55 protein-coding genes and 1 pseudogene (2 of these 56 cut by a window edge) are annotated in these 55,893 nt (G+C 72.5%); 26 read left to right on the forward strand and 30 right to left on the reverse strand.

The window, feature by feature from the left end:
- From AY578_RS18455 to AY578_RS18490, 8 genes are all read left to right on the forward strand, one after another.
- Positions 1–197: the end of an HAD family hydrolase gene (locus AY578_RS18455; protein WP_136239741.1), read on the forward strand. It extends 469 nt beyond the left edge of the window; 197 of the gene's 666 nt are visible here — the last part of the coding sequence; its start codon lies beyond the left edge, outside the window; the stop codon is at positions 195–197.
- Between the two features lie 59 nt (positions 198–256).
- Complete coding sequence (locus AY578_RS18460; RefSeq protein ID WP_019526222.1) at positions 257–1,480, forward strand: MFS transporter; 1,224 nt, start codon at positions 257–259, stop codon at positions 1,478–1,480.
- Positions 1,431–2,603 (forward strand): acetoin utilization protein AcuC, encoded by a 1,173-nt coding sequence (locus tag AY578_RS18465; RefSeq protein ID WP_078611422.1) that lies wholly within the window; start codon positions 1,431–1,433, stop codon positions 2,601–2,603. The genes AY578_RS18460 and AY578_RS18465 overlap by 50 nt, the downstream gene beginning before the upstream one ends.
- Positions 2,604–2,833: 230 nt before the next feature.
- Positions 2,834–3,649 (forward strand): phosphatase, encoded by an 816-nt coding sequence (locus AY578_RS18470; RefSeq protein WP_258907401.1) that lies wholly within the window; start codon positions 2,834–2,836, stop codon positions 3,647–3,649.
- A gap of 129 nt (positions 3,650–3,778) precedes the next feature.
- A complete protein-coding gene (locus AY578_RS18475) occupies positions 3,779–3,991 on the forward strand; it encodes a helix-turn-helix domain-containing protein (RefSeq protein ID WP_004984898.1) in 213 nt (70 codons plus the stop codon).
- Between the two features lie 154 nt (positions 3,992–4,145).
- The gene (locus AY578_RS18480) at positions 4,146–4,244 is read left to right on the forward strand and encodes a 30S ribosomal protein bS22 (protein WP_003948845.1); all 99 of its coding nucleotides are present in this window, start codon (positions 4,146–4,148) and stop codon (positions 4,242–4,244) included.
- Positions 4,245–4,444: 200 nt separating this feature from the next.
- Positions 4,445–5,506 carry an NAD-dependent epimerase/dehydratase family protein gene (locus AY578_RS18485; protein ID WP_019526225.1) on the forward strand — a complete coding sequence of 354 codons (1,062 nt, stop codon included), beginning with the start codon at positions 4,445–4,447 and terminating at the stop codon, positions 5,504–5,506.
- A gap of 14 nt (positions 5,507–5,520) precedes the next feature.
- Positions 5,521–6,579, forward strand: coding sequence for a lysophospholipid acyltransferase family protein (locus tag AY578_RS18490; RefSeq protein ID WP_028959955.1), 1,059 nt, complete (start codon positions 5,521–5,523; stop codon positions 6,577–6,579).
- 104 nt (positions 6,580–6,683) lie between these two features.
- Here the strand turns inward: AY578_RS18490 and AY578_RS18495 are convergent, their stop codons facing one another.
- The 3 genes from AY578_RS18495 to AY578_RS18505 all read right to left on the reverse strand — a co-directional run bounded on the left by AY578_RS18495 (position 6,684) and on the right by AY578_RS18505 (position 10,235).
- A complete protein-coding gene (locus AY578_RS18495) occupies positions 6,684–7,928 on the reverse strand; it encodes a DUF5667 domain-containing protein (protein WP_019526227.1) in 1,245 nt (414 codons plus the stop codon).
- 251 nt (positions 7,929–8,179) lie between these two features.
- Positions 8,180–8,956, reverse strand: a complete 777-nt coding sequence (locus tag AY578_RS18500; RefSeq protein ID WP_026244027.1) for an ECF subfamily RNA polymerase sigma factor, BldN family — start codon at positions 8,954–8,956, stop codon at positions 8,180–8,182.
- 367 nt (positions 8,957–9,323) lie between these two features.
- The gene (locus AY578_RS18505; RefSeq protein WP_051101698.1) at positions 9,324–10,235 is read right to left on the reverse strand and encodes an HAD family hydrolase; all 912 of its coding nucleotides are present in this window, start codon (positions 10,233–10,235) and stop codon (positions 9,324–9,326) included.
- 115 nt (positions 10,236–10,350) lie between these two features.
- Between AY578_RS18505 and AY578_RS18510 the strand changes: the two genes are divergently transcribed.
- The 5 genes from AY578_RS18510 (at position 10,351) to AY578_RS18530 (ending at position 16,069) form a co-directional block, all read left to right on the forward strand.
- Positions 10,351–10,620: a glutaredoxin family protein gene (locus tag AY578_RS18510; RefSeq protein ID WP_019526230.1), complete on the forward strand. Its 270-nt coding sequence runs from the start codon at positions 10,351–10,353 to the stop codon at positions 10,618–10,620.
- A 292-nt stretch (positions 10,621–10,912) separates the two neighbouring features.
- Complete coding sequence (locus tag AY578_RS18515) at positions 10,913–11,704, forward strand: redox-sensing transcriptional repressor Rex (RefSeq protein WP_026244028.1); 792 nt, start codon at positions 10,913–10,915, stop codon at positions 11,702–11,704.
- Positions 11,701–13,410, forward strand: coding sequence for a glutamyl-tRNA reductase (locus AY578_RS18520; protein ID WP_028959956.1), 1,710 nt, complete (start codon positions 11,701–11,703; stop codon positions 13,408–13,410). Before AY578_RS18515 ends, AY578_RS18520 begins: the two co-directional genes overlap by 4 nt.
- A complete protein-coding gene (gene hemC, locus AY578_RS18525) occupies positions 13,407–14,366 on the forward strand; it encodes a hydroxymethylbilane synthase (protein ID WP_019526233.1) in 960 nt (319 codons plus the stop codon). Before AY578_RS18520 ends, hemC begins: the two co-directional genes overlap by 4 nt.
- A complete protein-coding gene (locus AY578_RS18530) occupies positions 14,363–16,069 on the forward strand; it encodes a bifunctional uroporphyrinogen-III C-methyltransferase/uroporphyrinogen-III synthase (protein ID WP_026244029.1) in 1,707 nt (568 codons plus the stop codon). The genes hemC and AY578_RS18530 overlap by 4 nt, the downstream gene beginning before the upstream one ends.
- A gap of 65 nt (positions 16,070–16,134) precedes the next feature.
- On the opposite strand, the gene AY578_RS18535 is transcribed toward AY578_RS18530, so the two are convergent.
- Genes AY578_RS18535 through AY578_RS18550 form a run of 3 tightly spaced genes read right to left on the reverse strand, consistent with a single transcriptional unit; the run spans position 16,135 to position 17,920 of the window.
- Positions 16,135–16,734, reverse strand: a complete 600-nt coding sequence (locus AY578_RS18535) for a nucleotidyltransferase family protein (protein ID WP_136239744.1) — start codon at positions 16,732–16,734, stop codon at positions 16,135–16,137.
- Positions 16,731–17,090, reverse strand: coding sequence for a DUF397 domain-containing protein (locus AY578_RS34105; protein ID WP_019526236.1), 360 nt, complete (start codon positions 17,088–17,090; stop codon positions 16,731–16,733). Before AY578_RS34105 ends, AY578_RS18535 begins: the two co-directional genes overlap by 4 nt.
- Positions 17,087–17,920 (reverse strand): helix-turn-helix domain-containing protein, encoded by an 834-nt coding sequence (locus AY578_RS18550; RefSeq protein WP_019526237.1) that lies wholly within the window; start codon positions 17,918–17,920, stop codon positions 17,087–17,089. The genes AY578_RS34105 and AY578_RS18550 overlap by 4 nt, the downstream gene beginning before the upstream one ends.
- Before the next feature lie 387 nt (positions 17,921–18,307).
- Between AY578_RS18550 and AY578_RS18555 the strand changes: the two genes are divergently transcribed.
- Positions 18,308–19,291 (forward strand): hypothetical protein, encoded by a 984-nt coding sequence (locus AY578_RS18555; protein ID WP_028959957.1) that lies wholly within the window; start codon positions 18,308–18,310, stop codon positions 19,289–19,291.
- 11 nt (positions 19,292–19,302) lie between these two features.
- Here AY578_RS18555 and AY578_RS18560 read toward each other — a convergent pair whose 3' ends face one another.
- From AY578_RS18560 to AY578_RS18605, 10 genes are all read right to left on the reverse strand, one after another.
- The gene (locus tag AY578_RS18560) at positions 19,303–19,920 is read right to left on the reverse strand and encodes a DUF4232 domain-containing protein (protein ID WP_019526239.1); all 618 of its coding nucleotides are present in this window, start codon (positions 19,918–19,920) and stop codon (positions 19,303–19,305) included.
- Between the two features lie 253 nt (positions 19,921–20,173).
- Positions 20,174–20,818, reverse strand: a complete 645-nt coding sequence (locus AY578_RS18565; RefSeq protein WP_258903100.1) for a DUF4232 domain-containing protein — start codon at positions 20,816–20,818, stop codon at positions 20,174–20,176.
- Positions 20,819–20,944: 126 nt separating this feature from the next.
- On the reverse strand, positions 20,945–22,162 hold the full coding sequence (locus tag AY578_RS18570; RefSeq protein WP_258903102.1) for an MFS transporter: 1,218 nt from the start codon (positions 22,160–22,162) through the stop codon (positions 20,945–20,947).
- Between the two features lie 90 nt (positions 22,163–22,252).
- On the reverse strand, positions 22,253–22,645 hold the full coding sequence (locus tag AY578_RS18575; RefSeq protein WP_028959960.1) for a hypothetical protein: 393 nt from the start codon (positions 22,643–22,645) through the stop codon (positions 22,253–22,255).
- 130 nt (positions 22,646–22,775) lie between these two features.
- Positions 22,776–24,245, reverse strand: a complete 1,470-nt coding sequence (gene pdxR, locus AY578_RS18580) for a MocR-like pyridoxine biosynthesis transcription factor PdxR (RefSeq protein ID WP_258903104.1) — start codon at positions 24,243–24,245, stop codon at positions 22,776–22,778.
- Between the two features lie 14 nt (positions 24,246–24,259).
- Positions 24,260–24,976, reverse strand: coding sequence for a B3/B4 domain-containing protein (locus AY578_RS18585; protein ID WP_258903105.1), 717 nt, complete (start codon positions 24,974–24,976; stop codon positions 24,260–24,262).
- Positions 24,976–25,587 carry a LysE family translocator gene (locus AY578_RS18590; RefSeq protein ID WP_019526245.1) on the reverse strand — a complete coding sequence of 204 codons (612 nt, stop codon included), beginning with the start codon at positions 25,585–25,587 and terminating at the stop codon, positions 24,976–24,978. Before AY578_RS18590 ends, AY578_RS18585 begins: the two co-directional genes overlap by 1 nt.
- Positions 25,588–25,686: 99 nt before the next feature.
- On the reverse strand, positions 25,687–26,646 hold the full coding sequence (locus AY578_RS18595; RefSeq protein WP_258903108.1) for a D-2-hydroxyacid dehydrogenase family protein: 960 nt from the start codon (positions 26,644–26,646) through the stop codon (positions 25,687–25,689).
- A 37-nt stretch (positions 26,647–26,683) separates the two neighbouring features.
- Positions 26,684–27,448: an alpha/beta fold hydrolase gene (locus AY578_RS18600; RefSeq protein ID WP_258903110.1), complete on the reverse strand. Its 765-nt coding sequence runs from the start codon at positions 27,446–27,448 to the stop codon at positions 26,684–26,686.
- Positions 27,449–27,514: 66 nt separating this feature from the next.
- Positions 27,515–27,694: a hypothetical protein gene (locus tag AY578_RS18605; protein WP_215048336.1), complete on the reverse strand. Its 180-nt coding sequence runs from the start codon at positions 27,692–27,694 to the stop codon at positions 27,515–27,517.
- A gap of 274 nt (positions 27,695–27,968) precedes the next feature.
- Between AY578_RS18605 and hemB the strand changes: the two genes are divergently transcribed.
- The gene (hemB, locus tag AY578_RS18610) at positions 27,969–28,961 is read left to right on the forward strand and encodes a porphobilinogen synthase (protein WP_019526249.1); all 993 of its coding nucleotides are present in this window, start codon (positions 27,969–27,971) and stop codon (positions 28,959–28,961) included.
- 97 nt (positions 28,962–29,058) lie between these two features.
- Here hemB and AY578_RS18615 read toward each other — a convergent pair whose 3' ends face one another.
- Positions 29,059–29,862, reverse strand: a complete 804-nt coding sequence (locus AY578_RS18615; protein WP_258903113.1) for a DUF4232 domain-containing protein — start codon at positions 29,860–29,862, stop codon at positions 29,059–29,061.
- A 213-nt stretch (positions 29,863–30,075) separates the two neighbouring features.
- Between AY578_RS18615 and AY578_RS18620 the strand changes: the two genes are divergently transcribed.
- Positions 30,076–31,422, forward strand: a complete 1,347-nt coding sequence (locus AY578_RS18620; RefSeq protein ID WP_019526251.1) for a helix-turn-helix domain-containing protein — start codon at positions 30,076–30,078, stop codon at positions 31,420–31,422.
- Between the two features lie 108 nt (positions 31,423–31,530).
- Positions 31,531–32,747: pseudogene (locus AY578_RS18625) on the forward strand (aminotransferase-like domain-containing protein).
- A gap of 21 nt (positions 32,748–32,768) precedes the next feature.
- Here the strand turns inward: AY578_RS18625 and AY578_RS18630 are convergent.
- From AY578_RS18630 to AY578_RS33870, 3 genes are read right to left on the reverse strand one after another with little or no spacing between them, the layout of a single operon-like run.
- Entirely contained in the window at positions 32,769–33,605 is an 837-nt protein-coding gene (locus AY578_RS18630) for a helix-turn-helix domain-containing protein (protein ID WP_019526253.1), read from the reverse strand.
- Positions 33,602–33,988, reverse strand: coding sequence for a peptidoglycan-binding domain-containing protein (locus AY578_RS33865; protein WP_337663096.1), 387 nt, complete (start codon positions 33,986–33,988; stop codon positions 33,602–33,604). The genes AY578_RS18630 and AY578_RS33865 overlap by 4 nt, the downstream gene beginning before the upstream one ends.
- 29 nt (positions 33,989–34,017) lie before the next feature.
- Complete coding sequence (locus AY578_RS33870; RefSeq protein ID WP_337663097.1) at positions 34,018–34,365, reverse strand: helix-turn-helix domain-containing protein; 348 nt, start codon at positions 34,363–34,365, stop codon at positions 34,018–34,020.
- 285 nt (positions 34,366–34,650) lie between these two features.
- On the opposite strand from AY578_RS33870, the gene AY578_RS18640 reads away from it, so the two are divergent.
- Positions 34,651–35,034, forward strand: coding sequence for a peptidase inhibitor family I36 protein (locus AY578_RS18640; protein WP_019526255.1), 384 nt, complete (start codon positions 34,651–34,653; stop codon positions 35,032–35,034).
- Between the two features lie 93 nt (positions 35,035–35,127).
- Here AY578_RS18640 and argS read toward each other — a convergent pair whose 3' ends face one another.
- Positions 35,128–36,885, reverse strand: coding sequence for an arginine--tRNA ligase (argS, locus tag AY578_RS18645; RefSeq protein WP_258903115.1), 1,758 nt, complete (start codon positions 36,883–36,885; stop codon positions 35,128–35,130).
- A gap of 243 nt (positions 36,886–37,128) precedes the next feature.
- Here argS and lysS point away from each other — a divergent pair, with 243 nt between their 5' ends.
- A complete protein-coding gene (lysS, locus tag AY578_RS18650; protein ID WP_258903117.1) occupies positions 37,129–38,871 on the forward strand; it encodes a lysine--tRNA ligase in 1,743 nt (580 codons plus the stop codon).
- Between the two features lie 90 nt (positions 38,872–38,961).
- Here lysS and AY578_RS18655 read toward each other — a convergent pair whose 3' ends face one another.
- Positions 38,962–39,351, reverse strand: a complete 390-nt coding sequence (locus AY578_RS18655; protein WP_019526258.1) for a hypothetical protein — start codon at positions 39,349–39,351, stop codon at positions 38,962–38,964.
- Positions 39,352–39,433: 82 nt separating this feature from the next.
- Positions 39,434–42,871 (reverse strand): ALF repeat-containing protein, encoded by a 3,438-nt coding sequence (locus tag AY578_RS18660; protein WP_258903119.1) that lies wholly within the window; start codon positions 42,869–42,871, stop codon positions 39,434–39,436.
- A 401-nt stretch (positions 42,872–43,272) separates the two neighbouring features.
- Here AY578_RS18660 and AY578_RS18665 point away from each other — a divergent pair, with 401 nt between their 5' ends.
- Positions 43,273–43,779: a hypothetical protein gene (locus AY578_RS18665; RefSeq protein WP_019526260.1), complete on the forward strand. Its 507-nt coding sequence runs from the start codon at positions 43,273–43,275 to the stop codon at positions 43,777–43,779.
- 82 nt (positions 43,780–43,861) lie between these two features.
- Positions 43,862–46,066, forward strand: coding sequence for a S1 family peptidase (locus tag AY578_RS18670; RefSeq protein WP_258903120.1), 2,205 nt, complete (start codon positions 43,862–43,864; stop codon positions 46,064–46,066).
- An 87-nt stretch (positions 46,067–46,153) separates the two neighbouring features.
- On the opposite strand, the gene AY578_RS18675 is transcribed toward AY578_RS18670, so the two are convergent.
- The 3 genes from AY578_RS18675 to AY578_RS18685 all read right to left on the reverse strand — a co-directional run bounded on the left by AY578_RS18675 (position 46,154) and on the right by AY578_RS18685 (position 49,281).
- Positions 46,154–47,413 (reverse strand): DUF2637 domain-containing protein, encoded by a 1,260-nt coding sequence (locus AY578_RS18675; protein WP_258903121.1) that lies wholly within the window; start codon positions 47,411–47,413, stop codon positions 46,154–46,156.
- An 88-nt stretch (positions 47,414–47,501) separates the two neighbouring features.
- Complete coding sequence (locus AY578_RS18680; RefSeq protein WP_234008061.1) at positions 47,502–48,305, reverse strand: DUF3558 family protein; 804 nt, start codon at positions 48,303–48,305, stop codon at positions 47,502–47,504.
- Positions 48,306–48,438: 133 nt separating this feature from the next.
- Positions 48,439–49,281, reverse strand: a complete 843-nt coding sequence (locus tag AY578_RS18685; protein ID WP_028959978.1) for a hypothetical protein — start codon at positions 49,279–49,281, stop codon at positions 48,439–48,441.
- 216 nt (positions 49,282–49,497) lie between these two features.
- Between AY578_RS18685 and AY578_RS18690 the strand changes: the two genes are divergently transcribed.
- Positions 49,498–50,691: an RtcB family protein gene (locus AY578_RS18690; protein WP_136238116.1), complete on the forward strand. Its 1,194-nt coding sequence runs from the start codon at positions 49,498–49,500 to the stop codon at positions 50,689–50,691.
- Between the two features lie 33 nt (positions 50,692–50,724).
- Here AY578_RS18690 and AY578_RS18695 read toward each other — a convergent pair whose 3' ends face one another.
- The 4 genes from AY578_RS18695 to AY578_RS18710 form a co-directional block, all read right to left on the reverse strand.
- Positions 50,725–51,288 (reverse strand): dihydrofolate reductase family protein, encoded by a 564-nt coding sequence (locus tag AY578_RS18695; protein ID WP_019526471.1) that lies wholly within the window; start codon positions 51,286–51,288, stop codon positions 50,725–50,727.
- Positions 51,289–51,334: 46 nt separating this feature from the next.
- Entirely contained in the window at positions 51,335–51,523 is a 189-nt protein-coding gene (locus tag AY578_RS18700) for a hypothetical protein (protein ID WP_019526472.1), read from the reverse strand.
- Entirely contained in the window at positions 51,520–52,299 is a 780-nt protein-coding gene (locus tag AY578_RS18705) for an SDR family NAD(P)-dependent oxidoreductase (protein WP_136238117.1), read from the reverse strand. The genes AY578_RS18700 and AY578_RS18705 overlap by 4 nt, the downstream gene beginning before the upstream one ends.
- Positions 52,300–52,420: 121 nt before the next feature.
- Positions 52,421–52,756: a YnfA family protein gene (locus AY578_RS18710; RefSeq protein ID WP_026244069.1), complete on the reverse strand. Its 336-nt coding sequence runs from the start codon at positions 52,754–52,756 to the stop codon at positions 52,421–52,423.
- Between the two features lie 239 nt (positions 52,757–52,995).
- On the opposite strand from AY578_RS18710, the gene AY578_RS18715 reads away from it, so the two are divergent.
- The 4 genes from AY578_RS18715 to AY578_RS18730 all read left to right on the forward strand — a co-directional run.
- A complete protein-coding gene (locus tag AY578_RS18715) occupies positions 52,996–53,490 on the forward strand; it encodes a MarR family winged helix-turn-helix transcriptional regulator (RefSeq protein WP_019526475.1) in 495 nt (164 codons plus the stop codon).
- Positions 53,491–53,555: 65 nt separating this feature from the next.
- A complete protein-coding gene (locus AY578_RS18720; RefSeq protein ID WP_019526476.1) occupies positions 53,556–54,662 on the forward strand; it encodes an LLM class flavin-dependent oxidoreductase in 1,107 nt (368 codons plus the stop codon).
- The gene (locus tag AY578_RS18725; RefSeq protein ID WP_258903124.1) at positions 54,659–55,366 is read left to right on the forward strand and encodes a CE1759 family FMN reductase; all 708 of its coding nucleotides are present in this window, start codon (positions 54,659–54,661) and stop codon (positions 55,364–55,366) included. Before AY578_RS18720 ends, AY578_RS18725 begins: the two co-directional genes overlap by 4 nt.
- Before the next feature lie 73 nt (positions 55,367–55,439).
- On the forward strand, positions 55,440–55,893 hold the 5' portion of the coding sequence (locus tag AY578_RS18730; RefSeq protein WP_019526478.1) for a response regulator transcription factor. It continues 275 nt past the right edge of the window; the window shows 454 of its 729 coding nt (coding positions 1–454); it begins with the start codon at positions 55,440–55,442; its stop codon lies off the right edge, out of view.

Here is a 55,893-nt window from a genome sequence, read left to right on the forward strand (position 1 = left end):
TGGGCACGGCTCCCGAGCGGTGCGTGGTCGTCGAGGACAGCCCGCTCGGCGTCCAGGCGGCCGTCGCGGCAGGGATGGACGTCTACGGGTTCACCGCGATGACGCCGGCGGAGAAGCTGAGCGGCGCCACCCGACTCTTCGCCGACATGCGGGACTTGCTCCCCCTGCTCACGGACGGCGACCCCGCCGAAAACTGAGCACGATTCATCTTTGACCGGATCTACCCACCGGTACCCCTGAGCCCTACGCTCCCGCCATGACTGATGTGCTGCGGCGCGGCAGGGCCTCGCTGGCGTTCAGCTTCCTGGTGCAGGGTGTCGCGTTCGCTCTGCTCGTGACGCGCATCCCCGGCATTCAGAACCGGTACGGGGTCTCCGACGGGATGCTGCCCGTCTTCCTCGCCGCCGTGCCGATCCTGGCCGGCATCGGCAGCGTCTCCACGGAGCGGCTGGTGCGGCGGGTGCCGCCGAGCCGGGTGCTGCGGTGGTCCCAGCCCGTCGTGCTGCTGGCGCTGCTGGCCGTCGGGGCCGGACGGCAGATGGTCGTCCTCGCTCTGGCGCTGGCGGCGTTCGGGCTGGCCGTGGGCGCGCTGGACGCCTCGATGAACATGCTCGGGGTGAGTCTGCAGCGGGCGTACGGGCGCAGCATCATGCTGAGCTTCCATGCGGCGTACAGCCTGGGCGGGATCGTCGGGGCGTCGCTCGCCTGGGTGGGGGCGCACTACGGCCTTGCGCTGTGGGTGTCGTATCTGCCGGTGGTGCTGGTGCTGCTGCCGGCCGCGCTGGTGGGCAGCCGGTGGTACGTCGACGGGGAGGCCCAGGCGCCAGTGGAGAAGGGTGCCGTTGCGGGCGGTGGGCTGAAGTGGCTGCTGCCGCTGTGCCTGGTGATGACGGTGGCGTACATCGGGGACTCGACGGTCTCCAACTGGAGCGCGAAGTACCTCCAGGATGTGCTGGGCAGCTCCGAGCAGATGGCGACCGTGCCGTACAACGTCTACATGGTCACCACGCTGCTGGGGCGGACCGTCGGGGACATGGGGGTGCGGCGGTTCGGGGCCGTGGCGGTGGTGCGGGCGGGGGCGCTGGTGGCGGCGGGCGGGTTCGCCGTGGTGGCGTCGGCGCCCGGGGCGTGGATGGGGATGCTCGGGTTCACGTTGCTGGGGCTCGGGCTGTGCGTGCTGGTGCCGCAGACGTTCGCGGCGGCGGGGCGCAGGGCGGACGAGACGGGGCGGGCGGGGGCGTCGGACGCGGCCGTGGCGCGGCTGAACGTCTTCAACTACGTGGGCTTCCTGATCGGTTCGCCGCTGGTGGGGGCGTTGGGGGACGCGTGGAGCTATCGCGGGGCGATGCTGGTGCCGATGGTGTTGGTGCTGGTGACGCTTGTGCACGCCCGTTCGTTCGCGCCGGGGGCCGACCGATACGGTGGCGGGCATGAGCGGCCGCGCACAGCTGATGTGGGACGAAGCAGTAACGGGCTATGACTTCGGCCGGGACCATCCGATGGACCCGGTCCGGCTGGCGCTGACCCGCAGCCTGGTCACCGCCCTCGGCCTGGACCGTGACGTGAACGTCGTCGCGGCGAAGGCGGCGGGGGAGTCGACGCTGCGGCTCGTGCACCGGGAGGACTACATCGACGCGGTGCGGGCCGCGTCGGCCGATCCGGGGTCGGCGGACCAGTCGTACGGGCTGGGGACGGTCGACGATCCGGCGTTCGCGGGGATGCACGAGGTGTCGGCGCTGATCGCGGGGCAGTCGGTGGGCGCGGCCGAGGCGGTGTGGCGGGGTGAGGCGCTGCACGCGGTGAACTTCGCGGGCGGGCTGCACCACGCGATGCCGGGCGCCGCGTCCGGGTTCTGCGTGTACAACGACGCCGCGCTGGCGATCGCGCGGCTGCTGGAGCTGGGCGCGGAGCGGGTGGCGTACATCGACGTCGACGTGCACCACGGGGACGGCGTGCAGGCGGCGTTCTGGGAGGACCCGCGCGTGCTGACGATCTCGCTGCACGAGCACCCCCGGACGCTGTTCCCGCAGACCGGGTGGCCCGAGGAGACGGGCGCGCCGAACGCAGAGGGCAGCGCGGTGAACGTGGCGCTGCCGGCGGGCACCGGGGACGCGGGATGGCTGCGGGCGTTCCACGCGGTGGTGCCGGAGCTGATCGCGGACTTCCGGCCGCAGGTGCTGGTGACGCAGCACGGGGCCGACACGCACTTCGAGGACCCGCTGGCGCATCTGGCGGTGTCGCTGGACGCGCAGCGAGCGGTGCAGGTGGCCTGTCACGACCTGGCGCACGAGCACGCCGAGGGCCGGTGGGTGGCGCTGGGCGGCGGTGGTTACGCGGTGGTCGAGGTGGTGCCGAGGTCGTGGGCGCACCTGGTGGCGATCGCGGCCGGGCGGCCGGTGGAGCCGACGGAGCTGGTGCCGGACGAGTGGCGGCGGCAGGTGTACGCGCGGACCCGGCAGCCGGCGCCGCACCGGATGACGGACGGCCGGTGGCCGGTGCCGTGGGCGGCATGGGACGAGGGGTACGACCCGGCGGACCGGCTGGACCAGGCGATCCTGGCGACCCGGCGGGCGGTGTTCCCGCTGCGGGGTCTGCTGCCCTGACGGTCGGCGGACGTCACCGCGGTACACCGCCGGGCCGGGGACAGGCGGGCATTACCGGGTGACGGCCGACCCCCGGTGGTGTCGTCGTCGAGCTCAAGGTCCTCGCGCTCGGAGGGATCGGCGTGGACGAGGCCGTCCCGACGGGCCTGCGCGACGGCTGTTACGCCGACCGTGGGGCGTGGGCCCCGTTCCGGCCCGCGGACGCGGGTGGGTGGCGCACCATCGCGGGTGTGGTGACCGCCGACCGCCTCCGCGCGCATCTTCTTTCGGCCGGGCTCGCCGGGGTGGTGGGCACCACCCGGGAGGAGAGCCTGCGCAGCTACCGGCTGTTCGCAGCCCGGGACCCGCGGGTGCTGATCGGGCTCGATCCCGTGGGACCGTGGGGCGAGCGTGAGGTACTGGCGCTGATGGCGGACCGGTGCGGGGTGGCGGCGGATCCGGGGCGCACGTCGGGGCCCGAGGCCATCGATCCGGAGCGTACGCTGGCCGCCCTGGACGCCTGTGCGGAACGGCTGGCGGAGGCCGCGCGGCGCCGTGTTCCGGTGCTGCTGGGCACCGGGCACCCGCATCGGCTGCTCGGTTTCTACGCCGTTCTCGCAGACGCCTTGTCGGCGGCGGGATGTGAGATCCTCACCCCGGCACAGGGTCGCTGTGTCGACATAACGACCCGGTTCGGTCTACGCACGGCCACGCTCGACTACGTCCGGGGGGTCGGGCTGGTCCGGGGCGCGACCGCGCAGCGCCCCGGTGGTGAGCCGGGCGCGCATACGCACTCCCCCCTCCCGGTTCGGGCCGCGCTGGCGGCCGCCGCGGACGCCGGCGGGCCGCTGCCGGGGCTGGTGATCGGGGATCACGGCTGGATCTGCGGGGCAGGTCAGCTGGGGTTCGAGAGCGTCGGGCCGGCCGATGTGAATGATCCGGCGCCGTTCGTCGGACAGGCCGAGGGGGCGGTCTCGGTGGTCGTTCCGGTTGACGACGGTGCGCGGTCCGATTACTACCTGCCGCTGACCCGCTACGTACTCAATCGAGCGTGTCTGTCACAGTAGGCCGCCGATGGGTGCACCTCTTCCCCACTCGCATCACCCGCCCCTACATTGGGGAGTGAGCACGCAACGACGAAGAGTCACCGGAAGGGGAAGCCGGTGGCCGTCGAGTGCGGAAGGTTCAGGTGTGTCATGGCTGCAGCTGGCGAGAGGCCTCTGAACGAGGTTCAGTTCCTTACCGTGGCGGAAGTCGCCTCGGTGATGCGAGTGTCGAAGATGACCGTGTACCGCCTGGTGCACAGCGGTCATCTGCCCGCGATCCGGGTGGGGCGGTCCTTCCGCGTCCCGGAGCAAGCGGTACACGAGTACCTCCGCGAGAGCTACGTGGGGGTGGAAACGGCCTGACGGCGATCCGGGAAGGTCCGTATCGGGCACTCATGGGCCTTCCCGGTCACCTCGATTACGACCTCAGCGCTCGGGCGGGTAGGCTGACCCCTCGAAGGTCGTGTGGGCCCATGGCGCCCAAACACCGAGTGATGAGAAGTGAGCGAGGGTAGTCGTGGGCTCTGTTATCAAGAAGCGGCGCAAGCGGATGGCCAAGAAGAAGCACCGCAAGCTGCTCAAGCGCACGCGCGTCCAGCGTCGCAACAAGAAGTAAGCGACAGCGCGAGAGCGTGTCCCAGTGGCCCCCCACCGCGATTCGGTGGGGGGCCACTGCCCGTTGGTACGCCATCGCCCTGGTGCGTCCGGTGTACGTAACCGGGGTTGTTGTCACTTCACGTGTCCGCTCGGCATCACAGGGCGACGGCGACCCGGTAGGTTGGCCGTCGGCAGCAGGGTGAGAGGAAGGCGCTGATCTTGGGGAAGGTCGTGCTCGTGACCGGGGTGGCCCGGCAGCTCGGGGGCCGCTTCGTGCGGCGGATCCAGCGGGACCCCGAGGTGGACCGGGTGGTCGCCGTGGACGCGGTGCGGCCCGAGCACCATCTGGGCGGCGCGGACTTCGTCCAGGCGGACATCCGGCAGCCCACCATCGCGCGGGTGCTGGCCGAGTCGGGCGCCGACACGGTCGTCCATCTCGACGTGACGGGCACGCCGCTGGGCGGCGGCGGCCGGGCGTCGCTGAAGGAGACCAACGTCATCGGCACCATGCAGCTGCTGGGCGCCTGCCAGAAGTCGCCGAACATCCGGCGGCTCGTGGTGAAGTCCAGCACCAACGTCTACGGTTCGGCGCCGCGCGACCCGGCGGTGTTCACCGAGTCGACGCCGCCCAAGTCGCTGCCCAGCGGCGGCTTCGCGAAGGACACGGTGGAGGTCGAGGGGTATGTGCGCGGCTTCGCCCGGCGCCGCCCGGACGTCGCCGTGTGCGTGCTGCGGTTCGCCAACATCCTGGGCCCGGCCGCGGACACCCCCCTCGCGTCGTACTTCGCGCTGCCGGTGCTGCCGACGGTGTTCGGCTACGACCCGCGGCTGCAGTTCGTGCACGAGGACGACGTGATCGAGGTGCTGCGGATCGGCGCGCACGAGCCGCGGCGCGGGACCCTCAACAGCGGGACGTTCAACATCGCCGGGGACGGGGTGCTGCTGCTGTCGCAGTGCTCGCGGCGGCTGGGCCGGCCGACGGTGCCGCTGCTGCTTCCCGCGGTCACCTGGGCGGGCTCGCTGATGCGTACGCTGGGGATGTCGGACTTCTCGCCCGAGCAGATCCGGCTGCTGACGCACGGGCGGGTGGTGGCGACGGACCAGATGCGTCAGACGCTGGGTTTCACCCCCAAGTACTCGACTGCCGAAACGTTTGCGGACTTCGTGCGCAGCCGCGGTCCGGGGCTGCTGCCGCCGGAGACCGTCGCGAGGGCCGTCGACCGGATCGCCGCGCTGCCCGTGCCGGGCAGCGGCCATGTGCCGGCGCACGGCGCCGACTGAGGAGCGCAGCAACGATGGCGGACGCCAAGGTCATTCCGTTCGACGACGACCACCGCTCCCGCGGGAGTGCCGCGTCGCGCCGCCGTGGTGCGGCCGGCCGGCGCCAGGGCGGGACACGGCCGCCCGCCGCGGTGGGGGAGGTCCAGCCCCTGCCGGGGACGGCCGCGGCGCGGGAGGATGATCCCGTGACCGGTGAGGACGAGCAGCCGCGTGAGCGGGCCGCGGACGGCGAGGGCGGCCTGGAGCAGCGCATCGCGAGCGGGCTGGCGTTCCTGCGCCGCCGGCTCACCGGCGACTACGAGGTCGACGACTTCGGCTACGACGAGGAACTCACCGACCAGGTCCTGATGTCGCTGCTGCGCCCGATGTACGAGAAGTACTTCCGGGTCGAGGTGAAGGGCATCGAGAACATCCCGTCCGAGGGCGGTGCGCTGATCGTCGCGAACCACTCGGGGACGGTCCCGGTGGACGGGCTGATGATGCAGGTCGCCGTGCACGACCACCATCCGGCCGGGCGTCATCTGCGGCTGCTGGCGGCGGACCTGGTGTTCGTGCTGCCGGTGGTGAACGAGCTGGCGCGGAAGCTGGGGCACACGCTGGCCTGCGCGGAGGACGCGGAACGGCTGCTGGCGCGGGGCGAGTTGGTCGGGGTGATGCCGGAGGGCTTCAAGGGCATCGGGAAGCCGTTCTCCGAGCGGTACAAGCTGCAGCGGTTCGGGCGGGGCGGGTTCGTGTCGACGGCGCTGCGGCACGGGGCGCCGATCGTGCCGTGCTCGGTCGTCGGGGCGGAGGAGATCTACCCGATGATCGGGAACGCGAAGACGCTGGCGCGGCTGCTGGGCTTCCCGTACTTCCCGCTGACGCCGACGTTCCCGTGGCTGGGGCCGCTGGGGGCGATTCCGCTGCCGACGAAGTGGACGATCCAGTTCGGGGAGCCGATCCCCACGGACGGATACCCGCCGGAGGCGGCGGAGGACCCCATGCTGATGTTCAACCTGACCGACCAGGTGCGGGAGCAGATCCAGCACACGCTGTACAAGCTGCTGGTGCAGCGGCGGTCGGTGTTCTTCTGACGTTCCCCTTCACGGGGGGTGTTGAGCCGACGGACGGTCTTCTTCTGGACGGCTCGAGACGTGAACCAGGGGCGCCCCTCGCCTGTGCGGGGGCGCCCCCAGTCCTACTCCCGGTCCTCCGCGTCGATGCCCAGACCCGGCAGCAGCCCGGGTAGGAGAGGTGGGAGCGTGACGTCGGGGGCGGGAGGCCTGGTGGCCGAGCCTGTCGCCGGCGGCGTGGTGCTCTGGCCGCTCTCCTGGGGCGGGTCGAGGAGGCCGCCGGTGTTCCCGCCGAGCAGGCCGTCCTTCTCGCGCTCGGTGTCGGCGGAGCCGGACGGTCGCGCGCTGCCCGCCTCGCCGGTGCCGGAGCCGTCCCGGCCGGTGCCGGGGGACGCCGAGGGCTCGGCCGCGGACGGGGCGCCGGAGGCCGTGGCGGAGTCGCCGCGGCGCTTCCCGTCGTCCCTCTTGTCGCCGGGTGACGGCGGCAGCAGGGACCGCAGCGGGGCGACGTCCTGGTCTATGGCGTCGAACACCGACGTGACCTGCTCACTGACGTCCCCGAGCTGCACGGGGAGCCGGTCGCGCAGACTGCCCCAGGTGTCGCGGTGGGCGCGGGAGAAGGAGGAGAGCGCCTGGATCGGGCCGAGGGAGTCCGGGTTGCGCTCATAGGCCTCGCGGAGCAGGCGGTGGCCCTCCGAGGCGTCGTGCTTCATGCCGGACAGGGCGCGGCGGATCTCGTTCAGCGACTCGTGGTCGAGGGCGCCGGCGCGGTCGCGCTCCATCAGCCGGCGGGCCTCGCCGAGCCGGGTGGAGGCGTGGTCGAGGTAGACCCGTCCGCGCTCGTCGTCGCCGTCGGCGAGGGTGAGCTTGACGTCCTCGATGCCGCGCTTGACTCCGTAGAGGGAGTCGCCGGGGAGGGCGTCGGAGCTGGCGGCGGCGACTCCGCCGAGGGCGCCGGCGGCGACGCCGACGGTGAGTCCGCCCGCGGTGAGCCCTTTGGCCAGCCGCGACCGGGGCCGCAGCCTGCCCAGCGGGGTCGCCCGGTGGGCGCCCTTGGCGCGGCGCGAGCGCTGTTCGGGAACGGCCCGGTCCGTCGCCTCGCCTGCGGCGGTGCCCTCCTGGAGCATGGCCTCGAACGCGGCCACCAGCTGGGCTCGCTGGACGACCTTCACCTCGGGGTCGAGTTCCGGCCGGGGCAGCGCGCGCAGACCGGAGGCCAGCGTGAGCAGCTGGGCCTCTTCGGTCTCGGCGGCGGCCGCGGCCGGTGCCGGTCCTTCGGTTCGCTCGGCCGCCGTGCCCCGGTCGGACTGCTCCTGCAGGGCCTGGGCGAAGGCGTTCGCCCGCCGGTGCGCCGATACGTTCGCGATCACTGGCGGCACCTCCTCTCGTCATGACGGTCGACTCCCCAGCGGGTCTGAGGGTTCCCGTGCCTGGACGACGCCACACGATCGGGTGAGCGGAGCCGGTCAGGGGGTGACCACAGGGAGCCTGTATCCCGCACAACGACGGGCGCGGCACTTGGGTTACGGACACCGGTGGCCCGATTGAGGAATCCAACCGGGTTTCACTCAGGGTGAGTTGAGTGTCGCGCGCTGTGCTCCGTCCGGTGGACGGGGGCGGCTCAGCGGGCGTCGTCCGGGAGGAGCCGGGCGAGGGTGCGGACGGCCCGGTACTGGAGGGTCTTGATGGCGCCCTCGTTCTTGCCCATGACGCGGGCGGTCTCGGCGACGGACAGCCCCTGGAGGAATCGGAGCGTGACGCACTCCTGCTGTTGGGGGTTGAGCCGTCGTACGGCTTCGAGGAGGGCGGCGTTGGACAGGGACTCGAGTACGGAATCCTCGGGGGAGCGCTCGACCTCGTTGGCGTCGAGCATCTCCCCGGTGGTGACCTCGAGGCGGAAGCGGCTGGACTTGAAGTGGTCGGCGACGAGGTTGCGGGCGATGGTCACCAGCCAGGCGCCGAAGTCGCGGCCCTGCCAGGTGAAGGTGCCGATGCGGCGCAGCGCCCGCAGGAAGGTCTCGCTGGTGAGGTCCTCGGCGGTCGCCTTGCCGCCGACGCGGTAGTAGATGTAGCGGTAGACGGTGTCGCTGTACTGGTCGTAGAGCCGTCCGAAGGCCTCCGCCTCGCCGGCCTGGGCGCGCTCCACGAGGTCCATCATCCGGGCGCTGTCGCTGTCGGCGGCGGGACGGCGGACAGCGGGAGCGCCGGACGGACGTCCTCGTCTGCCGACCGCGGCCGTGCCCTCGGCGAGGGCGTAGCACGGGCCGGCGGGGACGGCGGCGAATGCGGGGACGGCGTGCGCGGGGGGGACGATTCCGCGCAACATGTCTCGGGCTGTCGCGACTGTCGCGCGCAGCGTAGCCAGGCCCGAGGCGTCAACCCCGACGTGTGGGTACACGGGACTCCCAGAGGCAGAGCTTCCATCATGTGCAGTGCGGGGCCGTTCACCCGTCGTAGCGAAGGGGTGGTCCCGGAATGCGTCTGAGGAGAATAACGCTTCGTACAGGCTCTGCTACACCGAGTTGCTCAAATCATCGATTACGTCGCTTCCGTAACCGATTGACGCTTGTTCAGTGTGAGGAAGCTGATCGGTTGGTGACCGGAAGCTTTCGAATTCCGGATAAGTCCAGGGCGAGTTGTGGCCGTGTGCAGCCAAGAAGACTGCTCGGACGCGTCACGGGGTACGGCAGTCGGTTTGGGGCGTGTCGCGGCCCGCGCGGTCACTGCGGGCACCCGCGCGGGCCCGTTCGAGGGCGGACGGGGTGTCAGCGGCGCTTGCGGTGCAGGGCGATGGCGGCGGCCGTGCCGCCGGCCACCGCGCCCACGCCGGCCGCGGCCGGGATGCCCACCTTGGCCGCCTTGCGGCCGGTGCGGTAGTCGCGCAGCCGCCAGTCCATCCGGCGGGCGTGCTTGCGGAGCTTGGAGTCCGGGTTGATCGCGTAGGGGTGGCCCACCAGCGACAGCATCGGGATGTCGTTGTGCGAGTCGCTGTAGGCGGCGCACCGGCTCAGGTCGAGTCCCTCCGCCAGGGCGAGCGCGCGGACCGCCTCCGCCTTCGCGGGGCCGTGCAGGGGCTCGCCCACGAGTTTGCCCGTGTACACGCCGTCGACCGACTCGGCGACGGTGCCCAGGGCGCCGGTCAGGCCGAGGCGGCGGGCGATCACCGTGGCGATCTCCACCGGGGCGGCGGTGACCAGCCACACCCGCTGGCCCGCGTCGAGGTGCGCCTGGGCCAGCGCGCGGGTGCCGGGCCAGATCCGCTCCGCCATGTACTCGTCGTAGATCTCCTCGCCGATGGACTGCAACTCGCAGACGCGGTGGCCCTGGACGATGGAGAGCGCCGAGTCGCGCGCCTCCTGCATGTGCTCGGGGTCCTCGACGCCGGCCAGCCGGAACCACGCCTGCTGCCAGGCGAACCGGGCCAGCTCGCGGGTGTCGAAGAACTTCCGCTTGTACAGGCCCCGCCCGAAGTGGAACAGGGCGGCGCCCTGCATGACGGTGTTGTCCAGGTCGAAGAACGCGGCGGCCCGCTCGTCACCGGGTACCGGGAACTCGGGTTCGCGTTCGGAAACTTCCTGGGTGGTTTTGCGGGCGGCCTCCGCCGAGGCCTCGCCAGCCAACACGCTCCGCGCCGTGGCGGAGCGCCTACGGGGAGTGAGCCATCCGAGAGCGGCCATGGCGTGAGCATAGCCAGTGCGCGCCCCTGTTCCGGAGCCGAGAGGTCGCCACGTCGTGAACTCTGTGTGTCCCGGGCGGTGTCCCGGCCTTGTCCCGGGCGGGACAATGACCCGTATGAGCCCTCTCTTCCGCCGCGCCGGACCCCCGCGGGACCGGCTCGTGACGCTGATCCGCAAGCCCGGCTGCCATCTGTGCGACGACGCGCAGGTGGTGGTGGAGAAGGTGTGCTCCGAGCTCGGGGTCCCGTGGGAGCAGAAGGACATCACCGAGGACCGGGAGCTGTACGAGAAGTACTGGGAGCAGATCCCCGTGGTGCTCGTCGACGGACGGCAGCACACCTTCTGGCGCGTGAACGAGGACCGTCTCCGCAAGGCCCTGGGGTGACTGACCGGCCAGTTCAATCTGGCGGAAATTCGCTTAGGATCGATGGCGGCTTGGTCTCGGGGGCGGGATTCACAGAGGAGAGTGTGCGGTTTTGCCCCTAGAAGCTAAGGAACGGCGGTGCAGGCGCGCCGGTTCCCCGCACATGCGCGGGGGGCGCGTGACCCCGGTCACGTTGGCCGGGCAAATCGGACACAATCTTTGTGCACGCGTTCACAAAGACATAGCCTGCATTCGACGGGGCGGTCCGGGGACGTATGACCGCCTGAAGCCCCGCTCTACCCGCAGGAGCACCGTGGCAACTGGCCGAACTCACCGACCGGCGACCCGTAGCCGAGGGATTCCCGAGGCCACCGTCGCCCGGCTTCCGCTGTACCTCCGCGCCCTGACCGCGCTCTCCGAGCGCTCGGTGCCCACGGTCTCCTCCGAGGAGCTGGCGGCCGCCGCGGGTGTCAACTCCGCGAAGCTGCGCAAGGACTTCTCCTACCTGGGTTCCTACGGCACCCGGGGCGTCGGCTACGACGTCGAGTATCTCGTGTACCAGATCTCCCGCGAACTGGGCCTCACCCAGGACTGGCCGGTCGTGATCGTCGGTATCGGTAACCTCGGCGCCGCCCTCGCCAACTACGGAGGGTTCGCCTCCCGCGGTTTCCGGGTCGCCGCGCTCATAGACGCCGACCCCGCGATGGCCGGGAAGCCCGTCGCCGGCATCCCCGTGCAGCACACCGACGAGCTCGAGACGATCATCCGGGACAACGGCGTGTCCATCGGCGTCATCGCCACCCCGGCCGGCGCCGCCCAGCAGGTGTGCGACCGGCTCGTCGCCGCCGGCGTCACCTCCATCCTGAACTTCGCGCCGACCGTGCTGACCGTCCCGGACGGCGTCGACGTGCGCAAGGTGGACCTCTCCATCGAGCTGCAGATCCTCGCCTTCCACGAGCAGCGCAAGGCCGGTGAGGAGGCCGCCGCCGAGGTCACCACCTCCCAGGCCGCCGGCACCACCAACACCGCCGTCGCCGCCAAGCGCGAGGACTCCGGCACCGACCAGGGACCCGACGGGGACGTACCCGCCGTGATGCCGGCATGAGTCTCCTCGTCGTCGGACTGAGCCACCGCAGCGCCCCGGTCAGCGTGCTGGAGCGGGCGTCGCTGAGCACGGAGGCGCAGACCAAGCTGCTGCAGGACACGGTCGCGGCCGAGCCCGCCTCCGAGGGCGCGGTCCTCGCCACCTGCAACCGCATCGAGCTGTACGCCGACGTGGACAAGTTCCACGCCGGTGTCGCCGAGCTGTCCACGCTGCTCGCCCAGCACAGCGGGGTCGGCCTGGAGGAGCTCACTCCTTATCTCTATGTGCACTACGAGGACCGGGCCGTCCACCACCTGTTCTCGGTGGCCTGCGGACTGGACTCGATGGTCGTGGGCGAGGGGCAGATCCTCGGCCAGATCAAGGACTCCCTGGCACGCGCCCAGGCCACGCACACCGCCGGACGGCTGCTGAACGACCTGTTCCAGCAGGCGCTGCGGGTCGGCAAGCGCGCCCACTCCGAGACCGGCATCGACCGCGCCGGGCAGTCCCTGGTCACCTTCGGCCTGGAGCAGCTCGCGCTCGGCACCCCCGTCGAGACCTGGGCCCGCGGCAAGAAGGCCCTCGTCATAGGCGCCGGGTCGATGTCCTCGCTGTCCGCGGCGACGCTCGCGCGCGCCGGGGTCGCCGAGGTCGTGGTCGCGAACCGCACGCCCGACCGCGCCGAGCGGCTGGTGCGGATCCTCACCGAGGGCGACGCCACGGACGTGACGGCCCGCGCGGTCCCGATGACATCGGTGCCGTTCGAGCTGACACGTGCCGATGTGGTCGTTTCCTGCACCGGTGCGACCGGCCTGGTCCTGACCGGCGACATGATCGCCGCGGGCGTCGAGGGACGCGTCGACACGGCGCCCGTCGTCGACCTCGACGCCGTCGCCGAGGAGGACGCCCGCGAGAGCGCACCGGCCGCGCCGGCTCCCGCCGAGGACGGCTGCCCGGTCGACCTGCCCACGGTGCGGCCCGGCTTCTCCGTCATGGGGGAGGCGGCCGTCGCCGGGATGGACGCGGCCACGCTGGAGCAGCACGGCGCGTGGGCGGCGGGCTCCGCCGTCGACCGCCGGGACGCCGCCCGCGGCACCGGTCCGGAGGCGGACGCCGAGGTCATCGGCGCGCTCGCCGCGGCCGCGTCCGCGATCGGCCGCATCCCCGAGCGCCGGCGGCCCGAGCCGGTGGACGTGCCGCAGCGCCCCGAGCCCGTGCTCTTCCTGCTGGACCTCGCCATGCCGCGGGACGTCGACGCGGCGGCGCACCGCCTGCCCGGCGTGCGGCTCGTCGACATCGAATCGCTCGCGGAGGCGTCCGCGGACGCTCCGATGGCTGCCGATGTGGACCAGGTCCGGCGTATCGTCTCCGACGAGGTCGCCGCGTTCGGGGCGGCACAGCGGGCGGCGCACATCACGCCGACCGTCGTCGCCCTGCGGACCATGGCGGCCGACGTGGTGGCCGGTGAGATGGCCCGCCTGGAGGGGCGGCTCCCCGGCCTGGACGACAAGCACCGCGCGGAGATCACCCAGACCGTGCGACGGGTGGTCGACAAGCTGCTGCACGCCCCGACGGTCCGGGTCAAGCAGCTCGCGGCCGAGCCCGGCGGGGCCGGGTACGCGGACGCGCTGCGCACCCTGTTCGACCTCGACCCCGAGACGGTGGCCTCCGTCTCCCGCGCCGAGGAAAGCACCGAGAAGAACGCAGAGAACCGAGGGCCGGGATGACTGAGAAGGCACTGAGGCTGGGGACCAGGCGCAGCAAGCTCGCCATGGCCCAGTCCGGGCAGGTGGCGGATGCCGTGAGCCAGGTGACCGGACGGCCCGTCGAGCTCGTCGAGATCACCACGTACGGCGACGTCTCGCGTGAGCACCTCGCGCAGATCGGCGGCACCGGCGTCTTCGTCGCCGCGCTGCGGGAGGCACTGGCGCGCGGCGAGGTGGACTTCGCGGTGCACTCCCTCAAGGATCTGCCGACCGCCCAGCCCGACGAGCTGGTCGTGGCGGCGATCCCCGAGCGTGAGGACCCGCGGGACGTGATCATCGCGCGGGACGCGCTGAAGCTCACCGACCTGCCGCGCGGGGCGCGCATAGGCACTGGTTCGCCGCGCCGCATGGCGCAGCTGAACGCGTACGCCCGCACGCACGGCATGGACATCGAGACGGTCCCGATCCGGGGCAACGTCGACACGCGCATCGGGTACGTCACCAAGGGCGACCTGGACGCGGTCGTGCTGGCGGCCGCCGGGCTCAACCGGGTCGGCCGCAGCGACGAGGTGACCGACTTCCTGTCGGTCGACACGGTTCTGCCCGCCCCCGGCCAGGGGGCACTGGCGATCGAGACCACCGCGGACAACGCGGAGCTCATCGCCGCGCTCGCCCAGCTCGACGACCCGTTCACCCGGGTCGCCGTGACGGCCGAGCGGTCACTGCTCGCCGCCCTGGAGGCCGGCTGCAGCGCCCCTGTCGGGGCGTTGGCCGACCTTCTGGCCGACGGGCAGACTGTCAAGGAAATGCGCCTGCGCGGAGTTGTCGGCACGACCGACGGTTCCACGCTGGTGCAGCTGTCCACCACCGGTCCCGTGCCCGAGACGCACGAGGCGGCGACGGCGCTCGGTCGCGAACTCGCCACCGAGATGCTTGCGCAGGGCGCGGCCGGTCTGATGGGGGAGCGAGCACTTTGAGCCCCACCACTCTTCCCGCCCCTCCGGAACAAGGGCACGTCACCTTCCTCGGTGCCGGACCCGGGGATCCGGGACTGCTGACCCTGCGCGCCGTGGAGGCCCTGGCGAACGCGGACGTCCTCGTCGCCGAGCACGACGTGCTCGATGTCGTACGGACGCACGCCAGGCAGGGCGTCGCCGAGGTGCACACGGACGCGGACACGTCTGCGTCGTCCACGCCGGGCACGGGCACGCCCCAGCTGACGGTCGTTGACGGCGCGTCAACAACCGCCGGTGTCCCCGCGAATAGGGATGCCGCACATCTTGTCATGGAGGCCGCGCGGGGCGGCAAGCGGGTCGTCCGTGCGGTGTCCGGCGACCCCGGGCTCGATGCGTACGCCGCCGAGGAGATGCTGGCGTGCGCCTCGGCCGGGGTGCCGTTCGAGGTCGTCCCCGGTGTCGCCACCGCGGTCGGCGTGCCCGCGTACGCCGGTGTGCCGCTGCGTGACGCGCAGGGCACCGACGTGCGGTTCGTCGACGCGCGCACGGCGTCCGACCGGTGCTGGACCGAGGTCGGCGCCTCCGACGGCACGGTGGTCGTGTCCACCACGCTGGACTCGGTGGCCGCCGCCGCGGGCGAACTGGTGTCCGCCGGACGTAAGCCCGACACCCCGCTGACGGTGACCGTCGCCGGCACCACGACCCGGCAGCGCACCTGGACGGCGACGCTCGGCACGATCGCGCAGACGCTGAAGCAGGCGAAGGTGCTGCCCTCCCCTGAGGGCGGCCGCCCGGTGATAGCCGTGGTCGGTGAGCGTTCCGCCGCCGCCCAGCGGGACCGGCTGGCGTGGTTCGAGTCCAAGCCGCTGTTCGGCTGGAAGGTGCTCGTGCCGCGCACCAAGGAGCAGGCGGCGTCGCTCTCCGACCAGCTGCGGTCCTACGGGGCCGTGCCGCACGAGGTGCCGACCATCGCGGTCGAGCCGCCGCGCACGCCCCAGCAGATGGAGCGCGCGGTCAAGGGCCTGGTCACCGGCCGCTACGAGTGGATCGCGTTCACGTCGGTCAACGCGGTCAAGGCGGTGCGCGAGAAGTTCGAGGAGTACGGGCTCGACGCCCGCGCCTTCGCCGGGATCAAGGTCGCGGCGGTGGGCGAGCAGACCGCGAAGGCGCTGATCGCCTTCGGCGTGAAGCCGGACCTGGTGCCGAGCGGCGAGCAGTCGGCCGCGGGCCTGCTGGAGGACTGGCCGCCGTACGACCCGGTCTTCGACCCGATCGACCGTGTCTTCCTGCCGCGCGCCGACATCGCCACCGAGACGCTGGTCGCGGGGCTGATCGAGCTGGGCTGGGAGGTCGACGACGTCACCGCCTACCGGACGGTGCGCGCGTCGCCGCCGCCGGCGGAAACCCGCGAGGCGATCAAGGGCGGCGGCTTCGACGCGGTGCTGTTCACCTCGTCGTCGACGGTCCGGAACCTGGTCGGCATCGCCGGCAAGCCGCACAACGTGACGGTGATCGCGTGTATCGGCCCGGCCACGGCGAAGACGGCCGAGGAGCACGGGCTGCGGGTGGACGTGATGGCTCCCGAGCCGTCGGTCCACAAGCTGGCGGAGGCCCTCGCGGACTTCGGCGCGCGGCGCCGGCTGGCCGCGCTGGAGGCGGGTGACCCGGTCACCCGGCCCAGCGAGCGGCGGCCGGGGGCGCGGAGACGTCGTTCCACGACGTGAGGTGAGCGGGAGTGTGTGACGGCGGGGCGTGTCTGCGGACACGCCCCGCCGTCGTTTGCCCTCGCTCAGGCCGTGGGCCAGTCCAGCACGGTGAGCTCCGGCCACTGCCTGCGCCAGCGCTCGGTCTTCGCCTCGTACACGGCGCGGGGCGCGAGGACGGGGTTGGGCCGTACGACGAGCCCGAACACGTCGGACAGCCCGTGCGGCGCGTACACCCGCCACCGGCCGTCGGGGGTGAGGCGGACGCCGAGACAGCAGGTGGTCGCGGCGAAGCTGTCGATGGCGGCTTCGGTGGAGGTGTAGGGGGCGCAGGGGACGCCGAACTTCCGCTCGTACCAGAGGTGGACGCGGGCCTCGTTGCGGACCTCCACGTCGGCGGGGAGGTCCGCGAAGACGTCTGCCGCCGCGCGGATCACCTTGTCCTCGGACTCCCAGGACAGGTCGCCGTCGTCGAAGTAGAAGACGTCGTAGTCCTTGATGCCCTCGGCGGGCGGGCGGCCGGTGGCGACGTTCCACACGGTCTGGAAGAGGCAGCCTGCCGTCAGGTACCAGCCGGGCAGGTCGAGGGTCGCCGTCCGGTTCAGCACCTCCAGCAACGTCTCGTTGCGGGAGAGGGTGTCTTGCAGCGCGGCGAGCTGCTCGTCCAGAGGGAGGCGGGTGGTCATCGCGTGCGCGAGGCGTAGGGGAGGAAAGTCGCCCAGGCGGTGGGGGTGAGGGTGAGGCGGGGGCCGTGGGGGGTTTTGGAGTCGCGGACGAGGATGTGGTTGGGGGTCGCGGCGGCTTCGACGCAGGAGGGCCCGTCGTCGGAGCTGTAGCTGCTCTTGGTCCACGCCGGGTGCATGGTCTCGATGAAGGTCGCCCAGGCGGTGGGGGTGAGGGTGAGGCGGGGGCCGTGGGGGGTCTTGGAGTCGCGGACGAGGACCGTCGCGGGGGTGGTGGCCGCCTCGACGCAGTCGGGGCCCTCGTCCGTGCTGTAGCTGCTCTTCGTCCACACGAGAGGGGTCTCCGCCTTCAGAGTCATGTCTCTCCCAGCACTTTCTCGATGAGGGCCAGTGATTCTCGCGGGCTGAGAGCCTGCGCCCGGATGGCTCCGTAACGCATCTCGAGAAGCTGTACTTCCTTCGGGTCGGCGATCACACGACTGATGTGCTGCACCTCCAGATGCCCGACCGTCGTGCCGTCCCTCAGCCTCAGCAGCCGGAACGACCCGGCGAGGCCCGGGTTCTCCTCGTGGCTCAGCGGGAGTACCTGGAGGTCGACGTTCGGGAACCTGCCGACCAACAACAGGCGTTCGAGCTGCCCGCGCATGACCATCCTGCCCCCGAGGGGCCGGCGAAGTGTCGACTCGCACTGGACGAAGCTGAAAAGTGGTCGGCCCGCCGTCTCACTGACGATCTCCTGGCGTGCGACGCGGGCGGACAGCCGTTGGTCGAGCTCGTCCGCCGTGAACGGTGGCCGACGGGCGCTGAAGACCGCCCGGGCATACTCCGGTGTCTGCAACAATCCGTGAATCACGGAGTTGTTGTAGGCGGCGAGCTCTACGGCCTCCGCCTCCAGCTTCTTCAGGTCCCGCACGGTCTTGGGGTACCTGATCTCCGCGACGTCCTTCTTCATCGCGGAGATCTTGCCGTCGGCGCCGAGCGCATCGTCCGCCGCGTCCAAATACTCAGGGCGCGGAATGCGCCGCCCCCGCTCCACCGAGGAGACCAGTTCCTCGCCGTAGCCGATGGCCGCGCCGAACTCCGCCTGGGTGAGGCCGGCCGCCTCGCGCCACAGCTTGAGCTGTCGTACGACCGTCCGCATGACGGCCCCGGCCTCCTCGTCGTCCAGCCACGCTTCCCACCCGGTCATCCCGCCGCCCTCCCGTCGCGCCCGTCCTTGCCCGATCAACGCGGGGGGAACGGGGCTGGTCACCTGCCAGGCGGCCCGCCGTCGCGAGGGCGGTGTGCCGGAGCCAGGTAGGGCGGGATCCGGTGGGCCGGCGGGCGGGGCTTCGGGACGTAAAAAGACCTAAGTACCTAGGGTAAAAACCAACCAACCCCACCAAACCTCGCGTTGATCACTCGGCTGGGTGAAACGCGTCGAACTGGGTGGCGCCGCGGTGGTGTGGGCGGGCACTCTCAGCGCAGAGGGTCGGATCAACTCGGCGCTCTCACAACTCCGTACAGACATCGGCCCCCGGCCGGGACTAGCACTCCCGGGCGAGGGCCTGACCACAGAGAAGAAGGCCCCTTCCCCATGGCTGAGCAGAAGCTTAGTGCTGCACCGCGCCCGATTCAGGGTGTTCGACGATCCACCACCCACTCCGGTGTCACACACGTACGTACGTACCAGTCCGGGCAGTACGTCGTCGTCGGCAACCACCTCGCCCAGCACCGCGACTTGTCGCTGACCGCGATCGGGCTGGCGACCCACATCTTCTCGGTGCCCGAGAGCACCCCGGTGGACATCCGCAGCCTCACCGAGCGCTTCCCCGAAGGGCGGGACCGGATCGCCTTCGCCTTGCGGGAGTTGGAGGCGCACGGGTATCTGCGGCGCGTCCGCGAGCGCACGGAGGACGGTCAGCTCGTGACGCGTACGTACGCCCACCACGCGCCGGTGGACGTGGCGTCCGCCGGTGTCACCGGGATCGAGCGGCGTCCCGTGGGTGGCCGCGCGCGTACGCGTGATGCCGTGGCCGGCGCCAGTCATGACGAGACGGCCCAGGAGGGTGACCAAGCGCCCTGTGACGTGGTGGTGCCGTCCGAGACGGCTGCCGCTGTGGAGCCGGACGTGGTCGCGCCTTCTGTGGAACCGCCGGCACCCGCGCCTCGTGGGCCCCTTCATGAGAAGGCGGTGACGCTGCTTGCCGGTCTGCGGCGTGCCGATGAGCGGCTCACCCTGTCGCTGCGGGACGTGCACCGGCTGGCGCCCGCCGTCGTCGACTGGCTCGAACGGGGTGCCGCCCCGGCGGCCGTGCTCCGCACCTTGACCGCCGACCTGCCCGTCACCATGAAGCACCCTGCGGGCGTGCTCGCCTACCGCCTGCGGGTGCTCCTGCCGCCGCCTCTTCCCGCCGCCCCGGAACCTCCACCGGTCACGGCTGCTGTCCACCGTCCGCATCCCTTCCAGGAGTGTGACGGCTGCGAGCGGGTCTTCCGGGCGCCGGAGCCGGGCCGCTGCCGCGACTGCCGGTACGGGCAGGCGACAGCGGAGGGGACCAGAACCGTCAGAGCGGCCTGAAGCCGGCCCGTTCAGCCGCCCTGGCCCGCGCTGCCGATCGGGCCGACCTTCACCGGGGTGCCCGAGCCGTCCGTGACGGGGAGGGACGTGCCCGGCCAGTCGAGGGTGACGGACTTGGTCTCGTTCGGCGGGGTGACGACGAGGCCCGTGACGTCGACGCCGGAGCCGCCGGAGTCGTTGACCGGGTAGGTGACCGCGAACGACACCGACTTGCCGTCCTTGAGGACGACCGAGGGGGCCTCTTCGCCGGTGCGCTCCGCGGAGAGCGAGCCCGCGTCCGTCTTCAGGTCGACGCCCGCGTAGCCGGTCAGCGCGCAGTCGCGGCCTCCGCCGTTGACGAAGGTCACCGCGACGGTGCCCACGGTGTCGCCGTCGATGGTGACGTTCTCGGCGGTGACCTCCAGTTCGTCGGTGCGGCAGTCGTCCGCCTTGCCGTCCTCGTTGCTGCCGGTCCCGGCGACCGTGCCCTCCTCCTGGCCCTTGTCCGTGTCGCTGCCTCCTGTGGAGGAACCGGCGGGGGACGAGGCGGCCGGCTGGGGGTCCGCGGCGATGTCGTCGTTCTGGCAGGCGGTGAGCGAGAGGCCCGCGACGACGGCGAGGGCGGCGACGGTGAGCTTGGTGGCGCGCATGGTGGTTTCCTCCGGAAGCGGTGGCGGCGGTGCTCTAGGTGACGGTCCGTCAGTGCGTCCGTCCCGCTCACCAAGACAGCTCCGCCCGCCCCGCCGTTTCGTCCGGCTGCGCTCTCGTACGTGTCCGTTACGCGCGTGACCCGGTGGTGACGCGCCCCAGGTCAGAGGCGGGGGCGCCGATGAAGGACGGGGGTGGCAGGCGGTGGTGTCCGTCGTGCGCGGAACCGTAGTCCCGCGCACCGACAACCGGAGGTCAGGACTGCGTGACCGGGCGCATCGCGAGGCCCTCCGTGGGCTGCCAGCCGGTGACGCGCTGGCCGTCGTCCGCCTGGAACGACCCCTCCGTGGGCATCTCCAGCTCGACCGGCTCCTCCGCCTCCGCCTCGCCGCCCGGGCTGCCGAGGGTGAGCGTCATGAAGGTCACCTCGTAGGTGTCCCGGTTCCCGCCCGTCGCGAGGACGCCCGCGTACGCCTTCTCACCGGGCGCGAGGGTGAACGGCTCGTCGGCCTCCGTGCCTTCCATCACCGGCGCCGGGCCCTGTGCGTCGCCCAGCATGATCTCCGGCGCGTTCCGGACCTCGCACTCCTTGTCGCTGCTGTTGGTCGCGACCACCATGACGTGCCGGACCGGCTTACCTCGCTCCCCGTAGTTCGACGCGGCGAAGGTGAGGTCCTCCATCGTGCAGAGGTCCGTGCCCGCCGCGTCGTCCCCGTCGGTCGCGTCGTCCGGCGCCGGGGACGACGGCCGGCTCACCGAGGGGGTCGGGGGCGCGGTCTCTTCCGGCCCGTTCGCGTTGTCCTCCTCGCACGCCGTCGTCGCCAGCAGCGCGGCGGCGACCGCCGCGCCGACGGCATACGACGTCCAGGGACGGCGGGTTCTGGTGGTCGTGGTCTGCATCGGTGTCTCCCCGTGGTCGGACCAGTGCGTCTGGTGCGTACAAGCACGGGATTCCGCGGCCCGCGGTTGCCCTGCAGTCCCTTTCAGGGCGTGTTGTTACCGATCATGCACATATCCGCCGCCGACTCACCGGCGCCGTGACCCGGGCGCGACCGTCAGGCGCCCGGTGCGGTTCACGTACGGCCGCGAGACCACCGTCACGCACACCGACACCGCCGCCAGCGCCGTGATCGTCACCGTCGGTGAGAACACCTGCGCCGTCCCGCCCGCGACCGCCGCCCCGATGCCCTGCCAGGTCATCCGGCCCGCCGACTCCACGCCCTGCACCTGGCCGCGCACCTGCTCGGGCGTGAGGGCCAGGAGCCGTTCCTGGAGGGGCAGCGTGGCCGCGAAGCCCGCGCTCGCGACGAAGACCGCGACCGCCGCCACCGCCGTCGGCGGGTGCAGGGCGAACAGCAGGTACGGCGCCGCGAGCAGCAGCCGGAGCGGGTACGCGCAGCGGCGCCGCCACTCGGCGGAGAGCAGGCGGCCCACGGTCAGGTCGCCGAGCAGCATGCCCCCGGACGCGGCGGCCAGCAGGATGCCCGCGTCCTCCTGGGCGTACGGGATGAACAGGGCCTCGCAGCCGACGATCAGGCCGTTGGGCACCCACAGGTTGAGGAGCAGGGCGCGCGGGCCGGTGCGGGAGAGGAGCGCCGCGTTGGCCGTCCAGGTCTCGCGCAGGCCGGGGCGGCGGGGCGGGCGGATGGAGCGTTCCCGTACGGTCGCCGCCGTCACGGCGAGAGCCGCCGCCGTCAGTGCCGCCGCCGCGAGGAACAGGCCCTGCGGGGTGAGGTGGCGCAGCAGCACCGCGCCGAGCGCGAACCCGAGGACGGAGGTGCCGCCCGCGGTGATGTTCATCAGCGAGCGGGCGGGGACGTACGCGGAGGCGGGCACCACCTCGGCGAGCAGGCCCATGCGCGTCCCGGTGTTCAGCGACTGGAAGAAGCCGAGGATCAGGAGCAGGGCGAAGCGGGCGGCCAGTGGGATGCCGGGGACCGCCTGCGCGGCGGCGCCCGCCAGGGCGACGCACTGGAGCGCGACCAGGGTGCGGCGCGGGCGGCTGCCGTCCGCGACCGACATCAGTGTGGTCGCGCCGAGCACGGTCGCGAACGTCGCGCCGTACATGCTCACGGCGGTGAGGAACGGGGAGCCGGTCGACCGGTCGACGAGCGTGCCGAGCGCGAAGCCGGAGAGGGTGCTCGCGCCGACGGTGAGCGTGAAACCGGTGTACAGGCCGGCGAACTCGCGGTTGCGGAGCAGAGATCGGTAACCGGGTTGCGGCGTAGGGGTGTCGGTAGGCATGAAAAAAAGCCTTTGGGCTGCCCTGCCGGGGCGCGCCAAAGGCTGACCGACGGATCATAGCGGGTCCGGGCCGGCTCCCGGACCCGGTTCTCAGATCAGGCCGACCGACACCAGGCCGCCCGTCGCGGCGACCGTGGCGGCGAGGCCGCGCAGACGTGGGGTGACGGCCCTGCGGCCGCCCCGTGTGGACAGCCTCAGCACGGCGTTCGCGGTGAACGCGGGGAGCAGCACGCCGAACATCGCGGCCGTCGCGAGCGCGGCGAGGGTCGGCTCGACGGACGTCGTCAGGGCGCCGACCGCCATCGCCGCCGCGGCGATCCCGTACAGCGCCGCCGGTACGAAGGTGAGGTCCTCCCGCGGGTGCGGGGCGGGACCGCGGCCCTTGGCGTGCGCCCAGTGGCGTCGCTCGATGCCGGTCCGCGCCGACACCATGACGACGACCTCGACCGCCAGGACGATCACGGCGATGTGCTCGATCGACACAGCGTTCCCCTGCCTGCCGTTGCTCCTGCGTCCACACGTTTCCGTTCGTACTGTCGACCGTACGTACCCGTCGGCGGCCGGTGTAGCAACTTGAGCCATTTCAGAGGCTTTTCGTCGGGGCTCCGGGGGGTCAGGCCAGGGCGCGCAGCGCGTTGCCCAGCACGGCCACGCCCTCGGTCAGTGTGCCGGGCGGGTCGGCCGCGTACCCGATGACCAGGCCGGGGCGGCCGGGGAGCTGCCGGTGCCAGGAGAGCGGGTGGCACTTGACGCCCAAGGCCAGCGCGGCAGCCGCCAGTTCGGTGTCGGGGACGTCCGGCGCGTACGTGACCGTCAGATGCAGTCCCGCCGCCGCGCCGTGCACGACCGCGCCCGGAAGGTGGGCGCGGACGGCGGCGATCACCGCGTCCCGCCGGCGGACGTGCCGGGGGCGCAGCAGCCGCAGATGCCGCTCCAGGCGGCCCGTCTCCATCAGCCGGGCCAGGACGAGCTGCGGCAGCACCGCGCTGCCGAGGTCGGTGAAGCGTTTCGCGTCGGTCAGCGCCTCCAGGTGCCGCCGGGGCGGGAGCAGCCAGCCGATGCGCAGGGCGGGGGCCAGCAGTTTGGAGACGCTGCCCATGTAGCAGAGGCGGTCGGTGAGCTGGGACCGCAGCGCGGGGACCGGCGGGCGGTCGTAGCGGTGCTCGGCGTCGTAGTCGTCCTCCAGGATCAGCCCGCCGTCCGCCGCCCACCGCAGCAGCTCGCGGCGGCGCTCCCCGCTGGTCACCACGCCGGTCGGGAACTGGTGGGCCGGTGTGAGGAGGACAGCGGGGGCGCCCGTGGCGCGCAGCGCGGTGACGTCCGGGCCGTGCGCGTCCACCGGGACGGGCGGGGTGGGCAGACCGCCGTGCGCCAGGTGCTGGCGGGTGCCGAGCGAGCCCGGCTCCTCCACCGCGACCGCCGTGATCCCGTCCGCGCGCAGCACCGGGTGCAGCAGGGTGAGCGCCTGGGCGATGCCCGCGACGATCAGGACGCCGTCCGGGGCGACAGCGATGCCCCGGCTGCGCGCCAGCCAGTCGGCGACCGCGCGGCGCAGCCGGGGCGCGCCCCGCGGGTCGCCGTATCCCAGATCCGCGCTGGACAGTTCGGCGAGTACGGCCCGTTCGGCGCGCAGCCAGGCGGTGCGGGGGAAGGCGGACAGGTCCGGGCGGCCCGGGGTGAGGTCGATCCGGGCGTCGGCGGCGCGCAGCGCGTCGAAGACGCGGGAGTCGGGCGTGCCGGAGAACGGGCTCGCGGACGACGGCTGTCGGGCGCTGGGCGGCAGGGGCGGCGGTGGTGCCGCGACCACGACTGTGCCTCCGCGCCGGCGTCCCTCGACATGACCGTCCTCCGCGAGCCTGCGGTACGCCTCGGTCACCACACCACGCGAGACACGCAGTTCGGCGGCGAGCAGACGGGTGGCCGGGAGTCTGCTGCCCACGGTCAGGCGACGGTCGGTGATCGCCTGCCGCAACTGCCGTGCGAGCCAGTCGGCCTTGCCGTCCGCGGGTACGTCGTCAGCGCGTAGTTGCAGGAAGTCCGAGCCGTGCGCGGTCGCGCCGTCCCTGTCGGTCACCGGATTCATGGTGCCATGCACGGCTACCGCACGCGTCCGTCGTCGTGGAGCCCGAACTCCGGTTCAGCATCGGTGAGTAGGGCGGTGACCGGCGTGACGGGCCAGAGCGCGGTCAGCTCCTTCTCCAAGGTCTCCAGCAGGCGCGCGACCGTGTCCGCCCCGCCCTCGTGCATCGCCTCCGCCACCACGAGGATCCGCCGCGTGCCCTCCCGCACCGCCGAGTGACCGCTCTGCCGGTTCGTCCAGCGGCGGGCGTGCGCGCGCCCGGCCGAGTCGGCGTACGTCACCTCGCCGGGGGCCGGGTGCTCGGTGCGGCCGTCGAACGTCGTGTACTCCTCGTCCCCGCGCGCGGGCCGCACCTCCAGCAGCGGGCCCGTGATCCGGACCGTGTCGAGCACCGCGACCGGCACGGCGTACGCGACCGAGACCGCGTTGCACAGGTCGACGACCGGATGGATGCGGGGCAGGGCGCCCTCCTTGCGCAGGCGGCGCAGCAGGGACTCGGAGGCGCAGCGGTACTGCGTCGGACGCAGCCCCATGCGGGCGTAGGTGCTTCGCCACGCCAGCACTTCGGGGAACCGGCTCTCGGGGCCGTCGGCCAGCCGGGTCTGGGCGCGGGCGGTGTACTCACTCACCCGCGCCTCCACGTCCGCCGTGCCGTCGACGCCCGTGGCGTGCAGCGCCCCCGCCGCCAGGCCCGGGTGGGCCGACCGGACCGCCTCGGTGTGTCGGAAGATCATCACGCCACCGCCATCCGGGCGCTCAGCCCGACGAAGCTCGCCGTGAAGACGGCACGCAGGGCCGTGGTGACCCGGGGGTGCGCCAGCAGCCGGTCCCGTACGGCCGCCGCGCACACCCCGTACGCGGTGAAGACCACGAACGTCAGGGCCATGAAGACCCCGCCGAGCTGGAGCATCAGGCCGAGGGAGCCGGAGGAGCCGGCCGGGACGAACTGCGGGAGGAAGGCGACGAAGAACAGCATCGGCTTCGGGTTCAGGACGTTGATCAGCACGGCGGTCGTGATCACGCGGAGCGCGGGGCGCGGCTCCGGCTCCGGCTCCGGGCGGACGGTGAACGCCTCCTTGTCGCGCAGCATCGCCCACGCCATGTACAGCAGGTAGGCGGCGCCCGCGTACTTCACGACCGCGTAGGCGAGCGGGCTGGAGGCGAGCAGGGCGGCGAGGCCCGTGACGGACGCCAGCAGGTGGGGCACGACGGCGACCGTGCAGCCGAACGCGGCCACCAGGCCCGCGCGCCGGCCGTGGGAGAGACCGGCGGCGAGCGTGTACACCACGCCGGTGCCGGGGGTGACCACCACGGCCAGGGCGGCCAGCAGGAACGCGAGACTCAAGAGAACCTCCGGGGATCGTCGGGTTCTCCCAGCCTGGTGGCGTCATGGACCGGTGGACAGGGCCAAAGAGCGGCCGTCCGACCGGTCCACAACGGGCGTTCAGCGGAGTGTGCGGACCGGCGTGCCCGACAGGTACGCCTCGATGTCCTCGACCGCCTCCGTGTAGTACGTGCGGTAGTTGAGCTCGGAGACGTAGCCGAGGTGCGGGGTCGCCAGCAGGCGCGGGGCCGTGCGCAGGGGGTGGTCGGCGGGGAGCGGCTCGGTGTCGAAGACGTCCACCGCCGCGCCCGCGATCGTGCCCTCGTGCAGCGCGGTGAGCAGAGCGTCCTGGTCGACGAGGCCGGCGCGGGAGGTGTTGACCAGGTAGGCGGTGGGCTTGATCAGGGCCAGTTCGGGCGCCCCGAGCAGGCCCCGGGTGGTGTCGCCGAGGACGAGGTGCAGGGAGACGAAGTCGCTGGTGCGCAACAACTCCTCCTTGGAAGGGGCCAGTTCGACGCCCACCTCGTCCGTGCGCTCCTTGGTGAGGTGCGGGCTCCACGCCGTGACCTCCATGCCGAAGGCGAGGCCCACCCGTGCCACCCGGCTGCCGATCTTGCCGAGGCCGATCAGGCCGAGGCGGTGGCCGTGCAGGTCGGCGCCGACCGTCGACTGCCAAGGGCCGTTCGTGCGCAGGGCGTTGTTCTCGGTGACCAAGCCCCGGGCGAACCCGAGCAGCAGCGCCCAGGTCAGCTCCACCGGCGGGGTGGGGAAGCTGCGGGTGCCGCAGACGGTGACGCCGTTGCGTTCGGCGGCCGCGTAATCGATGACCGAGTTGCGCATGCCGGAGGCGACGATCAGCTTCAGCCGGGGGAGCCGGTCCAGCAGCGAGGCCGGGAACGGGACCCGTTCGCGCAGGGTCACCACCAAGTCGAAGTCGGCCAGCGCGGCGGCCAGTTCGTCCTCGTCCGCGATGTGCTCGCGGAACGCGGTCACGTCCACCCGGTCCCGTACGGGACCCCAGTCGGCCAGCGTGGTGGCGACACCCTGGAAGTCGTCCAGCACGGCACAGCGCAGTCGCATGTCGGTCCCTCCGGCGGGTCGGGAAGAAAGGGGGAGGTCAGGCCAGCGCCTCGGCCGTCGCGCGGGCGAAGCCCTCCGGGTTGTCCAGCATGATGCAGTGCCCGCAGTCCGGGACCGCGACCACGCGGACGCCCGCCGCCTCCAGTTCGTCCGCGCCTGGGAAGGGACCGTCCGGCTCCGGGTAGAGGAAGGCGCGCGGCATCGGCAGGTCCAGCAGCAGCTCCCGCATGGTGGGGCTCGTGGCGCGGACCAGGTGCACGGCGCTGCGGTACAGGGCCTCCCGGCCCGTCAGTCGCATCGTCGCCCACCACGCGTCGCCCGCCCGGTCGCGTACCTCCTGCCAGCCGCCCGCGAGAAACTCCTCCTCGCTGTACGACGCGATGTCCCGGCTGCCGTAGGCGCCCCGCTCCGGCGTCAGCGGGTCCAGGTTGGCGTCGACGAGGACCAGCCGCGCCACCAGCTCCGGGTGGCGGGCGGCCAGGACGACGGCGACGGCCCCGCCCATGCTGTGCGCGACCACGTCGGCGGCGGTGACCCCCGCGGCGCGCAGTGCGGCGGCGAGCGTGTCCGCGTGGTCCTCCAGCGTGTAGGAGAACGAGGTGGGACGGTCGCTGTGGCCGTGGCCGAGCAGGTCGATCAGCAGGGAGCGGTGCCCGGCCAGCAGGGGGTGGACGGCGCTCTGCGCGAAGTACAGCGGTGAGGTGGCGCCGAGCCCGTGGACGTAGACGCGGACCGGGTCCTTGCCCGGCAGTTCGGCCCAGCGGATCTGGTCGCCCTCGGTCGTCACGGTGGCGCTGTGCACGGTTGTTGCCCCTCTGTCGCGCAGTCACGGAAGACGAGCACCGTATCCGGCGGAGTTGTGGCCGGCTCAGGGGGTGTGGCCGAAGCGGAGCAGGTCCGCGGGGTCGTAGGGCTGTTTGAGGCGCAGCAGGCCGGCGTGGACGTCCGGGGTCCAGGCGCGGGACGGGACAGGGCGCCGCCCATGTGCCGGATCTCCACCAGCGGCAGTGGGGACGAACAGGTCGGGGGTCTGGTGCAGGGGGGCCATGGGGAACTCCGCGGGGGCCGGTACGGAGGGGGTACGGATCGGACGGCGGCGGGCCGGGTCCAAGGGCGGCCCCGGCGCCTGCCGTCCGGGCCCTTCCTCCAGGATGGTCCCGTCGCGGGGGAGCCGCACGGCGGGGTGGTCGGGGGCCGGTGTCGCGCCGCCCGTAAGCCTTCCGGGAGCCCGTGCCGTACAGCTCGCGCGCCGGTCGCGCGCCCGCTGTGCGCCGACTCTCCGTCGGCAAAGGCACGGCCGGGGCGGGCGTAGCGTAGGTGGTATGACGACGTACGGATCCTTCCCCGGCACGCGCCCGCGGCGTCTGCGCACCTCCCCGGTGATGCGGCGCATGGTCGCCGAGACCCGCCTGCACCCCGCCGACTTCATCCTCCCGGCCTTCGTGCGCGAGGGCGTCTCCGAGCCGGTGCCGATCTCGTCGATGCCGGGTGTCGTGCAGCACACCCGCGACAGCCTGAAGAAGGCCGCCGCCGAGGCCGTCGCCGCCGGCATCTCCGGGATCATGCTGTTCGGCGTGCCGGAGGAGTCCAAGAAGGACGGCGTGGGCACGGCCGGCACCGATCCGGACGGCATTCTCCAGGTCGCCCTGCGGGACGTCCGCGCGGAGGTCGGCGACGACCTGCTCGTCATGTCCGACCTGTGCCTCGACGAGTTCACCGACCACGGCCACTGCGGCGTCCTCGACGACCAGGGCCGCGTCGACAACGACGCCACCCTCGAGCGGTACGCCGAGATGGCGCAGGTCCAGGCCGACGCGGGCGCCCATGTGGTCGGCCCGAGCGGGATGATGGACGGGCAGATCGGCGTCATCCGCGACGCCCTCGACCAGATCGGCCGGGACGACGTCGCGATCCTCGCGTACACCGCGAAGTACGCCTCCGCCTTCTACGGTCCCTTCCGGGAGGCCGTCGGCTCGTCGCTCCAGGGCGACCGCCGCACCTACCAGCAGGACCCGGCCAACCTCCGCGAGTCGATGCGCGAGCTGGAGCTCGACCTGGAGGAGGGCGCCGACATGGTCATGGTCAAGCCGGCCGGCCCCTACCTCGACGTCCTCGCCAAGGTCGCGGACGCGGTGGACGTGCCGGTCGTGGCGTACCAGATCTCCGGCGAGTACGCGATGATCGAGGCCGCCGCGGAGAGGGGCTGGATCGACCGCGACAAGGCGATCCTCGAGTCCCTCACGGGCATTCGCCGCGCCGGCGCGCGCAGCATCCTCACCTACTGGGCCACCGAGGTCGCCCAGACCCTGCGCTGACCCGCGCTTCCTCCGGGCCCGGAGCCGCCTCGCACGCCCGCGGGCGGGTGCACCCGCTGTCGCAGGTGAACCCGCCCGTCGTGGACGTGCCCGCGGCTCAGTACGTGAGCGCGTCGTCCTTCGAGTACTGCCAGTACGTCACCGTCAGGCTGCTGTCGTAGTACACGCCCGCGGCCGGCAGGGACGGGATCGCGGCGGGGCCGCCGTCGCTGTTCGGGGTGCGGCCCTGGAAACCGACGGCGAGCTTCTTGCCGGTGGTGCCGCCCGCGCCGCTGCCGTCGGCCGCCGACAGCATGACCCCGGCGTACCCCGACTCGCCCGGGGCCAGGGTGACGACGGCCTGCGGCTTGGAGTCCTCCACCGGCTGCGGCACCCACTGCATCTCGTCGAACCGCAGCACCGGGTAGTAGGTCAGGTCGCAGTTCTTCGAACCGGTGTTCTTCACCGTGATCAGCATGTGGTTCACCGGGCGGGAGACCGGCGCGGCGCTGACGGAGGTGTTCGAGCCGTTGCAGGGGTTGAACGCCGCCGGGCCGTCGTCGGACCCGCCCGAACCGGAGCCCTTCCCGGCCGACGAGCCCTTCCCGGCCGACGAGCCCTTCCCGGCCGACGAGCCCTGGCCGGCCGACGAGCCCTGTCCGGACGAGGAGCCCTTGCCGCTGTCGCCGGAGCCGGCCGCGTCCCCGCCGGACCCGTTCGCGGTGGAGCCGTTCCCCTTGTCGCCCGAGGCGGCCCCCTCCTTGGGCGCCTGCGAGGAGCTGTCGGAGGACGCCGACGCGACCGGCTTCGAGGCGGACGCGCCCTCGTCGCGGGTGCCGGTGCCGTCCTGGCAGGCGGTCAGCGCGAGGGAGGCGACGGCGACACTGGCGGCGGCGAGGAGCTGGAGGCGAGAGGTGCGCATGGCGAATTCCTTGTCATCGGATGGGACTTGACGCAGCCGCTCGTCCGGTCGGCGGGAGCGGCGTGCTTGGATGACCAGAGCGTGCGGTGCGATCCGTCCCGGCCGCCACAGTCCACGGCCCTTCCGGGACGCTGGAACGCTCACACCGCGCTGACCTGGGGGAACGGCCGTCCCCTGGAACGGTGGAACGGGACACGGGGGAGTGGAGGAACGGTGTCGGAACAGACGGCGGCGGCGGATTTCGCCGCGCTGCTGCGCGAGTTGAAGGACCGGTCGGGGCTCAGTTACGGGGTGCTCGCCAAGCGGCTGCACATGAGTACGTCGACCCTGCACCGGTACTGCAACGGGGACGCGGTGCCGGCCGACTACGCCCCGGTGGAGCGGCTGGCCCGGCTGTGCAAGGCGCGCTCCGAGGAACTCGTCGAGCTGCACCGGCGGTGGGTGCTGGCGGACGCGGTGCGGGGGCGGAAGCCGGCGGCTGTCGCCGGGACGCCTTCGGTGGAAGAGGGTGCGGATACCGGGCCCGGGGCGGCCGCCGCTGACGCGCCCCCGGTGGAGGAGTCCTCCGCAGCCCCGGTTGGCCCAACGATTACCAGCCCTGTGCAGGAGGCCCCCGAGGCCGGGACCACGGACCCCGCCCCCTCCCGCCGCCGTACCCGTACCGCCGTCCTCGCGGGCATCGCGGTCGCCGCCGTCGCCGCCGGGGTCACCTTCGCCCTCGGGCTGCCGGGCGGAGGCGGCTCGGACGGTGACGCCGGTGCGGGACGGCAGCGTCCGGTCGGCGCGGCCGGGGTGACCGCCGAGGAGAGCACCACCGCCTCGGCCTCGCCGACGTCCTCCTCGAGCGCCTCCCCGTCCACCTCCGCCAAGGAGAAGAGCCCGACCAGGACGCCCGCCGGCTCCGCGCCCGCCGGCGCCCCGGACGGCGAGAAGCAGAAGGGCGGGGTGCCGGTCACGGTGCAGGCGGACCCGTACGCGTGGGAGAGCCCCTGCTCGCAGCGGTACCTCGCCGACCAGCCGGCGAGCGAGATGAAGCCTCCGCCGGTCGAGGAGGGCGCCGCGGCCTGGGTGGCGGCGCACGGCGCGGTGTCCTCGGGGCAGCAGTACCTGCGGGTCACCGTGCAGGGCGCCGGCCCCGAGACGGTCGTGATCGACGGCCTCACCGTGCGGGTCGCGGGCAAGCGGGCGCCGCTCGCCTGGAACGACTACGCCATGGCCTACCCCGGCGTGGGCTGCGGAGGCGGCGTCGAGACGCGGGCGTTCGCCGTCGACCTGGACTCGGCGCGGCCGTCCCTGGCCCCCGAACCGGGCAACGACGACTTCCCGTTCAAGGTCAGCGAGTCCGACCCGGAGGTGTACTACATCACGGCCTCCGTCAGTTCGTACGACGTCGACTGGTACCTGGAGCTGAAGTGGTCCAGCGGCGACCGCAGCGGCACGCTCACCGTCGACGACCAGGGCCGGCCCTTCCGCACCAGCGGCAACAAGGGGCGACCGGCGTACGAGTTCCCGATCGGCGGCGACGGCTGGGTGCCGGAGGGGACGACCAAGCTGGAGTAGGGCACTTCAGGGGCAGGCGTCCGGATCGCGGAAAGGCGTGTGTAGACCGCACGCGTTTTTCTAGGCTGCGGGCACGCCCCGCCACCCAGCCAGCCCCAGGAGCCGTGCATGACCGTCACCGAGCCGCCCGCCGCACCCGACGCCCTCGCTCCCCCCCCCGGCTCGCCGCGCGGGCCTCGGCGGTCGGCGGCTCGCCCGTGCGGGACATCCTGGCCGTCACCGCCCGCCCCGAGGTGATCAACTTCGCGGGCGGTCTCCCTGCGCCGGAGCTGTTCGACGCGGACGGGATCGCTGAGGCGTACCGCGCGGTGTTCGCCGAGACGCCCGCGCGGGCGCTGCAGTACTCCACGACCGAGGGCGAACCCGCGCTGCGGGCCGTACTCGCCGAACGCACCGGCGCGCGCGGGCTGGTGACCTCGCCCGACGACCTGCTCGTCACCACCGGCTCCCAGCAGGCGCTGTCCCTCCTCGCCACGGCGCTGCTCGAACCGGGCGACACGGTGCTGGTCGAAGACCCCTGCTACCTGGCGGCGCTTCAGTCCTTCGGGCTGGCCGGGGCGCGGGTCGTCGCGGTGCCCGGCGACGAACACGGCCTGGACCCGGCGGCGTTGGAGGAACTGGTGGTCCGCGAGCGGCCCAAGCTGCTCTACACCGTGCCGACGTTCCAGAACCCCACCGGCCGCACCCTCCCCGCCGCCCGCCGGGCCGCCGTCGCCGAGGTCGCCGCGCGGCGCGGACTGTGGATCGTCGAGGACGACCCGTACGGCGAACTGCGGTACGAGGGCGAGCGGGTGCCGTGGATCGCCGCCCACCCGGGCGCGGAGGACCGGACGGTGCTGCTGGGCAGCCTCTCCAAGATCATGGCGCCCGGGCTGCGGCTGGGCTGGCTGCGTGCGCCGGAGGGGATCCGCCGTGCCTGTGCCGTCGCCAAGCAGGCCGCCGACCTGCACACCCCGACCGTCAACCAGCTCGCCGCCGCCCGCTATCTCGCCGACCGCGACCTGGACGCCCATGTCCACCGCGTGGCCGGCGTCTACGGGGAGCGCCGGAACGCCATGTTGGCCGGCCTCCCCGACGCGCTCCCCGCCGGCTCGGTCTGGACGCGTCCCGAGGGCGGCATGTTCCTCTGGGTCCGCCTGCCGTCCTCGTACGACACGACCGCCCTGCTGCCCGAGGTGGTCCGGCACGACGTGGCGTACGTCCCCGGCGCCCCCTTCCACGCGGGCGAACCCGACCGCTCCACGCTCCGCCTGTGCTTCGTCACGCAGACGCCGGAGGAGATCGCGGAGGGGCTGCGGAGGCTGGGGGCGGCGCTGCGGGACTGACTTCTCGAGCCCGGTGAGCCGTCAGCGCACCGTGGCCTCGAAGCACTCCCGCTTCCTCTCGCCATGCGCCGGGTGGAAGCAGGCCCGGACGACCGTGCCGGGGGCCGTCTCCGCCATGGGCGTGTAGACGTACGCCCGCGCGTCCAGGGCGTCCGTCACCTCGGCGGACCGGGGCGGGCCGGGGGCGACCAGCTCGATGCGGTCGCCGATGTCCGTGCCCCACATCCGCGCCCAGCTCGTCCCGCACCTGGAGCTGTGCCGCAGCTCCAGGCGGGCGCCGGCCGCGGTGCGGTAGGTGGTGAGGGTGTCCGGGTGGGCCCCGCACAGCATGTTGAAGGGGTCTTTGCCCGCGCAGGACGCGCCCCGGCAGCGGGGCGGCGGGACGACGGTCGTCCCCGGGGAGGCGGTCGCCCGGACCGGCTCCTCCCGCGTCCCGTCGTCCGTCAGCAGCACGCTCGCGGTGACGGCCGACGCCAGCACCGCCAGCACGGCCGCGACCGCCACCGCGACGCGCAACGTCCGATTCCGGTTCGTCCCTTCGGGTGGCGGCGGAGCGGACGCCTCCCGCTCGGGTTCCGCACGGGACGGCGCGTCCGCCGGGGCGTGGGCGGCGCGCCCGCTGCCCGCCGCCTCCGCGATCTCCCACAGGGCGAGACAGCGCCCGTCCGGTTCGCCCGCCAGCCGGCACAGCGCCCGCACCGCGTCCCGGGGCGGCAGGGTGTCGCCCTTCAGATAGCGGCCCCAGGAGGACTTGCTGTACGGGGTGCGCTCCTCCAGACCTGTCAGGCTCAGCCCCGTGCGCTGCCGCATCTCCCGCAGGGCGGCGGCCAGTTCGGCTCGTTCCGGTGGGGGCGTCATCCGCGCAGGGCTCCCCAGGTGTGCGGGCCGACGATGCCGTCCACCACCAGACCGGCCTTCCGCTGGAGCCGCTGGACGGCCCGCTCGGTCCTCGGGCCGTAGATGCCGTCGATGTCCCCCGGAGGGAACCCGGCCCGCCGCAGCAGGCACTGCGCCTCCGCCACCTGCGCCCCCGCCTGCCCGGTCGCCAGGATCGCGTCCTGCGTCCGGCTCAGCCCCGCGAACCACTGCCCGCCGACCCGCTCGACCCGGCAGGTGTACGACATGACCGTGGGCGACGCCGCGGCGCCGGCCGGTGCGGCCGACGACACCGCCGGGGGCCGCGCCCGGCCCTCGTCGTCCCCGGCGAACCGCGCCACGAGCACCGCGGCCGACGTGACCACCAGGACGAACGCGACGACGCCGGTGACGATCAGGGCCCGTGCGGGCGGGCGGGCGCTTCCGGGGGCACCTCGGGCGGGGTGCCGTCGGCGGCGGCCGTGTCCGCGGGCTGCCCCGCGCAGGCCGCCGACGCGACCTCCCACAGGGCCAGCAGACGCGTCGGGTCCTCCCCGGCGACCGCCGCGACCGCCTCGACGGCCTCCTTCGGCGGCAGCGACCTGCCGCCCAGATACCGCTCCCAGGACGACGTGCTGTACCCCGTCTTCGCCGCCAGCTGCCGCATGCTCAGCCCGCTGTGGTCCTTCAGGCGGCGCAGGCTCACCACCAGATGCCGTGCCCTCGGATCGAGCTCCGCGGGCAGTGCTTTCCAACGCGACATCTCTTCCCCCGATCGCGTGTGCGGGTTCTCCCCGTTCGCATTCTGCAACAACGGCGGCCGCGCGCAGGGGACTTCGGGTGCGGCCCCGCACCGATCCGGCCATGGCGTCCCGCTGTCCCGCCGGACCGTCCCACGGGCGTGGGAAACCGCAGGTCACAGGCTGGGACGTCCCGCGGTGACGTCACTTCACCGGCAACCGTGGCGGCCGTCGGCGGGCGTCCGCCAGTCTCGGTGACGAGCCGGCCCACCGGGTCGGCGCCACCCGCGTTTCGAAGGGGGAACGACATGACCATCACCCGCAAGCTCGCCGTCCTGGCCACGGGGGTCGCGATGACCGGGGGCCTGCTGGCCGGCACCGCCGGGAGCGCCGGCGCCGCCCCGGCCGCGCCGTCGGCGGCGAGCGACTGTCCGTCGGGCTGGTTCTGCGTCTGGTCCGGTCAGAACTACACCGGCCGCATGCAGAAGGTCGCCGGCACGAACAAGGACCTGACCCAGTTCGCGGTCTTTCAGAACTTCAAGTCCTGGTACAACCACGGCAAGTCCTGCGACTTCAAGTGGTACTCGGCGAAGAACCACGGCGGCTCCAGCGGCGTCGTCCCGCGCGGCTACAAGACGACCGACAGCGCCTCCCACTACATCAAGTCCAACACCTGGGTGAACTGCCGCTGACCGACGGCGCCCACGGGGGCCCCTGACACGACCGCGGCCCGTCCTCTCCCCTCGAGGGAGCGGACGGGCCGTGTGCCGTAGGGCCGGAGGGCGTCAGAGGCGCTCGGGCGTCCTGATGCCCAGCAGGGACATGCCCTTGGTCAGCGTGCGGGCCGTGAGGTCGCACAGGAACAGCCGGTTCTCCACCTGCTCGGGCGACTCCGCCTTCAGCACCGGGCACTTGTCGTAGAACGTCGTGTACAGCGACGCCAGCTGGTACAGGTACGCCGTCAGCTTGTGCGGCGCGTACTCGGCCGCCGCCTCGAACACCGTGTCCCCGAACGCGTCCAGGTGCAGGCCCAGCGCCCGCTCGGCCTCGTGCAGCTCCAGCTCCGGGTGCGCGGCAGGGCGTACGTCCCCGGCCTTCCGCAGGATCGACCGGATACGGGCGTACGCGTACTGCAGGTACACCGAGGTGTCGCCGTTCAGCGAGACCATCTGGTCCAGGTCGAACTTGTAGTCGCGGGTCGGCGACGTCGACAGGTCCGCGTACTTCACGGCGCCGATGCCGACCTGCGCGGCCCGCTCCTGGATCTCCTCCTCGGTGAGGTCCTTCGCCTTCTCCCGGACGACCTCGGCGGCCCGCTGCACGGCCTCGTCCAGCAGGTCCTTCAGCCGGACGGTCTCGCCCTCACGGGTCTTGAACGGCTTGCCGTCCGCGCCCAGCACCGTGCCGAAGCCGATGTGGTGCGCGGTGACGTCGTCGTTCAGCCAGCCGGCCCGGCGGGCGGTCTCGAAGACCATCTTGAAGTGCAGCGACTGCCGCACGTCCACCACGTACAGCAGGGTGTCGGCGTGCAGGTCGAAGACCCGGTTGCGGATCGCGGTGAGGTCGGAGGCCGCGTAGCCGAAGCCGCCGTCGGCCTTCTGCACGATCAGCGGGACCGGCTTGTCGTCCTTGCCGCGGATGTCGTCGAAGAACACCACCAGCGCGCCCTCGGAGCGCTCGGCGACGCCCATCTCCTCCAGCAGCCGCGCCGTCTCGGGCATGCCCTCGTTGTACGCGGACTCGCCGACGATCTCGTCGTCGCGGATCTCCATGTCGAGCTTGTCGAAGACCGAGTTGAAGTAGACCTTCGACTCGTCCACGAACTGCTGCCACAGCTCGAGGGTCTCCTTGTCGCCGGACTGCAGGGCGACGACCCGCTTGCGCGCCCGCTCCTTGAACGCCTCGTCGGTGTCGAAGACGGCCCGGGAGGCCTTGTAGATCCGGTTGAGGTTCGACATGGCCTGATCGCCGTCGACCTCGGAGGGCGGGGCCAGCTCGCCCGGGTGCTCCATCAGGTACTGGATGAGCATGCCGAACTGGGTGCCCCAGTCGCCGATGTGGTGCCGGCCGATCGTCTTCTCGCCGGTGAAGTCGAGCATGCCGCGCAGGGCGTCACCGATCACCGCGGACCGCAGGTGGCCGACGTGCATCTCCTTGGCCACGTTCGGCTGGGCGTAGTCGATCACCGTGGTGCCCGGGTTCTCGGCGAGGGACACGCCGAGGCGGCCCGTCTCGTCCGCGTACCGCGCGGCCAGGTTCTCCAGGACCGCCCGGTCGGCGATCGTGATGTTGAGGAAGCCGGGGCCGGAGACCTCGACGTCCTTGATCACGTCACCGGTGGTGATGTGGGAGACGACCTCCGTGGCCAGGTCCCGCGGGTTGGCCTTGGCCTTCTTCGCCAGCGCGAGGATCCCGTTGGCCTGGAAGTCCGCCCGGTCGCTGCGTCGCAGCAGCGGGTCCGCGGACGTCTCCGGCCGGGTGGCGGAGAGGGCGGACGTGAGCTGCTTGCTGACGAGATCGGTGAGCGATGTGACCGAGGCCATGGAGTGGGTGCCGTTCTCCTCGTGGGTTCAGATAGACACGGCCAGTATCCCATGGGGGGTAAAGCGGTTTTTCCGTGCGCGGGGGCGTGGAGGCGCCGCCGAAGGCCCTCCCGGGCCGTGGCCGGGTCGCGTCCGGGCCGTCCCCGGGCCGGTGAAAAGGCGTTTTCGCGGTGGCCGGGGGAGCTGGGAGAATGGCACGGTCAGCCGTGCGACCGTACCGGCTGCCCGAGCAGAAAGAAGGACGTGCCGATCGTGGCTCAGAGCACCGAGACCACCGACTGGGTCTCCCGTTTCGCGGATGAGGTCATCGAGGAGTCGGAGCGTCGGGCCCCGGGCAAACCGGTAGTCGTCGCGTCCGGTCTGTCCCCCTCGGGCCCCATCCACCTGGGCAACCTGCGCGAGGTCATGACCCCGCACCTGGTCGCCGACGAGATCCGCCGCCGCGGGTACCAGGTGCGCCACCTGATCTCCTGGGACGACTACGACCGTTACCGCAAGGTGCCGGCCGGCGTCCCCGGCGTGGACGAGACCTGGGCCGAGCACATCGGCAAGCCCCTCACCTCGGTCCCGGCCCCCAAGGGCTCCCCGCACCCGAACTGGGCCGAGCACTTCAAGGCCGCGATGATCGAGTCGCTGGCCGAGCTGGGCGTGGAGTTCGACGGGATCAGCCAGACGGAGCAGTACACCTCCGGCGTCTACCGCGAGCAGATCCTGCACGCGATGAAGCACCGCGGGGACATCGACGCGATCCTCGCGCAGTACCGCACGAAGAAGGCCCCGGCGAAGAAGCAGCAGCAGAAGCCGGTGGACGAGGCGGAGCTGGAGGCCGCCGAGGGGTCCGGCGCCGCCGCCGAGGACGACGGCAGCTCCGGCTCGGCCGGGTACTTCCCTTACAAGCCGTACTGCGGCAACTGCGAGAAGGACCTCACCACGGTCACCTCGTACGACGACGACTCCACCGAGCTGACCTACTCCTGCACCGCCTGCGGCTTCTCGGAGACGGTCCGGCTCAACGAGTTCAACCGCGGCAAGCTGGTCTGGAAGGTCGACTGGCCGATGCGCTGGGCCTACGAGGGCGTGATCTTCGAGCCCAGCGGCGTGGACCACTCCTCGCCCGGCTCGTCGTTCCAGGTCGGCGGGCAGATCGTCGGGATCTTCGGCGGCAAGCAGCCGCTCGGCCCGATGTACGCCTTCGTCGGCATCAGCGGCATGGCGAAGATGTCGTCGTCCAAGGGCGGCGTGCCCACCCCGGCCGACGCCCTGAAGATCATGGAGCCGCAGCTGCTGCGCTGGCTGTACGCCCGCCGCAAGCCCAACCAGTCCTTCAAAGTCGCCTTCGACCAGGAGATCCAGCGTCTCTACGACGAGTGGGACCGCCTCGAGGCCAAGGTCGCCGACGGCACCGCGCTGCCCGCCGACGCCGCCGCGCACTCCCGCGCGGTGCGCACGGCGAGCGGCGAGCTGCCGCGCACGCCCCGGCCGCTGCCGTACCGCACGCTGGCCTCCGTCGCCGACATCACCGCGGGACACGAGGACCAGGCGCTGCGCATCCTCAGCGACCTCGACCCGGCGAACCCGCTGACCTCCCTCGACGAGGCCCGCCCGCGCTACGACAAGGCCGAGGCGTGGATCAACACCCACGTCCCCGCCGACCAGCGCACCATCGTCCGCGACGAGCCCGACACGGAGCTGCTGAAGTCGCTGGACGAGCAGGCGCGGGAGTCCCTGCGGCTCCTCCTCGACGGCCTCGCCGACAACTGGTCCCTGGACGGCCTGACCCACCTCGTCTACGGCGTCCCGAAGGTCCAGGCCGGCTTCTCCGCCGACGCCACGCCCAAGGAGCTCCCCCCGGAGATCAAGACCGCCCAGCGGTCCTTCTTCGCCCTCCTCTACCGGCTCCTGGTCAGCCGCGACACGGGCCCGCGCCTGCCGACGCTGCTGCTGGCGGTGGGGCAGGAGCGGGTGCGGCACCTGCTCGGCGCGTAACGCGCACACGCACGACGCAGGGGCGCCCGGTGACAGTCACCGGGCGCCCCTGCGTCGTCACGGTGTCCGCCTCGCGGCCCGCCGGGACGGTCAGGTGTGGGACATCCACACCCCGACCACGACGGCCATGGAGACGATCATGGAGAACATGATCCATGCCGTGGACGGCCCGTGCGGCTTCACCTTGACGTCCGGGTTCTGCTCCTGGCGCAGGATGTCGGCGGCGACCCACTTCCGCACCGGGACGATCATGACGACGAAGATCAGCAGCACGGACGCGTACAGATACAGCGTCACGGACAGGGAGTAGCCCTTCACCAGCGCGTACAGCACCAGGACCGGTCCCAGGACGACGGGGATGAAGGACACGCTCTTCTTCCCCTTCGGCGTCGGCATGGACCAACGCATCAGGGCCACGTGAAGCGGGGTGACCGCGAGGGCGACGAGGATCCAGGCGGCGGTGGGGAGGGAGAGGAACAAGGGAAAGGTCCTTCCGGAGCGGATCGCGGCATGACTGCGGTGAACGTACCGGCGTTCCGCCCCGGAAGCCGTCCGTCCGCCGTCACCAGGGCGTCAGGGCGTCCCATGCGTCACTCACCGTGTCGGTGACCGTGTCCTTGGCCTGGTCCCACTTGGTGGTGAAGACCCCGACCGCCGGGGAGATCAGCTCCTGCTCGAGCCGGGCGGCGATGACGGGGGCGGAGCGAAGACCGTTGGTCCCCCATGCGATGACGCCCGACACCCCGCCGAACTTGGTGAGCGGGATACCGCCGGTGAGGACGCTGATGGCGACGCCGGCGGCGGAGGACAGGAACGCGTTCGACGTCCACCCGTCGGTGAAACCGGTGATGACGGCGCCCGCCACGCCGGTGATGAGGGAGATCGTGCCCGCGGTGCCCGCGATCACCTCGCCCAGGGGCGGCGGGATCAGCAGGGAGGCGGCGGCGATGCCGCCCGAGATGGTGGACACGGCCGACAGGACGTTGGCGACCTCCTGCCAGTCCTCCTTGGTGCCGCCGAGGAAGGTGCCCGGCTTCTCCACCTTGTCGTGGTCGGCGGTGTCGGACGGGTCCACACCGTTCTGCTTGTTCCTGCGGGCCTCCTCCGCCGCCTTCCTGGCCGCGGCCTCCTGCTCCGCCTTCCGCTTGGCGACGGCGATCGCGCGCGCCTCGGAGGCCGCCTGCGCCGCCTCCCGCGCGTCCTTGCCGGCCGCGACGGCCGAGGCCCGGGCGGCGGACGCGGACGCCTGTGCCGCGATGGCCGACTGGACGGCCGAACTCGCCGACGCCGTGGCCTGGTTGGCGGAGTAGTTGGCCCGGCGGGACGCGGCGCGCGCGGCCAGCGCGGCCGCCTTCGCCGTCGCGGCGGATGCCGAGGCGTCCTTCGCGGACTGCTCCGCGGCGTCCGCGTAGTCGTCCGCCTGCTTCGCGTACCCGGCCGCCTTGTCCGCCGACTTCTTGGCGGCGTCGGCCCACTTGACCGCCTCGTCGGCCGCCTTCCGGGCTTCCGCCGCGGCCTTGGACGCGTGCGCGGCGTCCGTCTGCGCGTCCTGCGCGATCTTCGCGGCGTGGGCGAGGGACGCGCGGACGGCGGCGATGTGCGCGGAGGCGTCCGCGTCGAGCTGCACCATGCGGGGGTGGACGGTGGTGAGGAAGTCCCGGAGCATCCACTCCGGCCCCTCCAGGGCCACGTTCGCGGCCATCGTGGTGTAGGGCCCGGCGGTCGCCAGGACCGTGAAGACGGCGACACGGTCGTCCTCGTACTGCGCCGCCGGGTACTTGGTGGCGAAGAACTCGTGCAGCGCCTTGGCGGAGCCGTCGCTCAGCGCGGCGGTGGCGGCCTCCTTGACCGCCTTGCCGGGGTTCTTGCCGAGGACTCGGAAGACCGCGACCGAGTTGTCGGTCTTCGCGGCCTCGATCATCCCGCCGTTGAGGAACGCGGCGACGGCGCCGGGGTCGGTGGACTCCAGGGCCCGCTGCGCGGCATCGGCCACGTCGGGGGTGGAGATCCGCGCGATGTAGAGGACGGTCTCCCGGTCGTCCTGGTTCTGTGCGACGACCCGGTCGGCGTCGATCCAGGCCAGCACCGCCTGGTCGTCGCCCGCCAGGGCGAACTCCGCGGCCTCGCGCGTCCAGGTGCCGTGCGACGACAGCAGGTTGAGGCACGCCTCGCGGCCCGCGGCGACGGCGGCCTGCTCGTCCCCGTCGCGGAGTGCCCGCTCGGCCTCCGCGATGAGGTCCTTGGTGGCCGAGTCCAGTGCCTGCTGCTGGGTGAGCTGGTTGCGGGCGGCCTCGAGGTCCTGCTCCTCGATCGCCTTGAGCCGGCGCGCCTCGTCCCGTCCCTGGAGGGTGTGCTCCTCGATCTTGGCCTGTTCCGCCTCCCGGGCCGTCTGCTCGACCTCCATCGCCTCGAGGACGGCCGCCGTCGCCGCGTCGGCGGCTTCCTTGGCCTGGGCGGCGAACTGGGTGGAGCGGTTGGCGTGGTCGACTGCCTCCCCCGCGTGCTTGGCGGCCTCTTCCGCCGCGTCGGCCGCGTTCTCCGCGTGGTCCGCCGCGGAGTTGGCGGCGTTGCGCGCGGTCCTGGCCGCGCTCGCCGCGGTGGCCGCCAGGGACTGGGCGGTGGACGCCGCACGGGTGGCCCGCGCGGCCTGTGCGTCCGCCTCGGCGGCCGCGGCGCGGGCTGCGGCGGCCTCCGACTGCGCGACGCCGGCGGCGGAGGCCGCGGCGGCGGCGGAGTTCGCGGCGGACGCGGCGTTGCGGGCCGCGGAGGCCGCGGCGGAACCGGCCGAGGAGGCCTGCGCGGCGGCCGTCGACGCGTGGTCCGCGGCGGCCGCGGCGGTACGCGCCTTCGCGGCGGCGTTGCGGGCGTTGACGGCGGCGTCCTTCGCGGCCTTCGCCTGGGAGGCGTCCGCGGACGCCGCGATCGCGGACCGGTAGGCGTTCGAGGCGGCGCGGGCGGCGGTGGCGGCCGCGGCGGCAGCGGCGTTCGCGGCCCAGGCGGCCCGGCGCGCCGCGGTCTGCGCGGCGTTGGAGGCGGAGATGGCGGTGCGGGCCGCCTGCGCGGCTCCCTTCGCCGCACCGGCCGCCTTACGGGCGGCGCTGCCGGCCTTCTTCACGTCGTTCTGCGCGGCCTGGGCCTCGTTCGCGGCCTCCAGAGCGGCGGCCTTCGCCTTCTCGGCGGCGGTCTGCGCCTTCTCCGACTCGGCGACGGCCTGCTCCATCGTCAGATGGGCCCGGTTGCCCTCGCGCTCGACGATGGCGACGAGCTGGTCGATGGTCGCCTTCTCCTGGTCGCGGGCACGGGCGATGTGCTGCTCGGTCTCCAGGAACCAGCCGATGGCACCCGCGGTGCCTTCCTCCAGGGCGCGCTGCGCGGACGTCTTCACCTGGGGCGATGCGGTGGCCAGGACCTTGAAGACCTCGGCCCGCTCGTCCTCGAACCGTGCGGTGAACTGCGTCTCGGTGACGAACTTCATCAGCGCGTCGAGGGAGCCGTCGTCGAGCGCCGTGCTCGCGGCGGCCTTCACGCTGGTGCCGCCCTGGTTCATCAGCGTGAAGGTGAGGACGCGGAGGTCCTCCAGCTGGGAGGCCTCGTAGCCGCCGGACAGGAAGGCGCTGACCGCCTCGTCACCCGCGGTCAGGGCGGCGGAGATGTCGCGTGCGACGCCCTTGCCGGAGCCGGAGAGCGCCTTGAAGAGGGCGACGCGGTTGTCCTCCGCGACCGCAGCGGGGAGTCCCGTGGCGACGAACTGCTCCACGTCGGCCTGCGTACCGGTGAGCGCGGCCGCCGCCGCACTGCGCACCGCCTTGCCGCCCGCCTTCCAGGCGGACACGGCCTTCCCTCGGGGGGTGTCCGGCAGGGAGGGAAGGTGGGGCATGTCGCCTGTGGCCGCGGTGGCGGCGTAGACCTGAGCGGTCGTGGCGAGGGGGATCGACGTGGCTGCCGTGGTGGCGGCAGCGACGGTCAGGAACCGGCGTCTGCTCCAGAAAGTGGTGTTCAAGAGTCCATCCGTCTGGTCGGCAACAGGCGGCTCCACACCGCGAGGTGAACGGCCGTCGGTCGCGTTCGCGAGTCGTCAAAAACTGCACATGTGCCCCAACTCATCTGTTGGTGCGACGAGTTGTGGGCAGCGTGCGGCAAGTGGCTGGAGGAGCTGTAGGACTGGGCGGACGTGAGAGTACGCAAGCTGTGAGGTTTGGGCCACCGGTTGAGGTTGCAATGATTCAGTGAGAAGACGCACACGCTGTGTTCAAGCCATATGAGCGTGAATGAGCCGCTTTGTACGTGCGGATGAACCGAACTTGTGTTTGAATTCGGCGGCTCTTCCGTCCGGACCCGACACGGTGAGAACCACCCGCCGGTCCGCACGGAGTCAACTCACAATGCGCAGGGGGGACTTGCGTGAACCTTGCACGAAGGATCGCCGTCACCGGAGCGGTCGCCGCCGCCGGGGCCGCGACCGTGATCGCCACCGGAGTGGCCGGATCGCACGACGCGTCGGCCACCGCGTCGGTGGCCGACGAACAACCGGGCTACGCGGTGGAGGACTACAACTACCCGCAGGCCGACAAGATCGAGGCCGAGCAGGGCATCGTCCTGAAACGGGGTGACGGTCACATCACCCTCGCCACCTGCGGCAGCCGGACCGGGTTGCTCGAGGTGTACACGCGCGTCAACCAGATGGTCTGTTTCAGCGTCACCGGGACCTCCGGCTACCTCAGCCTCGAGATCCAGTCCGTCTACGGCGTGAAGGGCGCCGCGGGTGTCGACGCCGACCTGACCCTCCGGGCCCCCGACGAGACGGTCCAGGAAGTGACCGTGCCGGAGAACTCGTTCGAGCCCGTCGGCGAGTCCACCGACCCGAGCGGCCGGAGTCACATCCTCGTCGAAATCCGTACCAGCGCCTGACCCCGCCCGGCGCCACGGAACACGCACCGACACCCGTCCCGTCCGGCCCACCCTGCCGGAATCACCCCAAGGAATGGACTTCATGCGACGTACCAGACCCGTGCGCCCCGCCGTACTGGGAGCCGCGCTGACCACGGGAGCCCTGGTCCTCACCGCCGCGCCCGCCCTCGCCGTCACGGGGCCCGCCGCCCCCTCCGGCGACACCACCCACGCCTACGCCGCGCAGCTGATCGTGGGCGACCACGACCGCGGCTGCTCCGGGGTCCTCGTCGACCCCGAGTGGCTGCTCACCGCCGCGAGCTGCTTCGCCGACGACCCGGCGCAGAGCCTCGCCGTGCCCGCGGGCAAGCCCGCGAAGAAGACCACCGCGACCGTCGGCCGCGCCGACCTCACCGGCACCGGCGGCGCCGTCCGTCAGGTCGTCGAGCTGGTGCCCCGCACCGACCGCGACGTGGTCCTCGCCCGGCTGAACCGCCCGGTCCCGAACGTCACCCCCGTCGCCCTCGCCGCCTCCGCCCCCGTCGCGGGCGAGCAGCTGAAGCTCGCCGGCTACGGCCGTACGACGACCGAATGGGCCCCGCTCGACCTCCACACCGGCACCTTCACCGTGGACTCCGCCGACGGCACCACCGCCGCCGTCACCGGCCAGGACGGCGTCGCCGCGTGCATGGGCGACACGGGCGGCCCCATGGTCCGCACCTCCGGCTCCACGCACCAGCTGGTCGCGCTCGCGAGCCGGTCGTACCAGGGCGGCTGCCTGGGCACCGACGAGGACCAGACCGGCACCGGCGGCATCGCCGCCCGCGTCGACGACCTCGCCTCCTGGGCCGACTCCGTGATCGGCGCCCCCCGCATCACCGACTTCAACTGCGACGGCGTCGAGGACATCGCGATCGCCGACCCCAGGGCCACCGTCGGCGGCGATGCCAACGCCGGCCTGGTACGCATCGTCTACGGCGGCGGCAAGGGCACCGCCGAGATCACCCAGGACCTCGACTGGGTCCCCGGAGGCTCCGAGGCCAACGACTACTTCGCCGAGGCCATCGACACCACCGACTTCAACGAGGACGGCTGCACCGACCTGGTGGTCGGCACCCCCGGCGAGGACCTGTCGGGCGCCACCGACGCGGGCATGGTCGACATCCTCTACGGCGCCCCCGGCGGCATGGGCACCGGCACGCAGAAGGCCACCCACTACGAGCAGGGCACCGGCGGCGGCTCCCTCGGCGCCTCCGCGTCCGAGAAGGGTGACCGCTTCGGCCACGCCGTCGCCGCCGGCGTCACCGCCGAGGGCGTGCCGTTCGCCGTGGCCGGAGCGCCGGGCGAGTCCCTGGGCAGCGTCGCCGAGGCCGGCCAGGCGTTCTACCTGTACGGCACCACCAACGTCTCCATCCACCAGGACAAGCCCAACGTCCCCGGCGCCGTGGAGGCCGGAGACCGCTTCGGCACCACCGTCGCGGCCGACGCCTACCACCTCGTCATCGGCGCGCCGAACGAGGCCATCGGGGCGGACGCCGACGCCGGCAACCTCGCCGTCTTCTCGCACACGCTGAACGCCGGCAACCCCACCCCGCTGTTCGGGCTCGACCAGGACCTGGACACCGTCTCCGGCGCCGCGGAAGCGGGCGACCAGTTCGCCGCGGCCCTGGCCCTCGTGCCCTACCGCCCGTCGGCCGGAGTCACCGGCGAGTCGATCCTCGTCGTCGGCTCCCCCGGCGAGGACCTGAGCATCGACGGCGTCAACAAGAAGGACGCCGGCATGGCCCAGAGCTTCCGCATCACCGCCGCCGGCACCTACAGCCAGCAGCACACCTACTACTCGGGCACCGCGACCGACGACGTCAGCGGCACCTCCGAGGCCGGCGACCGGTTCGGCGCGGCCCTCGCCGCCGTCAACACCGCGCCCCGCGCGGTCAGCACCACGGCGAACCTGCGGCTGGCCGTGGGCCTCCCGGACGAGGCCATCGGCAGCACCGCCAAGGCCGGCGCCATCACCACGTTCTCCCTGGTGGGCTCCCCGGGCGCCAACGAGCGCTGGTTCGAGGCCGGCAACTCCGGCGGCATCCCCGGCACGGCGGGCGCCAACCAGCGCCTGGGCCAGAGCATCCACTTCACCGGCACCCAGCTGTACGTCGGCATGCCCAACGGGCCCCTCACCTACGGGGCCCTGTACGCCCTGCCGATGTCCAACGTGGTGAGCGGAACCAGCACCCCGGCCACCACCTACCAGCCGGGCAAGGGCGGACTGCCCTCGGCGGGCGTCGCCTTCGGGCACGCGGCACGGTAAGGGGACGCACGGAACGCACCGCATGAGCGCGAGGGGCCCCCGGATCACCCGGGGGCCCCTCGTCATGTCTGTGCACACACACGCCGGTCAGGCGATGTGGTCCTCCTCCAGTTCCGCGGCGTGGCGGGCCTGGAAGCGTTCGGTGAGGTCCTTCAGGGCGCTCGGGCTCAGCGTCACGCCGAAGGTCGCCTCGATGTTGTCGCCCAGGACGCGGGGGGTCGGGTAGCTGCCGTCTATCGACTGCCGGAAGACCTGGTAGAAGTCGTCCTCGCCCGGCTCCGCGACGGGAGCCGCGCCGCCCTCGCCCAGCTCGCGGGTGCGACCGCCCGGGATGACCGGGATCGGGAACGCGCCGGTCTCCTCCGGAGCGGGCTCCTGGACGGGCGGCTCCTCCTGGTACTGGTCCTCGTACTGCTCCGCCTGACGCTGCTCGGCCATCCAGCGGGCGTACTCGTCCGGGTCGAACGTCGGGTCGTAGCCCCCGTGGTACTCCACGGACTGCGGGTCGCGGGCGTGCAGCCAGGGGTTCGACGGCTCCTCGTCCCCGCGGTCCGGCTCCAGCTCCAGACGCTGCTCGCCGGACGGGACCCGTGCCGCCCCAGCCGCACGACTGCCCGCAGCCACGGAGAGTTCCGGCGCCGGAGGTATCAGCGCCGGCTCTATGCCCGCCGCCGCCAGGCCCGCCGGGGCCGTGTCCGCGAGGGGGACGCCGTACTTCGCGAGGCGGAGCGGCATCAACGACTCCACCGGGGCCTTGCGGCGCCAGGCGCGGCCGAAGCGGGAGCGCAGCCGGGCCTGGTAGACCAGCCGCTCCTGCTCCAGCTTGATCACCTGCTCGTAGGAGCGCAGCTCCCACAGCTTCATCCGCCGCCACAGCAGGAACGTCGGCACCGGCGACAGCAGCCAGCGGGTCAGCCGCACGCCCTCCATGTGCTTGTCGGCGGTGATGTCCGCGATCCGGCCGATCGCGTGCCGCGCGGCCTCCACGGAGACCACGAACAGGATCGGGATCACCCCGTGCATGCCCACACCGAGCGGATCCGGCCAGGCCGCCGCGCCGTTGAAGGCGATCGTGGCCGCCGTCAGCAGCCACGCCGTCTGCCGCAGCAGCGGGAACGGGATACGGATCCACGTCAGCAGCAGATCCAGCGCCAGCAGCACGCAGATGCCCGCGTCGATGCCGATCGGAAAGACGTAACTGAAGTTGCCGAAGCCCTTCTTCAGGGCCAGCTCACGGACCGCCGCGTACGAACCGGCGAAGCCGATCCCGGCGATGACGACGGCACCGGAGACGACCACGCCGATGAGAACCCGGTGCGTCCGTGTCAGCTGAATGGGCGCGGCCACCCGTACTCCCCTCCCAGTGCGTGTTGTTGCGCGCAACAGAGTGGCACATGTGTGCGGAGGACGGGTGGCCGGTTCTGGTTCAGCCGGTTCAGTCCTTGCCGGAGGCCGACGCGGAAGGCGCCTTCGACGCCGGCGCGGACGGCGAACCGCTCGCCGCACCCGGTCCGTTGGCCTTCGTCACCGACAGCACCGCCTCCCGGGCGGCCTTCTTCGCGTCCGCCAGCAGCGCGTCGGCGTCCGGCGCCTTGTCGCCCGCCAGACCCGCGCCGTTGTAGTCGAGGGTGACGACCACGTTCTCCACCCGCGCCACCACCGTCTGCTGCTTGAAGGTGCCCTCGTCCTTCTTCAGGTCGTACCGCACCGCGGTCGCCTCGTCACCCGTGCCGGCCACCGGCCGGGCGGTCAGGCTCCGCGCGCCCGGCGTCGCCCGGACGTCACGCACCTGCTTGTCGTAGTACTCCTTGGCCAGCTTGTCGCCCGGGCCGCGCGTGGTGTCCGACTCGAAACGCAGCAGCGACACGTTCAGCCAGCGGAACTGCGAGCCCTTCACGCCGTTGTTGTCCAGGCTGCTCCAGGAGCAGCTGGCCCGCGCGGCCACATCGTCCGAGCTGCCCTCCTTGCCGGACTTCGCCTTCGGCGCCAGGTCCTTGAGGGTCTTCTCGCTCAGCACGCCGCACGCCTCGGGCAGCGTCCGGTACGCCGCCGCCTGCACGGTCGGGGACGGGCTCGCCGACGCGGAGGCGCTCGCCGCCTTGTCACCGCCGTCACCGGATCCGGAGTCCGAGGAGCAGCCGGTCGCGACCAGCATCACGGGGACGGCTGCCGCGCAGACAAGGACGCGGGTCAGGCGCTTGGCTCGCTCGGGCTGCTCTCGCTGTGCTCGTCGCTGCATGGTTCCTTCACTCATGACGCTCGTGTTCCCTGCGGTCGGAACGGTGTCCGAGGGGTCACGGTACGCGCCTCGTCACCCGGACGGCCGTACTTCGAGGGCTTCGCGGAGAGCGTGGAGGGGCGGTGAACGAGGGTCAGCCGCCCAGCGAGTCGGACAGCTCGGCGGCCAGTTTCCGGGCCCTGTCCTGCATTTCCTTGCTGTCCGGGACCGCTCCGACGGTCACCGGCTGCTCCGCGTACTGGATGGTCACGATGACGTTGGACGTGCGGAACGCCACAGTCACGGTGCGCTCCTGGACGGTCGAACCGGAGCGGTCGAGCGCGTCGTCGAGGAACGCCTCGTCGCCCAGGTCCTCCAGGACCCGCGGCTGGAGGTCCGACGGGGCCACGGAGGGCGACGCGGTGGACGAGGGCGAGGAGGGCGACGAGGGCGAGCCGGACGCCGTCGCGGAACCGCTCGGGTCCGCCGGGCCGGTGGTCGCGCCGGAACCGGTCGGGGAGGGGGAGCCGGAGCCGGTCACCGTCGGCACGGGCAGCTGCGCCGCCGTCCGCCTCCGGGCGAACAGCTCCTCCGCCTGGGCGTCGTCGCTGACCGTGTTGTCGTAGGAGACGACCCGTTCGAAGTCCACCAGCAGCCGGTCGGTCGCCGCGAGGGACTCCACCTTCCAGCGGCAGCCCACCTTGCGGTCGGTGTCGTAGGTGAGCGTCGCCTCGCCCGCGTACGCCTTCTCCCGCTGCAGCTCGTCCGTCAACTCCGTCAGACCGGGCAGGAGTTCCTCCAGCGTCCGGTCGCCGACGGCGCCGCAGGGCTCGGGAAGCGTGGCGTACCGGCCGGGCTGGGCCGCCTGGGTCGCCGTGCCGGCGCTGCCCGGGTTGGAGTCGTCCGCCTGCCCGCCGCCGTCCGGGCTGCCCGTGCAGCCGGCCAGTACGGCCGCGAGGAGCGCGGCGACGCCGGGTCCGTACGCCTTCCGCTGCACGGTCCAGGTCCTCTCGACGGTGGGTGCGGGCCGCGGCCCGCCGGATCCTTCCAGTGTCCCCGCTGGTTAATCGCTTGCCGCAGGGGGGAGCCGTTCGCAGACAATGTGTATCGCACGCACTGCCGCGGACGCCGGTCCGTCATCCCTTTTCATCGACCTTGGCGCCGGTTTTGCGTTTCGCTACTTCTGTTGTGTTTCCGGGGGAATGAGGACGTCATGTCGTACGTGGAGATACCGGGCGCGAAGGTGCCGATCCGGATGTGGACGGACCCGACGACGGTCGAGGAGGGCGCGCTCCAGCAGCTCCGGAACGTCGCCACCCTGCCGTGGATCAAGGGCCTGGCCGTGATGCCGGACGTCCACTACGGCAAGGGCGCGACGGTCGGCTCGGTCATCGCGATGCGGGGCGCGGTGTGCCCGGCGGCGGTGGGCGTGGACATCGGCTGCGGCATGTCGGCGGTGAAGACGTCCCTGACGGCGAACGACCTGCCGGGTGATCTGTCCCGGCTGCGCTCGAAGATCGAGCAGGCGATCCCGGTGGGCCGGGGCATGCACGACGACCCGGTGGACCCCGGCCGCCTGCACGGCTTCGCGACGGGCGGCTGGGACGGTTTCTGGACCCGGTTCGGCGGGGTCACGGACGCGGTGAAGTTCCGCGAGGAGCGGGCGGCGAAGCAGATGGGGACGCTCGGCGGGGGGAATCACTTCGTCGAGGTTTGTGTGGATATGTCCGATTCGGTCTGGCTCATGCTCCACTCCGGTTCCCGCAACATCGGCAAGGAGCTCGCCGAGCACCACATCGGCGTCGCACAGAAGCTCCCGCACAACCAGAACCTGGTCGACCGGGACCTCGCGGTTTTCGTCGCGGACACCCCGCAGATGGCGGCGTACCGCAACGACCTGTTCTGGGCACAGGAGTACGCCAAGTACAACCGGTCGATCATGATGGCGCTCCTGAAGGACGTGGTCCGCAAGGAGTTCAAGAAGGCGAAACCCACCTTCGAGCAGGAGATCAGCGCGCACCACAACTACGTGGCGGAGGAGCGCTACGACGGTATGGACCTGCTCGTCACCCGCAAGGGCGCGATCCGCGCGGGCTCCGGCGAGTACGGGATCATCCCGGGCTCGATGGGCACCGGCTCGTACATCGTGAAGGGTCTTGGGAACGCGGCGTCCTTCAACTCCGCGTCGCACGGCGCGGGCCGGCGCATGAGCCGCAACGCGGCGAAGCGGCGGTTCACGGCGAAGGACCTGGAGGAGCAGACCCAGGGCGTGGAGTGCCGTAAGGACTCCGGTGTGGTGGACGAGATCCCGAGCGCCTACAAGCCGATCGAGCAGGTCATCGACCAGCAGCGGGACCTCGTGGAGGTCGTCGCGAAGCTGAAGCAGGTCGTCTGCGTCAAGGGCTGAGAGCCGCCACCGCGTGCGGGGTGACCCCCGACGTCACCTCCGCACGCGGTGGCGCAGGTACACCGTGTTCGGGGTGAGCGTGCGGGTCTCCACCAGGTCCAGGTGGACGCGGCGTTCGTCGTGGGGGAAGTAGCGGGTGCCTCCGCCGAGGAGGACCGGGTGGACCACCGTGCGGTACTCGTCGATCAGGTCCGCCGCGGCCGCCTCGGCGGCCAGGGCCGCCCCGCCGATCGCGATCTCGCCCTCGCCGGGTTCCTCGCGCAGCCGTGCGATCTCCTCGGCGACGCTGCCGGTGGCCAGGCGGGCGTTGCCCTTCACTTCCGTCAGGGTGCGGGAGAAGACCACCTTGGGGAGCGGGTTCCAGACCTCGATCCACTCGCGGTCCGCGTCGCTGAGCGACGGGTCGTCGGCGGCGGTCTCCCAGTAGAGCATCGTCTCGTAGAGTCGCCGGCCGAGGAGGTGGACGCCGAGTTCGCGGGTCTCCTCGATCCAGAAGCGGAAGACGTCCTCCTCGGGCGCCGACCAGTCGAGGCCGCCGTCCGGGGCGGTGATGTAGCCGTCGAGCGAGATGCCCATCGCGTAGGTCACGTCGCGCACGGTCCGTCCTCCTCGGTGTCGGGGGCCGTACCCGTACAGGATGGCCCTACGGGGCGTGCTTCACCGCGTAAATCATCACGAACGCCACGATGTGGATGCCGAAGAGGAAGTAGCCGAGGTAGAGCCAGACGTAGCGCTCGCGCTTCTTCTCCAGCTCGAGGCGGCGCCGCTCGCCGTCCGTGGTGCCGCCGCCGTCCGGTTCCGCGCCCCCGGTCGTCCCGCCGTCCGTGGTCATCGTGTCTCCCGGTGCACCTTGGTGTTCGACGCCTGGGCGCGGGGGCGGACGACCAGGAGGTCGATGTTGACGTGCGGCGGCCGGGTCACGGCCCAGGCGATGGTGTCGGCCACGTCGTCCGCGGTGAGGGGCTCGGCGACGCCCTCGTAGACCTTGGCGGCCCTGTCCGCGTCGCCGCCGAACCGGGTGAGGGCGAACTCCTCCGTCTTCACCATCCCGGGCGCGATCTCGATCACCCGCACCGGGCGGCCGACGATCTCCAGGCGCAGGGTCTCGGCGAGGACGTGCGCGCCGTGCTTGGCGGCGACGTAGCCCGCGCCGCCCTCGTAGGTGGCGTGTCCGGCGGTGGAGGAGACCACGACGACCGTGCCGTCGCCGCTCGCGTCGAGCTTGGGCAGCAGGGCCTGGGTGAGGTTGAGGGTGCCGATGACGTTGGTCTCGTACATCGTGCGCCAGTCCTGCGGGTCGCCGGTGGCGACCGGGTCCGCGCCGAGGGCGCCGCCCGCGTTGTTGACCAGCACGCCGACGGTGCGGAACGCGGTGGCGAACTCGTCGACGGCGGCGCGGTCGGTGACGTCGAGGGGGTACGCCGTCGCGGAGTGGCCGGCCGCGGTCAGCTCCTCGGCGAGCGCCTCGATGCGGTCCTTGCGGCGGGCGGTGAGGACGACGCGGTAGCCGGCCTCGGCGAGCCTGCGTGCCGTGGCGGCGCCGATACCGCTGCTCGCTCCCGTGACGACGGCGATACGGGACGCGGCGGGCGGTACGGCGGTGGCCATGAGCTGCTCCTCGGGCGGGCGGTGGCGCGGGGGTGGACGGTCGGCGCGTGCGGTACGGGCGCGCCCGGCCAGCATAGGCGGGGCGGAAAAGGGCGTGGGCGGGCGCTCGTCGGTTGCCCGGTCAGCCGTTGCGCGGGGCCCACATGATGAGCGCCATGCCGGCCAGGCACACCAGCGCGCCGGCGATGTCCCAGCGGTCCGGGCGGTAGCCGTCGGCGACGACGCCCCACAGGATCGACCCGGCGACGAAGATGCCGCCGTACGCGGCGAGCACCCGGCCGAAGTGGGCGTCGGGCTGGAAGGTGGCGACGAAGCCGTACGCGCCGAGGGCGAGGACGCCGCCGGCCGCCCACATCCAGCCGCGGTGTTCGCGGACGCCCTGCCAGACCAGCCAGGCGCCGCCGATCTCGAGGATCGCGGCGAGGACGAACAGGGCGGCGGAGCGGAGGATGAGCATGGCGGCAGCTTCGCACGGGCCGTCCGCGTGACCGCCGGAGGTCGCCCGCTCACCGCCGGAGACCGCCCGCTCACCGCCGGAGGCCGCCCGCGTCACCTGTTGGAGGGCGCCTGCGCCGCCGCGGTCCGCGGGATACATGCCCCGTGACGGACGCAGCGGACGGACGGGCCGGGGACAGGACGACGACGGCGACGACGGCGAGGACGGAGGGGCCGCCGGGGGAGCGGCGGGCGCGGCTGATGGCGGAGCTGGCGGTGGTGGCCCGCCGCTACATGGCGTCGTACGCGCTGTTCAACCAGGCGCTCGCCGACCGCCTCGGCCTGCATCCGACCGATCTGCAGTGTCTGAACCTGCTCACCCTGGAGCCCGGTCCGGTGACGACCGGGCGGATCGCGGAGCTGACGGGGCTGACGACCGGGTCGGCGACGCGGCTGGTGGACCGGCTGGAGCGGGCCGGGTACGTGGTCCGCGAGCGGGACGCGGGGGACCGGCGGGTGGTGCTGGTGGCGCCGGTGCCGGAGCGGGTCGCCGAGGTGGCGCGGGTCTGGGAGCGGGTCGGGAACGGCTGGTTCGCGCTCTTCGACGACCTGGACGACCGTGAGCTGGAGCTGTTCATCGAGCACATGCGGCGCACCACGGAGTACGGCGCCGAGCAGGCGGCGCGGCTGCGGGCGGGGGAGCCGGTGCCGGTGGGGACGGGGGATCGGGAGGCCGTGTCCGGGCAGGCGGAATAGGACGGGGCGGGGTGTCGTTCCAGGGGTATAGTTGAACCGTCAACAAACCTGGAAGGTGAGCGGCCATGCAGTTCGGGATCTTCAGCGTCGGGGACGTCACCCCCGACCCGACGACGGGGCGCACGCCGACCGAGCGTGAGCGGATCAAGGCCATGGTCGCCATCGCGCTGAAGGCCGAGGAAGTGGGCCTGGACGTGTTCGCGACCGGCGAGCACCACAACCCGCCGTTCGTGCCGTCCTCGCCGACGACCATGCTCGGCTACATCGCGGCCCGCACCGAGCGACTGCTGCTGTCCACCTCCACCACGCTGATCACCACCAACGACCCGGTGAAGATCGCCGAGGACTACGCGATGCTCCAGCATCTGGCGGACGGCCGGGTGGACCTGATGATGGGCCGCGGCAACACCGGCCCGGTCTACCCCTGGTTCGGCCAGGACATCCGGCAGGGCATCAACCTGGCGATCGAGAACTACGCGCTGCTGCACCGGCTGTGGCGCGAGGACGTCGTCGACTGGGAGGGACGCTTCCGCAGCCCGCTGCAGGGCTTCACCTCCACGCCGCGCCCGCTGGACGGCGTGCCGCCGTTCGTCTGGCACGGCTCGATCCGCTCGCCGGAGATCGCCGAGCAGGCCGCGTACTACGGCGACGGCTTCTTCCACAACAACATCTTCTGGCCGGCCGACCACACCAAGCGGATGGTCGAGCTGTACCGGAGCCGGTACGCCCACTACGGGCACGGCACCCCCGAGCAGGCGATCGTCGGGCTCGGCGGGCAGGTGTTCATGCGGAAGAACTCGCAGGACGCGGTGCGGGAGTTCCGGCCGTACTTCGACGTGGCGCCGGTGTACGGGCACGGGCCCTCGCTGGAGGAGTTCACCGCGCAGACCCCGCTGACCGTGGGCTCCCCGCAGCAGGTGATCGAGAAGACGCTGTCCTTCCGCGACTACGCGGGCGACTACCAGCGTCAGCTGTTCCTGATGGACCACGCGGGGCTGCCGCTGAAGACCGTGCTGGAGCAGCTCGACCTGCTCGGCGAGGAGGTCGTGCCGGTGCTGCGCAAGGAGTTCGCGAAGAACCGTCCGGCCGACGTGCCGGAGGCGCCCACCCACGCCTCGCTGCTGGGCGCCGCCCGGAAGAACGCCGCCGCACAGGAAGGGGCGCGCACATGAGGATCGTCGTCGTGTCGGCCGGGCTGAGCGTCCCGTCGTCCACGCGTCTGCTGGGCGACCGGCTCGCCTCGGCCGCGGTCGCCGCCGCCGGTGAGGACCGGAGCGAGGTCCAGGTGATCGAGCTGCGGGACCTCGCCGTGGAGATCGCGCACACCTTCACCAACGGCTTCCCCGGGCCCGCGCTGTCGGAGGCGTTCGACGCGGTGGGCGGGGCGGACGCGCTGATCGTGGTCACCCCGGTGTTCTCGGCGTCGTACAGCGGGCTGTTCAAGTCCTTCTTCGACGCGCTGAGCTCCACCGACGCGGAGGCCCTGACCGGCACGCCGGTGCTGATCGCGGCGACGGGCGGCAGTGCCCGTCACTCCCTGGTCCTGGACCACGCCCTGCGTCCCCTCTTCTCCTACCTGCGCGCGGTCGTCGTCCCGACGGGCGTCTACGCGGCGTCGGAGGACTGGGGCGCGGAGGGGCTGGACGCCCGGATCGGGCGGGCGGCGGGGGAGCTGGCCGCCTTGTCGGCGGGCACGTCGGCGCGGTCCCTGCCCCGGCAGGGGGCTCCGGCGGACGCGGTCCGGACGGTGAACGGCAGCGGTGCGGGCGCCTTTGGCCGTCAGGCGCCCGGAAGCGCCCCGCTCCCCAAGAAGGACTCGTTCGAGAACGTGACGCCCTTCGAGAAACGGCTCGCCGCCCTGCGCCCTGGCGGGTGAGACGGCGGTAAGAAGCGGAGGTCCGGGCGGCCGGCATGGCCGCCCGGCTCCGGCGGCTTGGCACACTGGGCGGGTGCCGCACACCGTTCTGCTCGCCGAAGACGACCGCGCCATCCGCAACGCGCTGGAGCGCGCGCTGACCCTGGAGGGCTACCACGTCACGGCCGTCGCCGACGGCGTCGAGGCCCTCGCGCAGGCCCACCGCAGCCGGCCCGACGTGCTGGTGCTCGACGTGATGATGCCCGGCATCGACGGACTCCAGGTGTGCCGGGTGCTGCGCGCCGAGGGCGACCGCACCCCGGTGCTGATACTGACCGCGCTGGTGGAGACCGCCGACCGGATCGCCGGGCTCGACGCGGGCGCCGACGACTACGTCGTCAAGCCGTTCGACGTCGAGGAGGTCTTCGCCCGGCTCCGCGCCCTCCTGCGCCGCGCGGCCCCCGCGCCCGCCGAGCCCGAGCCGGCCGCCCCTCAGGAGCCCGGGGCGCCCGCGCCGTCCGGACGCTTCCTGGAGGCCGCCGGGCTGC

This window comes from Streptomyces thermocarboxydus (assembly GCF_024760485.1).
In the GTDB taxonomy this organism is placed as follows: Bacteria; Actinomycetota; Actinomycetes; order Streptomycetales; family Streptomycetaceae; genus Streptomyces; species Streptomyces cellulosae.

What these genes read in the sequence shown, in the direction of transcription:
- AY578_RS33870 (WP_337663097.1), bottom strand. Translation starts at nt 34,365, where the DNA reads ATGTCGCGTTGGAAAGCACTGCCCGCGGAGCTCGATCCGAGGGCACGG.
- AY578_RS18715 (WP_019526475.1), top strand. Translation starts at nt 52,996, where the DNA reads ATGGCGGAGCTGGCGGTGGTGGCCCGCCGCTACATGGCGTCGTACGCG.
- AY578_RS18465 (WP_078611422.1), top strand. Translation starts at nt 1,431, where the DNA reads ATGAGCGGCCGCGCACAGCTGATGTGGGACGAAGCAGTAACGGGCTAT.
- argS (WP_258903115.1), bottom strand. Translation starts at nt 36,885, where the DNA reads ATGGCCTCGGTCACATCGCTCACCGATCTCGTCAGCAAGCAGCTCACG.
- AY578_RS34105 (WP_019526236.1), bottom strand. Translation starts at nt 17,090, where the DNA reads ATGACTCTGAAGGCGGAGACCCCTCTCGTGTGGACGAAGAGCAGCTAC.
- AY578_RS18560 (WP_019526239.1), bottom strand. Translation starts at nt 19,920, where the DNA reads ATGCGCGCCACCAAGCTCACCGTCGCCGCCCTCGCCGTCGTCGCGGGC.
- AY578_RS18585 (WP_258903105.1), bottom strand. Translation starts at nt 24,976, where the DNA reads ATGATCTTCCGACACACCGAGGCGGTCCGGTCGGCCCACCCGGGCCTG.
- AY578_RS18710 (WP_026244069.1), bottom strand. Translation starts at nt 52,756, where the DNA reads ATGCTCATCCTCCGCTCCGCCGCCCTGTTCGTCCTCGCCGCGATCCTC.
- AY578_RS18725 (WP_258903124.1), top strand. Translation starts at nt 54,659, where the DNA reads ATGAGGATCGTCGTCGTGTCGGCCGGGCTGAGCGTCCCGTCGTCCACG.
- AY578_RS18690 (WP_136238116.1), top strand. Translation starts at nt 49,498, where the DNA reads ATGTCGTACGTGGAGATACCGGGCGCGAAGGTGCCGATCCGGATGTGG.
- pdxR (WP_258903104.1), bottom strand. Translation starts at nt 24,245, where the DNA reads ATGAATCCGGTGACCGACAGGGACGGCGCGACCGCGCACGGCTCGGAC.
- AY578_RS18550 (WP_019526237.1), bottom strand. Translation starts at nt 17,920, where the DNA reads ATGACCGGGTGGGAAGCGTGGCTGGACGACGAGGAGGCCGGGGCCGTC.
- AY578_RS18720 (WP_019526476.1), top strand. Translation starts at nt 53,556, where the DNA reads ATGCAGTTCGGGATCTTCAGCGTCGGGGACGTCACCCCCGACCCGACG.
- AY578_RS18520 (WP_028959956.1), top strand. Translation starts at nt 11,701, where the DNA reads ATGAGTCTCCTCGTCGTCGGACTGAGCCACCGCAGCGCCCCGGTCAGC.
- AY578_RS18700 (WP_019526472.1), bottom strand. Translation starts at nt 51,523, where the DNA reads ATGACCACGGACGGCGGGACGACCGGGGGCGCGGAACCGGACGGCGGC.
- AY578_RS18565 (WP_258903100.1), bottom strand. Translation starts at nt 20,818, where the DNA reads ATGCAGACCACGACCACCAGAACCCGCCGTCCCTGGACGTCGTATGCC.
- AY578_RS18555 (WP_028959957.1), top strand. Translation starts at nt 18,308, where the DNA reads ATGGCTGAGCAGAAGCTTAGTGCTGCACCGCGCCCGATTCAGGGTGTT.
- AY578_RS18570 (WP_258903102.1), bottom strand. Translation starts at nt 22,162, where the DNA reads ATGCCTACCGACACCCCTACGCCGCAACCCGGTTACCGATCTCTGCTC.
- AY578_RS18460 (WP_019526222.1), top strand. Translation starts at nt 257, where the DNA reads ATGACTGATGTGCTGCGGCGCGGCAGGGCCTCGCTGGCGTTCAGCTTC.
- AY578_RS18505 (WP_051101698.1), bottom strand. Translation starts at nt 10,235, where the DNA reads ATGGCCGCTCTCGGATGGCTCACTCCCCGTAGGCGCTCCGCCACGGCG.
- AY578_RS18670 (WP_258903120.1), top strand. Translation starts at nt 43,862, where the DNA reads ATGCGACGTACCAGACCCGTGCGCCCCGCCGTACTGGGAGCCGCGCTG.
- hemB (WP_019526249.1), top strand. Translation starts at nt 27,969, where the DNA reads ATGACGACGTACGGATCCTTCCCCGGCACGCGCCCGCGGCGTCTGCGC.
- AY578_RS18475 (WP_004984898.1), top strand. Translation starts at nt 3,779, where the DNA reads ATGGCTGCAGCTGGCGAGAGGCCTCTGAACGAGGTTCAGTTCCTTACC.
- AY578_RS18605 (WP_215048336.1), bottom strand. Translation starts at nt 27,694, where the DNA reads ATGGCCCCCCTGCACCAGACCCCCGACCTGTTCGTCCCCACTGCCGCT.
- hemC (WP_019526233.1), top strand. Translation starts at nt 13,407, where the DNA reads ATGACTGAGAAGGCACTGAGGCTGGGGACCAGGCGCAGCAAGCTCGCC.
- AY578_RS18595 (WP_258903108.1), bottom strand. Translation starts at nt 26,646, where the DNA reads ATGCGACTGCGCTGTGCCGTGCTGGACGACTTCCAGGGTGTCGCCACC.
- AY578_RS18490 (WP_028959955.1), top strand. Translation starts at nt 5,521, where the DNA reads ATGGCGGACGCCAAGGTCATTCCGTTCGACGACGACCACCGCTCCCGC.
- AY578_RS18705 (WP_136238117.1), bottom strand. Translation starts at nt 52,299, where the DNA reads ATGGCCACCGCCGTACCGCCCGCCGCGTCCCGTATCGCCGTCGTCACG.
- AY578_RS18680 (WP_234008061.1), bottom strand. Translation starts at nt 48,305, where the DNA reads ATGCAGCGACGAGCACAGCGAGAGCAGCCCGAGCGAGCCAAGCGCCTG.
- AY578_RS18510 (WP_019526230.1), top strand. Translation starts at nt 10,351, where the DNA reads ATGAGCCCTCTCTTCCGCCGCGCCGGACCCCCGCGGGACCGGCTCGTG.
- AY578_RS18615 (WP_258903113.1), bottom strand. Translation starts at nt 29,862, where the DNA reads ATGCGCACCTCTCGCCTCCAGCTCCTCGCCGCCGCCAGTGTCGCCGTC.
- AY578_RS18640 (WP_019526255.1), top strand. Translation starts at nt 34,651, where the DNA reads ATGACCATCACCCGCAAGCTCGCCGTCCTGGCCACGGGGGTCGCGATG.
- AY578_RS18535 (WP_136239744.1), bottom strand. Translation starts at nt 16,734, where the DNA reads ATGACCACCCGCCTCCCTCTGGACGAGCAGCTCGCCGCGCTGCAAGAC.
- AY578_RS18630 (WP_019526253.1), bottom strand. Translation starts at nt 33,605, where the DNA reads ATGACGCCCCCACCGGAACGAGCCGAACTGGCCGCCGCCCTGCGGGAG.